This window comes from Tautonia rosea (genome assembly GCF_012958305.1).
Lineage (GTDB): Bacteria > Planctomycetota > Planctomycetia > Isosphaerales > Isosphaeraceae > Tautonia > Tautonia rosea.
This window is the reverse complement of the sequence record NZ_JABBYO010000006.1, coordinates 57,672-115,342: the sequence shown is the minus strand read 5'-3', so window position 1 is coordinate 115,342 and position 57,671 is coordinate 57,672. Positions and strand designations below refer to the sequence as shown.

Here is a 57,671-nt window from a genome sequence, read left to right as displayed (position 1 = left end):
ATCCGCCGTCCTCTGTCCAAAGAGTCCTAAATGGTTGACCATCCGTTCCGGTCGATTTGATCACCGGTTGGGGGAAGTTGTCCATCTTCGCTGATTCGGGGCGGGAGAGACAAGCGGAGGATGCGACTGAGGTGGGATTGTTCGAGGAATGAACAGGAGGGAGGGACTCGCGAGAAGGCACAGCGAACGAGGAGGAGCGGGGAGATCGCACCGGAGCGCAAGCCCGTTCGGGTATGATCACGAAGGGGCCGATGAGCGTGTCGGCCGGATCGAGCGAGGAATCTCGACGTGCGGAGCGTTTGCCGTGGCCGATCAGCCGAATGTGTTGCATGCCTTGTCTGACCTGGTGGCCGAGCGGAAGGCGAACCCGCCGGAGGAGCGGTCGTACATGGTCTCACTGCTCAAGGGTGGCGTGCCGAAGATCGCCGCGAAGATCACCGAGGAGGCGGCCGAGGTGGTCGAGGCGGCGGACGAACCGGGGGAGGAGGGGAAGGACCACCTTGTGAAGGAGGTGGCCGACCTCGTCTTTCATGCCGTCGTGATGCTCGGGCACCGCGACCTGCACTGGTCGGCAGTGGAACAGGAGCTGGGCCGACGGTTCGGGATCAGCGGGATCGTGGAGAAGGAGTCGAGGGGGAAGGGGTGAGGGGCAGAGAGGCATCGAGACCTCTCGAACGGTTCCCGAGTGCTCGACGCGGTTCGCTCTGGCCGAGCCCCCCTCACCCGGCCTGGCGGCCACCCTCTCCCCCGCTTGCGGGGGAGAGGGTCGGAAGGCAGTTTCTCTTGGTTCGCTGGTGGAGACGGATGTCGGGCTTCGCTCGGTGGAAAAGTTGTGGGCGAGGGTCCCGGGCTGGGTGGAGCGGGTGGATCGGTCCCGTTCATGAGGGGACAGGACGCAGGCGGGCGATCGAGGCATGCGAGAGGATGGAGGCATTCCATGTTCGGCTGGTTCCGAAGGCGTCGCGAGCGACATTCGGCACGCGAGGCGGTCGAGGTCGAACCGGGCACGATCCATCAGCACTCGGAGCGTTGCCCGCTCAATGTGCCCGGCCCGTTCTACACGACGGGGCAATGCCTGGCGTGCGAGGCCCCCGAGTTCGAGGCCCCCGACCTGCTTGCACCGTTGAATGATGAGAACATCATTACGCACTTCATCAAGCAGCCGGAAACGGCTGAGGAAATTGAGCGGGCGTGCCGAGCGATTGAGGTCTGCTGCGTGAATGATCTGCGGTACGGCGGCACGGATCGGGCGATCCTCGAACGGCTCGGGAACGATGAGGGGACCTGTGATGTCGTGTTTCGGAATGGACGGCTCGTTTGGAGCAAATCGGCAGGAAAGACGGAGTGAGAACCGACCCGCAACACTCACAGGACATGCGATCGAAGCGGTGAGCAAGGCCCCCAACGAAGCGAAAGGCCCCGGCTCCGATCGGTTTGGATCGAAAGGTGCCGGGGCCGGGGTTTCGTGACGAAATGAGCAGATGTGCGGGAATCACTCGGTCGTCGCGGCGGTCTTGGCGAGGTTGCTGTACTCGGCGAGGCCGCGGTCGAGGTAGGAGACGAACTCGGCAGGCTCGATGTAGCCGCCGCGGGGGGTGACGACGAGTTGCTCGTCGGGGGTGAGGATGACGTAGAGCGGGCTGACCTGCTGGTTGGTCAGCTCGACTTCGAGCATGAGGTTCTGCTCGGCGAGGTCGAATTTCTCGTCGGGAGTGAGGCCGTCGACCGGGACGCGGTCGGTGTAGAGCTGAACGGGAATGAATTGCTCCAGGCGCTGGACGACCTCGGGCCGGGGGATGACGGATTTCTCCATCAAGCGGCAGTTGGCGCAGTTGACGCCGGTGAAGTCGATGAGGACCGGCTTGCCGGTGGCCTTCGCCTGTTCGAGGGCGGCCTCGTAGCTCATGCCCCACCAGACGCCGTGGAAGTTGCGGGCGCGGCGGACGGGGTCGGTCTCGTTGGCGTCCACGATCATCCCGCCGGGGCTGGCACCGCCACCGCCGCCGGTCATGCCACGCTTTTGCATCTGCAAGAGGATGTCCATCTCATCGGCATCGGCCGGAAGCAGGCCGACGACGACTCGGTCGTAAATCTTGCTCTTGGGCGGGTAGCCGAAGAGGGCGGGGGAGAAGTAGAGGCCGAGGCCGAGGAACAGGGTGCCGAACAGAATCCGGCCGGCGCCGACTTGCACGTCGCCGTGGTCGTGGTTCGTCTTGAACATGCCGAGCAGGTAGAGCCCGCAAACGACGGCGATGATGACCCAGGTGGCCAGCAGGACCTGAGCGTCGAGCCAGGCGTCTTCGGGGTTGGCTCCCAGGCTGATCTCGGCGGTGTTGAGGAACTTGAAGGCCGCGCCGATCTCGATGAGCCCGCCGACGACCTTCACGGCGTTCATCCAGTCGCCGCTCTTAGGCATGCTTTGTAAAAGGCCCGGAGCCAAGGCAAGCAGGAAGAAGGGCAAGGCCAGGACCGTGGCGAAGGTCGCCAGACCGATCACCGGGTAGAGGTAGCTGCCGCCGGCCGCCAGCACGAGCAAGGCCCCGACGACCGGGAAAGTGCAGGTGAAGGAGGTGATCGTCAGGGTCAGGGCCATGAACATCACGCCAACCATGCCGCCTCGGGCCTCGCCCTGGGCCGAGGCGTTGAGCAGGAAGTTCGGCAACCGGATCTCGAAGACGCCGAGCAGGCTGAGGCCGAAGGCGATGAACAAACCGGCGACCAGCAGGTTCAGCCAGGCGGCGTTCGCCAGTTGCGAGAGCGACGCGGCGCCGAAGAAGGCCGAGAACAACACACCGACCAGCGTGAACACGCCGATGATCGCCAGGCAGTAGGTCACGGCCAGGCCGGTCGTGCTGCGGTCCTTACGCATCTGCCCCTGCTTGACGAAGAAATTGACGGTGATCGGCACCATCGGCCAGACGCAGGGCATGAGCAGGGCGACCAGACCGCCCAGGGCCGACCAGGCCATGAAGGAGAGCAACCCCTGATCGAGCTTCTCCGCCAGTTCCCCGGTGGCAACGCCGGGGCTGGGGGTGATTGGATCGGCGTCAGATTCGGCTGAGGCATCCGGAGCCACGGGCTCCGTCCTCGCGCTTGAGACTCCTGAAGTAGACGCAAGCGTCGGCGCCGGGGTCGAGCCGTCGCCTTCCAGGACGGTCAAGGTGACGGGAGACAGCGTCACTCGTGCCGGGGGCTTGCAGCTCTTGGGATCGCAGAGCTGAAACTGGATCTGCGTGCGGATCGCTCGCTCACCCGGCGCCGCGTCGGCCGGCACGCGGAGCGGCAGGGTCCAGACGACCTCGTCCTCGAAGTAGTCGTAGGCGAGCACGCCCGAGACTTCCTCGGGCTTGTGGGCCTCGCGGTCCGAGGTCCAGTCGCCCGCCGGTTCCAGACCGGAGAGGCCGAACAGGTCAAAGCGAGTGGGGACGGCAGCCACCCCCTCGGGAATCGTGTCCGAAATCGCGTAGATGTGCCACGTCGGCGCCAGCGAAACCTTGACCTGATAGTTCACCACCTCGCCAGGGCGAGCCTCGACGGGTTCCAGGGCGGTCGAGAAGGTCGCCTCCTTCGGTTGAAGAACCGGAGGAGAATCGCGACGTTCAGGTTGGGCGTCGTCCTGGACGGTCGGAGCCGCAGCAGCGGTTGGTTCAGTGGAAGGGGCGACGGATGCAGGCTCGGCGGGGGCGGGATCAGGAGCGGAGGCCGGGGTTGAGCCGTCGCCTTCAAGGACGGTCAAGCTCACAGGCGGCAGAGTAACGCGGGTCGGGGGCTTGCAGCTCTTGGGATCGCAGAGCTGAAACTGGATCTGCGTCTGGATCGTTCGCTCACCTGGCGATGCGTCGGCCGGCACGCGGAGCGGCAGGGTCCAGACGACCTCGTCCTCGAAGTAGTCGTAGGCGAGCACGCCCGAGACTTCCTCGGGCTTGTGGGCCTCGCGGTCCGAGGTCCAGTCGCCCGCCGGTTCCAGACCGGAGAGGCCGAACAGGTCAAAGCGAGTGGGGACGGCAGCCACCCCCTCGGGAATCGTGTCCGAAATCGCGTAGATGTGCCACGTCGGCGCCAGCGAAACCTTGACCTGATAGTTCACCACCTCGCCAGGGCGAGCCTCGACGGGTGCGATCGTTGTTTCGAACTGGGCTTCTTTTGGCTGGAGGACCGGGGGGGAGTCTCGGCGCTCGGGCTGGGGATCATCCTGGGGAGCGACGAGCAGCGGGGCGAACAGGCCGAGGAGCGACGAAGCGGGGCGATTGAGCCCAGCCTGGGCCTTGTCGGAGAGAATCGTCAGGGTCGCGGTCGGAACGGTGCGACGGGTCGGGGGCTTGCAGACCGAGTCATCGCAAAGCTGGAAGAAGACCTGAGTCTGAAGCTCGACCGCTCCGGCCTGGGCGTCATTGGGGACGCGGAGGGTGCGCGTCCAGGTGACGCTCCCCTCGTGATACGAGAAGCTGAGCACGCTGGAGTTCGGGTCACTCGCCTTCGGGGGCTGCGAGGGGGTCCATCCCTTCTTGCTCGGTTCGAGACCGCCGAGAGCGAACTGTTCGAAGCGGGTGGGGAGGACGGAAACGCCTTCGGGAATCTCCTCGGCGTGGGCGTAGAGATGCCAGGAATCTTTGATCTTCGCGGTAATGGCGTAGGTGACGGTCTCGCCGGGCCGGGCTTGGGGAGGCTCGACGGTCGCGGTGAAGGCGACTTCCCTGGGCTGGAGCGGCGCGGGGGAGTCGCTCCGGGTCGGCTTCGGATCGTCGGCCGAGGCTGAGGCGATGGCCGGGGCGGAAACAGAAACCATCAGCAGGGCGAGGATCAGGCCACCGACCGTCAGGGGCCGGAACCTTCGGGCGATTCGCATCGCGTCGTGCCTCCCGGGCGAGAGTCGAACGAATAAAGGGGCTCGGGGAGGATCGGTCGGTCCGATCTCCGGCCCATTCGAACCAATTCGTTGTATCCTAGCGGGCGTTCCGTCGCGGCCACAACCCGACCGAAGCCGGGGATCGTGGTCTGGCCTCCCTGTACGATCGCCGTTCGGAGTTTGTGCGATCGTTTGCGCCAGGCGTGGGAGAGGGAGGTGCCCCGACCATAGCAGTTGGGCGATCCGGGTTGACCGTTCGGAAGGATCGGCCTACGATCCGCGTCCCGCCGGGCGTGGAATCGGAGCGGAACGCCCCTGCGCCAACGCACCTCGAAGCCCCCCCTTTCGCGAGACGATCGTTCCCGGCGGCTTGTGGATGACTCATCGACGCTCGAAGGGCGAATCGGGGAGGCGATTTCCAATGCGCATTGCGATGGCCGCGGCACTGACGGCGGTCGTCGCCGGGGTGGCGACCTGGCTGACGATCGAGGTGCAGAACAACCGCCTGGTCTGGGATCACTTCGACGTGGTCACGCCCGGGGTGCTCTACCGGAGCGGCCAGCTCAACCCCGAGCAGTTGGCCGAGGCGATCGAGCTGTACTCGTTGCGGACGGTGGTCAGCTTCCATCTGCCGGGGCCGAATGTCGACGCCGAGCGTCGGCTGGTCGAGCGGCTCGGGGCCGAGTTCATCAACCTGCCGATGCCCGGCGACGGCTTCGGCCGCGAGGAGCAGTTTCGCCAGGTGATGGAGGCCATCGACGACCCGATGCGGCATCCGGTGCTCGTCCACTGCGCCCGAGGGACCTGCCGAACCGGAGCGATGGTCGCCCTGTACCGGATGGAACGGCAAGGCTGGACGCTTGATGATGTCGCGGCCGAGCTGGAGCGGCAAGGCTATCGCGAAGGTTGGCTCTGCGGCTACGTTTACGGCATGATCGATCACTGGCCGACAGACTCCTTCCCGGGCATTCCCGACCGGTCGGGCCAGACGCCTTCGGGCGATTCGAGTGCCGAGCCAACCGCACCGGGAGCGACCTTCGCCAAGGCGGATCACGGGCACGAGCACGGAGGAACGACCCGATGAGCCAGGCAGCAACTACCCGGACCCCCGAGATCATCGCCCCCCCGCGGCGCCACCGGGCCGATCAGCCGACCGAAAGCTCTCCGTTTCAGGGGGTCCGGCTGACCACGACCCTCGTCGTGGCGATCATTACGGTCTTCACCTTGCTCGGCGCCGGGAGGCTCGACCTGGGGCCGCTGGAAGCGCGACTCGGGATGGCCTCGGGAGAGCGGATCGGGCCGTTCGGCCTGGTGTACGGGGCCTGGGAGCCAGGATTACTGCCGGCTCGGCTCGTGCCAAGCCAGCTCTGGGCCTGGTTTTACGGCGGAGTGACCGCGACGGCCGCGTCTGTGCGGTGGCCGGAGGCGATTGCGGCGGCGTTGATCGCCCTGGTCGCATCGCGACGCGTGGGGGCGGTGTTGGGGAATCGGGCGGCCATCCTCGCGGCGCTCACGACCGCCGGGACCGTGGCAATGATCGACCGATCGGCGGCCGGGCTCGGCCTGCTCGACGGGGCAATCGCCTGGCTCGTGTACGGTGTGACGGGCAGTTACGCCTTGATGATCAAGCCAATCGTGCCCGACCTGAACCTGATTGCCGGCCTGGGAGCAGTGCTGGCGCTCGATCGGCTCCGATCACGAGGGCCGGATCTCGCGGTCGGTCTGCTGGCGGGGGTTGCCAGTCTGGCCGGTGGCTGGCCGATGCTGGCCGTCGTGGCGGTGCCGTCGTTCGTGCTCGGCTCGAAGGAAGGGGCGAAGCCGGGGCGGGCGGTTGTTGGAGCATTGGCGATCGGCCTTGCCTGGTCGGTCTGGGCCTGGTCGACCGCTCGGTTCGAAGCCTGGGCCGCGGCGGTCGCCTTGCCTCTGGTGAAGGGGCCGACCTGGACGCTGGCCCTCTGGGTGCTGGCGTATGCCTTGCCATGGTCGACCCTGGCAGTCTTGCCCGCGTTCCGATCGATCCGGGATGGATGGTCGGAGGAAGGGAAGACGTTTGTCCTCGACTGGCTGAAGATCGTCGGGGCACTGGCGCTGGCCGGGACCTTGATTCCGGGGCTTGGCAACGCGGCTCGGGTGCCAATTCTGTTGGGCCTGGCGATGGCGTCGGCCGCAGGCCTGGAGCGGGTGATCGGCGACTGGTCGAGCCTGTCGAAGGGGGCGAAGCGAACCTTCTGGACGGCAACCATCGCGGGGACGGTCGGCTGGGCCGCGCTGGCCTCGCCGATTTTCGGGTACGTGGCGGCGGCGATCGGGGCGTATCGGTCACTGGCGATCGTCCTGATCGGCGTGGCGCTGATCGCGCCGGCGGTGGCGCTGGCGGGCCAAACAAAAGCGAGGCCGATCCTCGGGGTGCTCGCGATGGTCCTGGTCTGCCTGGGGTTGAAGCTGGCGCACTGGGGGGTGATCGTCCCCGAGTGGAATTACCGGGCGAGCCAGGGGCCCTGGGGGCGCGCCATCGGTCAGTGGATGCCGAGGACCGCGACGCTCTACTTCATCAACGCGACGACGTTCAACCCGGGTATCCCCGATCGGGACCGATGGCCGGCGGACCTGGCCTTCCACACCGGGCGAAAGGTGCGCCAGATTCCGGCCCCCGAGGCGTTGGACGTCGAACCGCGCGGGCGGTCGCCGCATTTCGTCTTGCTGCACCCCTCGGAATTCGAGCGATGGCCCAAGACGGCCCCGCCCATCCAACTCGTCCGGACCTTGCAGGACCGGACGGGTGAGCCTCGGGTGCTGGCCAGAACCGAGGGGCCGATGTATCCCGATCGGCGGAAAGAGCTGGGCGAGTAACTCGCCGAGCGAAGGTCAGACGACCATTGAAACGGGCCGAGCATGGCAAGTGCTCGGCCCGTGTTGCGTGATACGTTCCGCAAACCGTTACTCGGACCATCGGACCGAACGCTCGCCGGGCTCGACCTCGCCGATGACCCAGGCGGGGACGCCCGCCTCGGTGCGGAGGTAGCGGGCGATGGCCTCGGCGTAGTAGTCGGCCACGATCAGGACGAGGCCGATGCCCATGTTGAAGACGCGGAAGGCTTCATCGTCGGGCAGATGGCCGAGGGAGCGGAGCCAGCCGAAGACGGGGGGAATCTCCCACGATCCGCGCTGAAGCCGGATCGACAGGCCTTCGGGCAGGACCCGCGGAGGGTTGTCGATCAGGCCGCCGCCGGTGATGTGGGCGATCGCGTGGACGATCCGCTTGACCCGGTAGTGGCGGTAGACGGTCTTCATTGCCTTGACGTAGATGCGGGTCGGCTCCAGAAACTCGTCGGCCACGGTGCGGCCGAGTTTCGGGACGTACGAATCGGGTTTCAAACCGGCCACGTCGAAGGCGAGCTTGCGGGCCAGGCTGTAGCCGTTCGAATGCAGGCCCGAGCTGGCCAGGCCGACCACCTTGTCGCCGGCCCGGACTTCCGAGCCGTCGAGGATCTGCTTGCGATCGACCACGCCAAGGGAGAACCCGGCCAGGTCGTACTCTCCCGAGTGGTAGAAGTCGGGCAGGATGGCCGTCTCGCCACCGAGCAAGGCGCACTCGGCCTGCATGCAGCCGTCGGAGATGCCCTGGACGATCCGGCGGGTCAGATCGGGATCGTCTCGGCTCATGGCCACGTAGTCGAGGAAAAGGAGCGGCTCGGCCCCGGCGCAGAGACAGTCGTTGACGGACATCGCCACCAGATCGATGCCAACGGTTTCGTGCCGGTTGGTGGCAAAGGCCAGTTTGAGCTTCGTGCCGACGCCGTCGGTCGAGGCCACAAGCACAGGATCGTGATAGGTCCGGGTCAGGAGCCGGATCTTGTCGTCGAGCCGGAACAGACCGGCGAAGCCCCCCGGCCATTCGATCACCCGGGGGGTGTAGGTCCGGCGCAGCAAGGGGGGGATCTGACGCATGGTTTCTTCGTAGGCGTCGAGATCGACCCCGGCGGATTTGTAGTCGATCGGCTTCGGCTTCGGCTCGGGATCGGATTCAGGGTCGGGCATGGGCGGTCGGTCCGGGTCAGTCGTGCGTGCGGTGCCGTCCGGGTCGGGCTGCGCCGGTCCGGGCCAGGGCGGGGAAAACGGTCGAACGGGCCGGTTGGCAACGCGAAAAAACCAAGTGTACCAGACAGCCGACGACTCGGGGACGGGGCGGTCGGCGGGTTCGGGGCGCTTGCATCTGGTGGCCTGGGGGTTTATGGTGACTAGACTGCCAGAAGATCTGCTTCGAGGCGGCGGCCGAGGATTTTCGTGCGCGGTTGTCGTCTTTCTGCCGAACGAACGCAATCCTGCCTGTTGCACGAATGAACTCTCAGACCCCTGGAGACCTTGACCGATGAAGTTGCGCAAGTGGCTCGCGCTGGCCGCCAGCGTCTCGCTCGTTGCCGCCCTGTCGGCCGGCCTCTCGGCCGCGACCGTGCTGGAGGAGGAGGAGACGCTCCATGAGATGATGGAGAAAGTCAGCGCCGCCAACAACAAGATCAACCGCTACCTTCGCACCCCGGTTTCGTTCAAGAAGTCGCAGGAAGACGCCCTGACCGAAGCGAAGCTTTTGCTTGAACTGGGAAAGAAGTCTCGCGACAACGAAGAAGCGCTCGACAAGGCCAAGGATGTCGAAAATCCGAAAGAGGCCTGGGTCAAGCTGATGGACGAGATGAACACGCATCTCGAAACCTTGATCGAGAAGGTCGAGGCCGGCGACCAGACCGAGTCGAAGAACGCCCACACCGAGGTCAAGAAGTCGTGCGCCGAGTGCCACAAGGTCTTCCGCGTCGAAGACGACTTCTGAGCCAGGCATTCACGACTCTGGTCAGGCGATCTGCCTGATTGCGCCCCCATCCTCACGGCCTGCGGCCCGACCCCGAGTTTTCGGTCGGATCGCGGGCCGTGTGCGTTTGCCGGGCGAAGCGACCTGGGAAGGGAACGGTCCGATCGGCTTGACCCAGGCAGGATGACTCCGAAACAATGGGATGCATCGCCCGCCCGGTCGATTTCGCAGAATCTGGAAGGATGTGCTCGCGCATGGCCACGTCTACCGCCACCGACCCCCGGCAACTTCCCGACGCCCTCGGACGCTTCGGCCCCTTCGGCGGCCGCTTCGTGCCCGAGACGCTCATCGACGCCCTGAACCAACTGGCCGAGGCGTATGAGACGATCAAGACCGATCCGGGCTTCTGGCAGGAGATGAACGACCTGCTGACGAACTACGTCGGCCGCCCCTCGCCCCTCTACTTCGCCAAACGCCTGTCTGCGATGGTCGGCGGGGCCGACATCTATCTGAAGCGCGAGGACCTGAACCACACCGGCGCGCACAAGATCAACAACGGGATCGGCCAGGTCTTGCTCGCGCAGCGGATGGGCAAGAAACGGGTGATCGCCGAGACCGGGGCCGGTCAGCACGGCGTGGCCACGGCCACCGCCTGCGCGTTGACGGGCCTCGAATGCACCGTGTACATGGGTGAGGAGGACATCCGCCGCCAGAAGCTCAACGTCTTCAACATGCGGACGATGGGGGCGAAAGTCGTTCCCGTGACGACCGGCTCAAGGACCCTCCGAGACGCCACGAACGAGGCGATGCGCGACTGGATGGGATCGTCGGCCGAGACGCATTACACGATCGGATCGGTCGTCGGCCCGCACCCGTTCCCGATGATCGTCCGAGACTTCCAGTCGGTCATTGGCAAAGAGGCGAGGCAGCAGTGCCTCGACCGCATCGGTCGGTTGCCCGATGCCGTGGTGGCCTGTGTCGGCGGCGGTTCAAACGCCGCGGGGATGTTTTTCCCGTTCATTGGTGATGACGGGGTCGAGCTGATCGGCGCCGAGGCCGGCGGGCACAACTCGAACCTCGGCCAGCACGCCTCCAGCCTCACGCAAGGGCAGCCCGGTGTCCTGCACGGCAGCTTCAGCTACGTTTTGCAGGACGACGAGGGGCAGACGAGCGACGTGCACTCGATCTCGGCCGGGCTCGACTACCCGGGCGTCGGCCCCGAGCATAGCTACTGGAAGGACATCGGCCGCGTCCGATACGAGGCGATCACCGATGCCGAAGCCCTTGAGGCCTACACCACCCTGGCCCGCCGCGAAGGGATCCTGCCGGCATTGGAGTCGAGCCACGCGGTCTCGCAGGCGATGAAGGAAGCCGAACGGCTCGGACCGGGAAAGGTGGTGGTCATCTGCCTCTCGGGCCGAGGGGACAAGGACGCTTACGAAATCGCCCGCATTCGCGGCGAACCGATGGATTGACCCGCTCGTGATTCGCCGCGCTGCCCTCATCGTCCGTGGGTCGCTGCTGGGGATCGCTCTGGCGATCGTCGGTCTTTGGATCGCGTATGGTGCGGTTCAACGCGGGCAAGCGCGGCAGTTTGAGGCCCAGGTCGATCAGGCCGGGGCCGACCTGGAGGCCGGGCGGTTCGACCCGGCCCGAAACGCGCTTCGCCGCCTGGTCGACGAGCGGCCCGATCACCTTCGGGCCGCCTATTACCTGGGCCTCGCCGAGCGGGAACTCGGCGATCCCAGGGCCGCGATCATCGCCTGGGATGGACTCCTGGAGCGTGACGGGGAATTCGGCCCCCGGGCGGCGCTGGCCACAGCTCGACTCTTGATCGATGAGGGGCATCTTGCCTGGGCGGAATTGATCCTCCGTCGCGCGATCGACGACCCGGTCGAGGGATTCTTGCCTGAGACGCTCGCCATGCTCCGCGAGCAACTCGTGCGGCTCTTGCTCCTGACCGGACGGCGCGACGAGACAAGGCCCGTACTGGAGGCGGTCTGGACCGAGGCGATCAAACAGCCCCCCGGCCGGGAATGGGAGGGGGTGTCGTCGCCGCGCGACCTGCTTCGGCAATGGTGCACGGTGGACCTGGAACCGCCTCCGATTGAAGAACAGCGCGAACAGTTGGAGGCAGCCTTCGCACGGTTTCCGGAGGACGATCGGGTCTGGCTCGGGTTGCTCCACCTGGCGGTTGAGGAAGGCCGGCTTGACGTGGCCGATCGCTGGCTTGAGCAATGCCTTGAGCGTCGCGGCGATGACCCGGCCGTTCGGGTCGCCCAGCTTCGCCTGGCGAGGGCTCGGGGAGATGAGGAGGGGGCCAAGAACGCCCTGGAACATCTGCCCGAAGATCGGCTGTCTCCGGCCCGGTTGATGGCGATCGAAGCATGGTTCGCCGAACGCAGGGGCGATCTCGACGCGACGCGATCGGCCCTCGATCGCCTTTTGGAGCGTGATCCGGAGAACGCTGAGGCGCTGGAACGCCTGGCGGAATGCCTCGTTCGATTGGGTGAGGCGGAGAAGGCCGCCGCCGTTCGGGCTCGAAAAGCAACGCTTGATGACGTGCTCAATCGCTATCGAGATCGCCACTTCACGGCAGACCTGATCGAGGAAGGGCCGCAACTCGCCCAATGGGCCGAGACGCTGGGACGTCAGTTCGAAGCCGAGGCCTGGTGGACCCTGATCGCCCGAGCCCGAGGGCATGACGACGTTTCGCGAGCGGCGCTGGTTCGGCTTCGGGAAGTCAACGCCAACCGCGAAGTCGGAACCGACCCGACCCTGGCCGACCTGCGAGCGTTTGTCGCGGCCGGTTCGGGGTCGGAGGGCTCGAACGATCGGGATCTCGGCACGTCTCGTTCGGTTCGCTTCGTTGATACCGGACGAGAAGCCGGGCTCGACTTCGTCCACGACCCCGGCCAGACATCCGATCGGCAACTCCCCGAAACGATGAGCGGAGGCGTCGCCCTGCTTGACGCGGACGGCGATGGCTGGCTCGACATCTTCGCCGTGCAAGGGGGGCCGCTGAAAAACCGCGAAGGATTGCCTCCGGGATCGGGCGACCGGCTCTATCGGAATCAAGGGGACGGAACCTTCGAGGACATCACCCAATCAAGCGGACTGGGAGGAGCAGCCGGCTACGGGATCGGTGCGGCGGTCGGTGATCTGGACAACGACGGCCATCCCGACCTGCTCGTGACCCGGCTCGGGAGCGGATCGCTGTACCGGAATCAAGGGGACGGAACCTTCGAGGACATCACCCAATCAAGCGGACTGGACACGCTCGACGGTTGGCCGACCTCGGCGGCGTTCGCGGACATTGACACCGATGGTGATCTTGATCTCTATATTACACGATACGTTATCTGGGACGTGGAGAACCCGATCCGCTGTCAGCGGGAAGACGGATCGTTCTCCTATTGTCATCCGCTTGCCTTGACGGCGCAGCAGGATCGGCTCTATCGAAATGACGACGGCCACTTCGTAGACATCTCAGACGAGGCGGGGATTCAAGTCGCCGAGCCGGGTCGGGGGCTGGGCGTGGTGGCGACCGACCTCGACGGGGACGGCCGGATCGATTTCGCCGTGGCCAACGATGCGACGGCAAATTTCTTCTTCCGCAATCGGGGCGACGGCACCTTCGAAGAAGTGGGCGAAGCGGCAGGCCTGGCCGCCAACGCCCAGGGGGGCTATCAGGCAGGGATGGGAATTGCCTGCGGCGACCTGAACGGCGACGGCCGGATTGATCTGCTCGTGACGAACTTCTTCGGCGAGGGAACGACGTATTACGAGAACCTCGGCGATGGCCAGTTCTTCGACCGATCGGCCTCCATCGGCCTCTTGACGGCATCGCGGTCGTTGCTGGGATTCGGCACGGCGTTGATGGATGTAAACAACGACGGTGATCTCGATCTGTTCACCGTGAATGGTCATGTCGATGACTTTCGCCCCCAGTACCCGTATGCGATGCCGACGCAATTGCTCCTGAACGACGGCCAGGGGAGGTTTGTTCCGCTCGCTGATCCGACCGCAGAGCCGTGGGGCATCCCACGGCTGGGTCGAGGATTAGCGATCGGGGATGTGGATCGCGACGGCCGCATCGATGCGGTCGCCCAGTTTCAGGGAGAACCCTTGGGGTTGTTTCTGAACCGAATCGACGAGGCGGGGCACGCGATTGCTCTGAAGCTTGAAGGAACGCGTTCCAATCGTGATGCGATCGGCGCGGTCTGTACGGTCTGGGCGGAAGGAAGGCGGTGGGTAGTGCCTCGAGTTGGTGGCGGCAGCTATCAGTCGGCATCGAGCCCCTGGCTGCACGTCGGGCTTGGTGAAGCCACTCGGGTCGATCGCCTGGAGATCGCCTGGCCTTCGGGCTTGAGGGAGACGATCGAGGGGTTGGAGGTCGATCAACGCTTCCTGGTGCGTGAAGGGGACGCGCGGGCTGATCGACACCCTTGAGTCTGATCCGGGTTCCGAGACGGTCGGTTAACGCCTGCCGGTCGCGTTGCGGGGCGAGGGCCAGTACAATCCTGACGGATGTTGGCCGGCGTTCGCGGTCTGGATGTCGCCCCAAACACTTCAACATTCAGGATTCATCAATGCGTGTTCTCAAGGGATTCCTGGCCTGTGCCCTGCTGGCGGCGGGCTGTTCGTCTCAATCGGCCGAGCGAGCGGCCATTGAAGCCGCCGGAGGGACCATCGAGCTGGCCGAGGATGGCTCGGTGTCTCTGATCAATTTTGACGGCAAGTCGATCGGCGACGCAGAGCTGGCGAACGTCGGCGCAGTCACGACAGTGAGTTCCGTCTTCCTTGGGGGAACCGAAGTCACAGACGACGGGCTGGCGAATCTGAAAACGCTGGAGAATCTGTCGTGGCTCGATCTGAGCAAAACGGCGATTACGGATGAAGGACTCGGCGCACTGAGCGGCCTGCAGCGATTGACCGTCTTGAATCTTTCGGGAACGGGCATTACCGACGCCGGTCTGGAGCAGCTCAACGGCCTGTCACAGCTTCGAGAGTTGAATCTCAGTGGCACGAGAGTCACGGATGAGGGGCTGAAGGCCCTGGCTCCGCTCACACAGCTGAGCACGCTCCGCCTGACCAACACCGGCGTTTCGGGTCCGGGACTGGCCGATCTGGCACCGATTGAAGGACTCACAACGCTCTACGTTGACGGGCTGCCAATCACCGACGAGGGGGTTGTCTACCTGAAGGAGATTCCGCAGGTCAGCAGCCTCTATCTGAGCGACACGACGATTACCGATGAGGCGGTTCCGGTGCTCTCCGAACTCAAGAACCTCAGTTATCTCTATCTGGATCGGACCTACATCACCGAAAACGGGGCCGATGAGCTGACCTCGGCGCTGCCGGACACAATTATCCCTCCGCGAGAGATCCGGGCCGACAGCGAAGACTACCAGGCACCGGACAGCGAGACGGGAGTGGAGTCTGCCGACCCTGACAACGACACCGAAAGTGGCGAACAGCCCTGAGTCCCTGACAAGAACTGGCAATGCAACGAGCCCGCCCAGGTCGAAGCTGACCCGGGCGGGCTCGTTGATGCATGGTCCGCCATCAGGCGGATCAAGCGACGCTCAGAACTGGTCGGCGCTGATGACCTCACCACCGTTGGTGGTGCTCAGGCTCCGCCAAACGAAGACGTTGATCGTGTCCTTGACGAACTTGACGCTGCCATCCGCCATGGCGGCGTTGACGCCACCGGGGTGATAGCTGCGGGCGGCGAAGGTCTTGTCCAGCTCAGAGGTGACCGGGGTGCACGGAGGGTTGGGCGGCTGGCGGTTGCACCAGAAGTCGTCGATGACGTCCGGGGACCGGCTGTTGGGGGTCAGGAAGCCGTTGAAGCCAACGGCATCGCCCCACTGGGTAAAGCCGCGGAGGTCTCGGCCGTTGGCGATGATTGCCTCGGAGACGAGCAGGGTGTTGCTCAGGCCGTCCTTGATCGACGAGAAGCCAACAACCTTGCGGGTGGTGCGGCCAGGGTAGTACTGCGGAGCGATGTCGATGTTGGGCGAACCCATGTCATAGAACGGAGCACCACCGAAGTTGATGCCGAAGGCAGGCATGTTCAACTGAGAGACGGTGGTGTTGCCCATGTTGATGACGTAGTTGCGGTACTTGCACTCGAAGCGCATCCCGTTGACGGTCGCCGTGATGGGGTTGGCCGGGTTCGACCCCGAGTCGCTCGGGCAGAGATAGGCCGAGATGTCGAGGTTCGCAACGGTGCGGTTCACCGCACCGAAGTAGCGGTGCGAGCCGTCGGGACCATTGACGTTGTTGCCGTCGAAGTTGAAGGCGTTGTAGGCGGAAATCTGCTCGATCTGAGGCAGAATGAACAGCTGCCACGTGCCCCAGCAGCATCCCTTGCGGCCGGGGGCCAGGGAGCCGAAGGTGTCGTGATAGTTGTGCATCGCCAGGGCGACTTGCTTGAGATTATTGGTGCACTGCGCACGACGAGCGGCCTCTCGGGCCGACTGCACCGCCGGCAGCAGCAAAGCGATCAAAACGCCGATGATCGCGATAACGACAAGAAGCTCGATGAGGGTAAATCCCTTACGGAAACGATTTCGCATAAGTAAAAATCTCCGAAGCCTGCATGAAATGAAACGAGAACACGTCTCACCGAACCGACAGGGTCCGGTGAGCCACCGAATCAATCCGAGGTCAACTCGAAATTGATGGGTTCGTTGGACCCTGACGCCACGGTTGCGGTCAGCGTGGTCTGCGAGTTGTACTTCCGGGGCACTTTTTCCTCGGGGGGAGGAAGATAGGTATCGCCCGGGGCCTGACCGGCCGGGGGCTCAACCATTTCACCACCCGAGGAGTTGATCACCACGCGATACTCGCCCGGGACCGGTCCGGTTTGTGAGCTAAAGGTGTACGTCCCGTTGACGATCTCGGTAGCCGTCGAGGTTTCCGCGGTGGCTGAAGCCGGATCAAAGGTGATCAGGCCTGTTTCCAGCGGTTGCCCGTCAAGGGTCACGGTGCCCGTCACCGCCTGGCGATCGAGCCCGTCACCCCCTCCACAGCCCGCGACGGAGATCGTCAGCGCCAGCAGGGCCATTGTCGCGACTTGATGTGATCGAATCATTCGGATTCCGCATTCGGTCATGAATCGCTGCCTTCAGAATGTCTCAACCGTTCGATGTCCGGAACTACCCGGAGATCGAAGCCAGCGAATTCAAGAGCCTATGAGTGCACAAACGGCCCTTAAATACGCTGGGGGGCAGTTCCATCAACACTTGTTTCGTGGATCGCGCCTGAAAAGTCAAGAAAAAAGGCTTAATCCTTTCAGGCAAAATATCCTGAGTTTTGTGTTGAGAGTTCACAGAGACCTTGCCATCCCTCGGTTAGTTCGGCATCGAGGCTTCAAAGCCGTACCGATTTCCTTGACGTTCGTGGAGGGAACATGCTCCTGGTCGAGAAACAGGCAGTATTCTCTTGATCGAACAAGACGCCCTGGCGGCTAAAATCGTTCAATCCAGGCGGGATCGGTATACTTGGTGGTCAGCAGATCGGCGAGCAAGGCGTCGGGAACGGGCGGGGGCTCGAGCGCGTCGCCAGGGCCGATCCAGGCCTCTCGAATCGCTTGAAGAATTGCCGATCGCGGCATCGGCAGATTGGTGACGAATGCGTCGTGAGGCCGACCCGCCCGATAGGCCGGTTGACGTTTTGGAGGGGCGCCGAGATATCGGGCGATCCGGTCGGCCGGGAGATCGTAGAGAATGGAGGCATGCACGAGAAACCGTCGTTTCACGCGACGCTGGGCGCTTCCCGAGCATTTACGACCTTCGATTGCCAGGTCACCGGAGCCGAGTACCTCGACCGGAGCCCCATACGCCCGCAAACGCTCAGCGATTCGACCAAGCACCCATCGCTGCACGTCGTCAACCGCCATTCGACCCGGGGCCGAGTCAATGGGAAGGATCACGGTGAAGTTCAAGGCTCCCGTCCCAATCAGGACGGTCCCTCCTCCGCTGCTCCGGCGAGCGATGGCAACCCCGTCGGCGCGGCAACGCTCCACCTGTACGGCCTCGGCAATCCGACACGAGGCCCCCATGACGACGGCCAGTTCGGGCAGCTCCCAGGTCCGCAGCAAGGGGGGGGCGTCGGTCTGATCGGCGTCGATCAGCAGGGCCTCATCCAGTGCGAGGTTGGCAAACACTCCGGAAAGCGTGCAATCGAGCATGCGAAACGAGGGGAGGTCATCATCCGTCATTGGGCAAGTCTCGCACCGTGATCGCACACCATTCCGCGTTTCGAGGACCGATTCCCGGGGGCCTCGGCCTAGCTTGCGAACCGAAGAAACGTTGCGATTACTTACGACGCTGACGATTGTCTCGCATCAATGGAGGAGGAATCAACGGGGGACGCGGATCGCCGGTGGACCCCTTTGAGGATCACCGCTCGCGTCCGCCGGGCAAGCGGAGACGGTCCTCGCCGCCATCGCAGGCAGAGCGGCCAGGCGATCACCAGGGCCATCGAGGCGATCGAGATGGCCTTACCCACGGCCAGTGTCTTCGGCTGGAAACGGAGGTGGACCATGTGCTGCCCTTCTTCAACGACGATACCCATGAAATCGCCGTAGGCCCGGATGATCTCGGCCGGTTGGCGATCCACGCGGGCCGTCCAGCCGTGATGGTTCCGCTCGGAGATCACGAGGAGGCGGCGTCCAGGCGAATCAACCACAACCCGAAGGTCTCCGGGCTGGTCCCGGACGATGATCGGAAGGCTCGACGACGGTTCGCCGGCGTCCAGCGCGACCGGGCGATCGACGAGCGCGACGAGAGCCGGGTCGATCGTGTCGAGATCGCGATTCGGATCGTCACTGACGCGCGCCTCGGCCACCAGTCGGGCGCGGGGGAGCGGATCGGGAAGCGGAGTGGCGGGGCGGCCGACGCTCCAGGCCGCCGAGGCCACCCGTCGGCTCGACGATTTCGCGTAGTCAAGCCGACGCACGGGGGTCAGCCCGGCATAGCCCTCGACGAGCCCTCGACCGCTGAACATCCACATGTTATCACACGTAAGAATTCCAGGTCCGAAAACGGCTCGCTCTCCCATCGACCGCGTGGCCACAGGATGAAAGGCGGCCAGCAGGTCGAGCTTCGCTCGCGATCCCGAGGCGAGGTAGGTCATGGCATAGCCACCAAGGTCCAGCGTGATCAAGACGGCGAGGGCCGTCGGAGCCCAGGATACTCGACGGGCCGAGGCGATCACGAGGATCGAGACGATCGAGACCAGTCCGACCGAGAGAAACACGGCACCGGCCCGAGCCTGATGATCGGCCAACCACGCTTCGGGCGAGCAGGAACGGGCGGCAGCGACGATCGCCACGGAGCCGATCGTCGGCAGGGCGAGGGGCCAGAGCCGTTTCCAGGGAAGACGATCGCCCCGAGATCGCAAGGCAGTCAGATCGGCAAACGCCACCGCGACCAGGACAGACGAGGCCAGATGGACCAGGAGCACGAACCGCGCCGGAGCGCGGAAGACGTTGAAGCCCGGCAGCCGATGTGACAGTTCGAAAACCGGGAAATACTTACCGAACGCCAGCATCAAGCCGAGGCTCGTTACCACCACCGCCCAGGAGGCGAGATGGCTGTGCGCCAGGTGTCTGCGACGCATGAGGACCCAGACCAGCAACACAGGCACGGCAACGCCATTGTAAAGGCCGTATTCCTTGACTCGGGCATCAGAGAGGGTGCTGGCGGGCTCAACGCTCCAGCCGGGGACAAGGTCCTCCGCCGGAGCATAGACGCGGCTCTCGAACAGGTAAGGGACGAGCCATTGCACCGTATTGGTCGGAGGCAGCGAGAGCATACCGAGGAATTCCGCGGTCGGGGCCGAGCGTTCCGACTCCGCCAGCGCCCCCCATGAGGGTAAGACCTGTACGGCCCCGAGTCCCAGGCCGAGCACCTTCGCAACGACCAGGGCTGTCAGCCATCGCGGCCGACCACGCACCTCGAACCAAACGGAAGCGGCATACAGCCCTTCGATCATCATCGAAAAGAAGACGACCTGAGGATAGCCAAGTAAGAGCTGCGAGCCGGTGATCGCCGCCAGCGCCGCTCCTGGCCAGGATCGGCTTCGGGCCGATTCGCTCCGCATGATCAAGTCGATCGCCAGCAAGGCGAACGGGATGTGGGCCAGCACGGCCACGACGTTCACATGCATGTAGTGAAAAACAATGAATCCGCCAAAGGCCGCCATGAACCCGCCGAGCATCGAGGCATCGATCGGGAGCCCGCGACGGCGCAAGAGCAGGATCATCCCGAGCATCGTGGCCGGATAACTGATCAGAAATTCGAGATTGAATGCGGTCTCGAACCGAAAGGCCCGGTAGAGCAGGCGATGCCAGGGGTGTGCCAGGCCGATCTGCCCCTCTCCGTGCAGGTCGAACCCGCAGAAGAGTTGAGGGCACCAGGACGGGTCGGCTCCGGTGGCCAGGCAGCGGGCAAAGAAGATGCGTAACGGAATGTGAAAGAATCCGAGATCTTCGGTGGTGTAGACCTCTCCCCAGAGGCTCGGCGCGGCCATGAGAGCGAGCATCGCGACGGTGGCCAGCAAGAGCAGTTCCACCCGAATGCGCCGACCGTGGCCCGGGTGATCCGCCGATCCTCGATCGTCCATGGATTGCCTCGAGATCACCGATCCCCCCGTCGTCCGGCACCGCGCACGATCCATCGTGCCGACTGGAACGGTCGGAGTCCGGGGCGGATTGTACCGTTGATTGCTCGTCCGTCAATCCGATCCGCTCGGGAAGCGCAAGGCCGACACGACCGCGTCGAGGTCAGTCGCTGGAAAGTTCAGCCAGTCGACGCCGACGATCGGCAAGGACCGTTTGATAGCGCTCGACGGAAGGATCGAGGGCCACGGCATGCTCATTGACCTCGATCGAGCGAGCGAGCCAGTGACGAACCCCGTCGAGGTTGTCTCGCTTCCAGCAATTCTTGGCCTTTTGCTGATACACCTCGGCAAGCAGGTAGACAAACGCCGGTTCGGTGGGGTAACGATTGTGAAGTTCCTGAGCGATGTCCTCGTACAGTTCGGCCGTGCGCTCGGCCTCGTCGATCCCCTTGACGGTTTGTGATATGATGCGGCCTCCCAGCCGTTGCCACTGGAAGAAGAATTTCGCACCGTCGGGATGGTCGGCATTCCTCTGGCTGATCCCAATATAAGACATCACGTTCATCACCGGCGTCAGCGCGGACTGGCGGTCGATCCCGAGCATGTCGAGATCCGCCTCGATGGCATCGACGAGCGACGACACCGATCCCTCCCAGTCATACGCATAGTCCGTATGTTCGAGGTAGCCGAGCGTCGCACCGATCCGGTGCAAGAACCAGTGCGTCCCGAGCCGTTCCAGATTTCCCGCGATATGCGGAGCCGCCGGCGCTCGGCGCATTGCCTCTTGAAACGCGTTTCTCGCTTCGATCAGGTGGGGCCGAATCTCCCTCAACGGTCGATTCTGGGTGAGCAGGATATCCGCAGTGAGTAAATCGACCAGGCCGAGCCCATACAGGTTTGCCGGATCGATCGTCCCGGACTCCCGGGCCCGCTCCAGGCGAGCCCGTACCGGCGTAATCTCGGCCAGAATAAACGAGGCATCAATCGCCCGATCCTTGAAGAGAAGCGAGTATGCATAACTTGAGTAATGCGTCAACACGTCGGTCGAGAGCGTCAGATTTTCTTCCAGGCGAACAAGTTCACGATCAAGGCGGGCTTCCTCGGCTCGGGAGACCCGCAATCGGGCCGATTGGACAAAGACAAGGCTCACCAGTGAGACCGCCAGCGCCAGGCTCAATCCGGAAACCAGCGGATTGCGACGGCACCAGCGTGCCCCTTTGACGATATTCGAAGTCGGTCGCTGGCGGATCGGGCGGCCGTTGAGGAAGCGTCGGAGATCATCGGCCAGTGCCTCAGCAGAGGCATAGCGCTGACCCGGCGATTTCCGAAGGCAAGCCAGGCAGATCGTTTCGAGCGACTCAGGAACACTCGGATTCAGTCGACGGACGGAAACCGGGTCACGATCACGGAGATGGAGATAGGTTTCCAGCTTCGTCGAGGCGAGGAACGGGGGACGGCCGGTGAGCATCCGGTAGAGGATGGCCCCCAGGGCATAGACATCGGCCGCCGGGCCGATCATGGCACGCTCGGGAACCAGTTGCTCGGGAGCCATGTAGGAGGGAGTCCCGCGAGGCCCGAGAGCCATCGTCCAGGTAGCCTCGGCGTCTCCCCAGGGCAAGGCCAGGCCGAAGTCGGCCACAAGGGGACGCACCCGGTCGAGCGATTCATCGCGATCGCCGGAGAGCAGGATATTCGAAGGTTTCAGATCAAGATGAAGCAGTCCTGACTGATGCACGGTTTCAATCGTTCGAGCGATTTCTTCAACCAGCCGAGCGGCCGTCTCGGCCGATGGGTCAGGATCGAGCCGCTGTTCCAGACTGCCTCCGTCAAGATACTCCATGACCAGGCAAACCCAGCCGCCAGCCTCGTGGGCGTCGAACAACCGAACAACGCCGGGCAATTCGAGCTGTCGGAGGGTCTCGGCCTCGCGACGCCAGCGGGCCAGATCAACCGGGCTGCCACCGAGGCACTTCAACGCGACCGGAGATCCGTCGAGGACCCGAGTCGCCAGGTAGACGACGCCGTGGGCCCCACGACCCAGCTCGCGCCGAACACGATAACCGGGGAACGAGGGAGGGATGCCCGGCGGATCAGGCTCCGGGCCAGGCGAGATCGAGGGGAGCAGTGACGCCTCGGCCAGGAGTTGCTCAAGTTGGGCTCGGCATCGGCCACACTGTTCGAGGTGTGCTTCGAGGACGGCAAAACGGCTGTCGTCAAGGAACTCGGAATCAAGCTGGCGTAGTTCGTCGAGACTTGGGCAGGCCGCCGTGGCCATTGCCGCCTCCAGGGAAATCAGGCATCCGTCGATTGAAACCGTTCCATCTCGGCGCGAAGCATCCGAGCCACCCGCTCTTGATTCCGGTAGGTTGCCGCGTAGGTTTTGCCGAACAGGTGGCGAACTTCGTCGACCGACATCCCCTCAACGCGGACCATCCAGAAGATTCTCCAGCTCTCGGGCTGCACGCGTCGCTGGACGGTCTGCAAGACCTCGGCGGGGACTGACCGCACGGGATCGGTCTTCGAGCATCTCGTGGAATCGAGCGGCGGCAGCGGTCGCTCATCGACCATCACGTCGGGGTCAATGTTCGGCAAGGCTCGTCGTCGGGCTCGCAGGAGGTCAATCGCCCGAGACGAGACGACGCACCGAAGCCAGGCCCGGAAGGTTCGTGTCGGCTCATCGCGGAAGCTCGTGATTTTCCGGCTCAGCCAGATCATCACGACCTGGCAGAGTTCCTCCAGGTCATCCCCTTCAAAGCCAAAGCGCCGACCCCAGGAGCGGACCATGGGCCGATACGTCGCATCGAACCGGCCCCAGGCCGAGGCATCGCGCCAGTCGGCGACCTTCCCGATCAAGCCGCGATCCGTCTTGCCGCAGTCTGCGATCGCCATCGACCCTCCCCCGCAGCCCGACTTCAAAGAACGATTGCTCCCCCTGCTTGCCACGATCGTGTTCATTCCGATCGTCATCCCTGGTGAGGGAGCCGTGTGGACGCGTGCCATCGCGATCACTCCCACGCAGCGATGAGCAACGCTAACACCCCTCCGCAAATGCTGTCAAGCAATGGGTCTCGTCAGTCCGCATGACGTTGTATTTTTCTCACAAATGCTCCCGAAACCACACCTTGACGACCCGATCACGCAAACAAACCCATCGACCAGGCCCGATCGCCGCACCGTTGGTCAGAAGGAGATTTCCCCGATGCACCGCTTGAATGACCCGATCGGTTTCCTCAACGGACTAGGCCTGATCGCCGTCCTGCTGCTCGGCAGTGAAGGGCGGTCCGAGTTCGTGGTGACCGAATACGCGAGACTTCCCCGGACTCCCACACAGCTCACGTTCGGGTCGGACGGCTCGCTTTATGCGGGCTCGTCCGCAACCGATGGCGCCGACATTGGGCCGTCGTGGGTCTATCGGATTGCCCCCGGAGGCACCTCGGTCACGCGCTTTGGCAACGAGCAAATCAATGACCCAGATGCCGTCCTTTTCGACGCCGAAGGGCGAATCTCGGGGGTCGCCGGATCGGTTCTCGTGGGAGGATTGGCCCCCTGGAATGGCGTTCAGAACCGGGGCCGACTCTCGGCGATCCGCCCGAACGGAACGATCAACTTTATCAACACGCTCCAGTTTACCAATCCGCATCAAATGGCGTTCGATTCAACCGGACGGATGCTCTTGACGGATATTGGCGAGTCTCGCAGCGTGTTTGCCCTGACACGCGAGCCGGGATCGAATCTTCAGATCACGCGCTTGATCGAATTTAACAGCTTTGGAACCTCACCAACAGGTTTGGCAATCGGTCCTGGCGATCAGATTTTCACCAGCCACCGCGACGGCGTGATTCGAGTGCACAATGCCGATGGCACGCTGGTCAACAATGCCTTCGCCACCCTGTTCGATCCGAGCAGCGTACCACCCCAGGGACAATTGAGGACCCTCGCGTTTGCCCCCGGCGGCATGTTTGGCACCGACCTGTATACCCAGGGCCTTGCCGGTGAAATCGTCCGGATCGATGCCAGCGGCCAGACCGAGATCATCCTCTCGGGCCTGGGACCGATCGGAGGAATGACCTTTGGGCCTGACGGGGCGCTGTATCTGGCCGATCCCCTGAACGACCGCATCCTGCGGGTGACGCCCACCGTCATCCCCGAACCCTCGTCGCTGCTCCTGGTCGGTCTGGGAGGTCTGGCGGTCGTCGGCGTCCAACTGCGACAGCGGTCCAGACGGCTCGGCGGATCGAGGCCGCGGTGACTCCCTGCAAGCCGTCACCTCTCGATCCAAAATCGACTCACGGCAAGGGTCGGCGACTGGCAAAGGCGATGAACAGGCCGTCAGGCGACCAGGTGGGGTCGCGGTCGCCGAGAGGGTCGGGAAGCAACGGACGAACGACCTCGCTGGCGAGATCGAGAATCAGGATCCGGCTATTCGGGCGGCCAGGCTGGTCGGTAAAGGCGATCCGAGAGGCGTCGGGGCTGAGGCTCGCATTCTCTTCCCGGCTCGGGTGGTTGGTCAATCGTCGAGGAACGGCGGAGCCGTCTGCTGGGGCACGATAAAGGTCCCAGCGGACGCCACGGTTGGACAGGAAAATGACCTCGCGTCCGTCGGGGGTCCAGATCGGCTCGGTATCCATCGCTGGATTGTCCGAGAGGCGAGCCAGGCTCATTCCGTCGGCCGATCGGACGAAAATATCCCAGCTCGCTTCCTGTCGGCTGGAAAAGGCCAGGCGATCGTCAGTTGGCGACCAGCGCGGCCAAAGCCCCGCGCCGACATCCTGCAGAACCTCGGGCCGATCGAGCGGGACAATCGCCACGCGCTCATCGTTCCGTCCCGGGCGGGTCCAGTCGGTTGCAATCGTGCGTTTTCCACTGATCATGAAGGCGAGTTTTGACCCATCGTGCGACCAGGAAGGGGCGACTCCCCCAACGATCGTTCGAGATGGGCCACCGTCTCGGGAGACAATCCTTATCTCGGGTCGTCTCCCTGTCGTATCGAAGGCCGTGAACGCGATGAACCGACCATCAGGTGACCAGCTCGGGTAAGCCGCCCGATGAAACCCCTCGGGCCCAACCCCTGACGCCGCGACCGTTCGCAAGCCGTTGCCATTCACCCCGACCACGAACACACTGGCCGCCCCCTGGCCCCAGGCCGCAACCGGAACCGCCAGCGTAATCAGCAGCATCACACCCGTCGTTCTGGCGAGCGATTGGCGGCGGCTGAGACGATTTCGGTTCGCCGGATCGATCACGGTCTTCCCCCTCTTCGTATTCCCGTTGAAGCCGCGATCATTGCGAGCCTCGCGAAGATGTTCGATGATGGGTCGGCCTCATTGAACAGAATCGCTGCGGATCGGGGGCCGTTTCCTTCGAAATCGCACATTGGCCCCGAGTCAGACGAGCGCCCGAAGCGATCGCAAACGAGTGATTGCGGCATCGAGCGTCTCATCCTGCTTGCAAAAGCAAAACCGCACGAGGTGGCGGCCCAAGTCCTTGTCTCGGAAAAAGCTGGAACCAGGAACGGTGGCCACGCCGATCTCACGGACGAGATGCCGGGCAAAGGCCTCGTCGTCGGGCCGGTCTCCCACAAAGTTCGAAAAATCGGCCATCACATAATAAGCCCCTTGCGGCGGCTCGAAGTCAAAGCCGATCTCTTGCAGCGGGGGGCAAAAGCGATCTCTGCGGGCCTGGTAGGCCGACGAGAGGTCGTCGAAATACGATCGGGGCAGGCGATAGGCAACGGCTCCGGCCTCCTGCAATGGGGCCGCAGCACCAATTGAGATAAAATCATGCATTTGCCGAAAAGCCCAGGTCATCTTCGGCGGGGCGATGATCGTTCCGACCCGCCAGCCGGTCACGCCGAAGGTCTTCGACATGCCCGAGACCGTCACCGAACGCTCTCGCATGCCATCGAGCGAGGCGATGCAGACGTGGCGGCGGCCATCGTAGAGAATGTGTTCATAAATTTCGTCGGTAATGGCGATCACGTCCCACTTGCGGCACAGCGCGGCGACGTGTTCCAGCTCGTCTCGGCTGAACACGGTGCCAGTCGGGTTGTTCGGGTTGCAGAGCACGATCGCCTTCGTTCGGTCGTTAAACGCGGCGGCCAGCTCGTCGAAGTCGAACGACCAGTGGGGCGGGCGAATCGGAACGAAGCGCGGTTCGGCCCCGGCAATGATGCAGTCCGGCCAGTAATTCTCATAGTAGGGCTGAGTGAGAATCACCTCGTCGCCGGGATTGATGAGCGACAGCAAGGCGACGATCATCGCCTCGGTGCTGCCGCAGGTGACGGTGATCTCCTGCTCCGGATCGACCTGCATCCCCAGGTGCCAGGCGGCGTGCTCGGCAATGGCCTCGCGAAGGTTCGTCGAGCCCCAGGTGATCGCATATTGATTGATATCGTCTCGGATGGCCCGACAGGCGGCTTCCTTGATGGCCTCGGGAGCGGGGAAGTCGGGCATCCCCTGGGCCAGATTCACGGCGCCATACTTGCGCGCCTCGATCGACATGCCTCGGATCACGCTTTCGGTGAATCGTTCGGCTTTTCGAGATAAGAGCGGATGTTGCATCGTCCGTCGCCTTCGACTTCCGGATCGCGCCGCACGGCCGACTCGGCGTGCCCCTGATCGAGCATTGTCACCGATTGTCAGTCGGTCCTGCAACGTCGACTGTCGGAAGCTCGGGCAGGTGACGCCAGAGTTCACCAAGTCTTCGGAGATGTCGGAGATGATCCTCTCCTTCAGTCCCCTCAAAACCGAGCACTCGGAACGCCCCGTCATCACATCGCCTTGACAGAATCCACCCGTCGCCGAGGTCTTCGTTGACCTGCTCGAAGGTCCCCCCGACGTGGCGCACAAGGTCGTCAGCCGACTCGGCGGTGCTGCCGTAGCCGTCGGGAATGAGTTCACAGTGAGTGACGAGCATGGCCTTTCGGCCCGCGGTGGCGTCGCTCGCGAAGTGTCGGAACCCGACCATTTTCTCGGGGTCGAGGCGACGATCGGCCGGGTTCCCTTCATATCCACAATAAAGCGAATCGGCGAGGACCAGTGCATCAATCTGATTCACCGCCTCGGGCTGTCCCAGCAGCTCGCGCACCCCGCCAAACCCGGCAGAAAAGGAACTGACGATCAGGCGACCGCGGTCGAGATCGTGCTCTGGCACCCGCGTCTTGATCACAGTCCTTGCCTCATCGAGCAGGGTCGGAAATCGCTCGGGGTCCGAGAAGGGACGGGCATAGGCCGACGACAGGCCCGGCTCGTTGACCACCACAGCCACGGCTCTCCAGCCCGACTCCTCCAATGCCCGATCAATCGCCCCGACCGCGCCGTGGAGGTGGAGAACCAGATCGATTGGGCCGGTTCCTGGCAGTTCGCTCGGGACAATGACCGTCGCTCCGCTCGGAATCTCCACGCGGTCTTGATCGGCCTCAACGTCCTGGAAACGTCCGAGCATCACCAACACGGTGCAGAAGACAATCATGGATCCCTCGTGGTTCTCGTGAGCATTGTGGTCGGCAATTTCGCAATTCTTGCCGACGGACCGATCGACGGGCAACGCCCTGGTCGCTTGTGGTTTCGGCTGATCGGTTTGCACACCAGATTCGCTCGCATTCGCTTCCCTTGGTTGACAACATCCCTCCCCGTCCGCGATTCTCGATGGTGCACAGAACACGACCACACGATCGACGGATCGGACCTACGACCATGCATCGAATGCTCATCGCTGGACTGGCAATCGTGAGCGGGATCGGAAGCGTTCCTGGTCCTGTCGAGGAACCCGTGCGTCTTGAGGCCCCTGGCATCGAGAACCTGTTCCGCCTTTCGCCAAGACTCCTCAGCGGAGGACAACCGAAGGGGGAGGAGGCCTTCCAGACGCTTGCCGAACTCGGCGTGAAAACGATTGTCAGTGTGGACGGTCAGGTGCCCGACCTCGATCGCGCGCGGCAATACGGATTACGATATATCCATTTGCCCGTGGGTTACGATGGCATCCCGTCCGATCGAGCCCTCGCCCTGGCGAAGGTGGCGAAGGAGGCCAAGGGACCCATTTATCTTCACTGCCATCACGGCAAGCATCGCGGCCCAGCCGCGGCGGCCATCTGCGGGATGGTCGCCGAAGGTTGGGACCACGAACGTGCCCGGAACTGGCTCGAACGCGCCGGAACGTCGGCCGATTACGCGGGTCTTTATACAAGCATCGAGACGTTCACTCCTCCTTCGGCAATCGCCATCGCCGCGCTAACCGAGACCGACCTGCCCGAGCAGGCCGAGGTTCCCGATCTGGTCGAAGGAATGGTTGGGATCGACCTGCGCTGGGAGCACGTGAAGACCATCGCCGACGCCGGATTCCGCGTGCCCGACGATCACCCCGACCTCGACCCGTCACATGAGGCCACCCTACTCGCCGAGCACTACCGCGAGCTTGCACGGCTTGACGAGTCGAAGGAGAGGGGGGATGCGTTCCTCGCCTTGCTGCGCCAATCCGAGCGAAACGCGCTCACCCTCCGAGACGCCCTGCGTCCTTCGGTGATTGATCGAGAGGCCGCAACGACCGCCTTTCAGGCAGCGGCGAACGACTGCAAGTCCTGCCACTCCCACTTCCGGGACCGCTTGCCGTGAGTGTCGAGGACCGCGTCCAACGATCGGCCGTGGTGAAACGTCTGTCCCGGGATCTCAGGTTCGACCTCGTCGGGATCGCCCCGGCTGTCTCGCCTCCGGGGTATGCGTCGTTCCTCGATTGGCTCGCCGAGGGACACGCGGCGGAGATGACCTATATGCACACCCATGCCGAGGCGCGGCGTCACCCCGACTCGGTCCTCGAAGGAGTGCGGTCGGTCGTGGTGGTGGCCGTGTCGTACAACCCCCGCGAGCCTGATCCACCCTCAACAGGCCGTACCGGCAAGATTGCCCGCTACGCCCGAGGAAGAGATTACCACAAGGTCCTCTGGAAACGATTGGGGCAACTGAAAGGGCAGCTCGACGCTGCCTTCCCTCGATCGCACTCTCGGGCCGTGGCCGATACCGCCCCGCTCCTGGAGCGGGATTTCGCCCGCCTGGCAGGCCTGGGCTGGATCGCCAAGAACACCATGCTGATCAATCGAAAGATTGGCAGCTATACGTTGCTTGGTGCCTTATTGACCGACCTCGATCTCGAACCTGACTCTCCCCACGAATCAACTCATTGCGGCACCTGCACCCGATGCCTCGACGCCTGCCCGACCGACGCCTTCGCGGCTCCCGGTCGACTCGATGCCCGCAAATGCATCAGTTACTGGACCATCGAGCACCGCGGTCCCTTGCCCGATGAGGGTGCCGCCCCCCTCCACGGCTGGCTCTTCGGGTGCGATCTCTGCCAGGAGGTCTGCCCCTGGAACCGGAAAGCTCCCCCAGGAACCGACCCAGAACTGGCGGCCGATCCGAGGCGGGTTGCCGTCGATCTGGTCGAGCTACTCCGGAGCGACGACGAGACAACCGCCACCTTGATCCAGGGCACCGCCATCACACGGACCAAGCGCTCTGGCCTCCTCCGCAACGCTGCGGTGTTACTCGGCTCGGCGGGGGAGGCCGACCCGGACGTGATCGCTGCCCTCTCCTCGCGGCTCGACGACCCGGACGAGGTCGTCCGTTCGGCCTGCCGCCGCGCCCTGGAAAGGCTCGGCAAGGGCGGGTCTTTGTCCTTGCCTGAATGACGCGTCTGCCCGGCATCCGATCGGCGGACCGGACGCGACCGGGCCCACCCCGCCATCCCACAGGGTTCAACGCGGATCGGGGACCGGGTCGCCCGGCGGGGGAAGGACGACGCCCGAGGTCTCGGCGCCGGGCTCGATGTCCGCGATGAGGGCATTCCGCCAGGGGTCGGCAGGGGCGTCCCAGTCCTCCGGGGGCATGTCGAGCGACCGGACGCGGACGACCTCGGGGTCGGCGTGGCCGTCGTGGCCGGCCTTCAGGCCGTAGCGGCCGGGGGGCAGGACCGGGAAGGCGAAGGAGCCGTCGGGCTCGACCCGCGTCTCGGCGACGATACCAAGGTCGTTGAAGGCGACCACCCAGAGATACTCGCAATCGGCCCCATCGACCATCCGGCCGGAGAGGGAGCCGCCTGCGACGGCTTCGACCTCGATTTCCCTGCGTTCCCCGAGCCCGAGGCGGATCGGGCCGACGATCGTCGGCGCGTGGCCGGGCTCGTCAATCATCACGTAGACATCCCTTCCGGTGTTCCGCCGCTCCAGCTCGAACGCCCCGTCCCGGATCGGGACGCTCCGGCCCGACGGCCAGAACCCGTCGGCGACGACCCGGCCGCGCTGGACGGACGAGTTGACAGCGTTCGATCGCGAGAGGATCCCGAGGCAGGCCCAGCCGTTCGCGATCGGCTCGCCGTTACGGGTGGCCCGGCCGATGATCCGGGCGTCCTCGATCACCGGCGTCGGCGGGGCGTCCTTCGAGGTCATCGAGACGACGATCCCCTCGATCGGCCGCAGCGACTCTACCTCCGGAGTGAACGCCTCGGCGTCGTGGTAGCCATCGGCCGAGACGGCGAGGTGGTACTCGCCGGGCGTGCCGTACGAGAGGACAAATCGGCCCGGCTCCGGCTGCTCGAACGACGCCGAGAAGCAACTGCGGAAGACGGGAGTCCCATCGGCCTCGCGGAAGACCTGGCAGAGGACGATGGTTTCGATCCGGACCGGTTCGCCCGTCTCGGCATCGACGACGCGGCCTTCGATCCACGAGGCCGGCTCCATCACGACCCTCAGGTCCGCCACCGGGCGGATTTCCACCGGCTCGCCGTCCGGCCCCTGTTCCTTCCAGGAGAGGCCGTCCTCGGTCCGCGTCACCGAGCGCGACATCCGCAGGTAGCCGCGCTTCGAGACCTGGAATGGGAAGCGGTCGTGGACCATGCCGGACAGGGTGAAGGCCCCAGCGTCGTCGGTCTCGACGGCGTCGTAGTTCCCGTAGGTACGGACGCTCGCGCCGGCGATGGGGCGGCCCTCGGGATCGACGACGACGCCTTTGATCGGCGCGTCGGGCTCCAGGCGGATCGGCTCCAGTTCTTCCTCGCCGGGCGAGGGTGCGAGCCGGGCAAACGTCCTGCCGAGCTTGAAGCCGGGGACGAGCACCTGGACCGAGAGCCTGCCGGTAGGCAGCGGCGGGGTCCGGAAATGCCCATCGGCGTCGGTCTCGGTCGCGGACCTGATGGCAGCGACCCCGCTGGTCGGCCCCCGGGACTCGAGCCAGACCAGAATCTCGACCGGGCCGCCAGCCACCGGGCATCCGTCGGCGTCGAGGACCCGGCCGTTGGCGACCCGGCCGCGGTCGATCCGGATCGTGCCGAGCTCATGCTCGACCCCGGCGAAGAGCGAGAAGCCCAGCGGCCGGGCGTACCCCTGGGCGAAGCCGTCGGCCTCGACGAAGACGGGCTCCTTCCACGGGCAGGCCGGGGCGAGCGGGCCGATCCAGAAGCGGCCGTCGGCGTCGGTGCGGGCTTCGACCTCATCGCGGGACCCGGGAACCCGCGTCCAGACCCGGGCGTCGGCCACCGGCTCGCCGTCCGGCCCGACGACCCGCCCGACGACCGCGGCGGGCCGCTCGGCGTCGTCGGATGCAGACGACACCGAAGGAATGACCACGCAGGCGGCCAGGGTCAGCAGCGCAATCGGGCAGCGACCGGAGGCACGCATTGGCACGCGATTTCGGATCATGGGTTGTTCCTCTACTGGCCGAGGCGGTCGCGACAGCAGCCGGATCTTCGGGCAATCATGCGAACTGCGTGCAAGTCTATGCGCCAGCAACCGAGACCGCAAACCAAATCGCGGTGATGCGGCCCGGGCCCGAGACCGGCCTTCACTCGCCATCTCGCGGGCGGCGAGGATTGTCCGGGGAGTTCGTCGAGCGATACAGCTCGATTAGGGCCGAACTCACCTCGTCGCAGGCCTTCGGCCCCGCGTCTCCCGCCTGGTTGGTGGCAGCGAGGACAGCGAAGCGACGGTTCGGCGCCATCCAGACCACTGCATAATTCATGGTGTTGCTTCCGGCATGGTTCAAGACCGTGCCGTCTCCCCAGCTTCGTTCATGGAAGCCCCAGCCAAAGGCATAATTTCCCTCGGCCGGCTTGGCATGCAGGGTGGCGAAGGTTTGCGGAGTGAGCAAAGCGGGGCCCTCTTCTCCCGCTCGCAAGTGGCAAGCAACGAAGCGAGCCCAGTCCCCCAGCGAGGCATGCACGGTGCCCGCCGGGCCGAGGAGCAAGGGGTTGTCCGCCCCAGGGCCGGGGGCAATCGGCACCGTCCGGCCATTCTGGACAACATGCGGCCAGGGCTGATCAACCTGTCCCGGCGACGCCATCGGACCAAACCCACTTGACGACATCCCAAGCGGCTCGAACAGCCGCCGACGCATCAAGACCTCCCAGGGTGCCCTTCCCAGACGTTCGGCAATCGCTCCGGCGACGATGTATCCTCGGTTGGAATACTCATACGTCGTTCCTGGCCGAGAGGAAGGGGCCTCCGCCAGAACCCGACGTAGGTAGTCGGTCCGCTGTCGGGTCAGGGAGGCGCGTGAGGCCCTCATGGCACCCAACGACAACCCCGGCGCGGCCGTCTCTCCAGAGAATCCTGCGCGGTGGGCCAACACCTGTTCGATCGTCGCCGATCGGTAGTCCGGGTGCATCACCCGGGCGAATTCGGGCAGCGCCTCGGCCAGGGTCGTCTGCCACGAGATGACCCCTTCCTCGACAAACGTGGCGAGCAAGGTCGCGGTCATCGCCTTCGTGCACGACCCGAGATGAAAGCGATCATTGATGGTCACCGGCGGCCCGTTTCCCGATCGGCGAAGGCCAACCGCTCCCACGGCGACCGGCCCTTCGGGCGTGACAATCGCCCCGGCAAGCGCGGGCAAGCCGTGTTGCTCGCGAATCGGTTCGAGCAGGGCGGCCAATGCCTCGGCCTTGGCCTCGATGCGATCAGGTTCCTCACGACCCTCAACAGAAAGCGGAAGTCTCAGGAAGAGGGTCAACACCAGGCCCGTAAGGAAAACAGAACGCATGGGAGGGGCTCCGGAGGCCATCAGCGGCCAGATCGAAGGGGCGACTCATCATTTCACGCACTGCAAGACGACTCGATGGTAGTCCGACCACACTTCGGGAGCGAGAACCGAACATCGCCCGACGCCGGTCCTCGCTCTGTCATGCGTAATTTTCCGACCCCAATCGGCCGACTCGTTATTCGCCGGGCTGAGCGCGGATCCAGTCGACGGCGGCGTCGAGTGCCGGATCGCCACCCGAGAGCAAGGCCTCGCGAGACGGCCAGACCTCCTGATCGGGGATCACCCCAGTTCCCTCAAGGGTCGCTCCGCTGGCCGACACATAGTTGGCAAAGGCGTACTGAAAGCCGTCGCCGTTGGGGAGCTTCACCACAACGGAGGGCAAGGCCGCCCCCGCTGTCCGAGAGCCGAAGACCCGGGCGCGGCCAAGGTCCTGAAGGCCGCCAGCGAAAATCTCGGAGGTCGAGGCCGAGCAGCCATCCACCAGCACCGCCACCGGCCCCGGGAAGGTCTCGGCTCTCGGGAAGACGACAAAGTTCAGGTTTGTATCGCGGGTCGTCATGGTGCCGAGCTTCGAGCCCGACTCATCAATCAACCAGCCACAAATGCCCATGGCCATCGCGCCGATTCCACCAGGATTGCCTCGCAGGTCGAGAATCAGGCCCGGCGCGTCGGGTTGCCCGGTCATCGCCTCACCGATTTTGGGAATGAGAGATGCCGGATCAAAGAACGCACTCCAGTGAACATACGGGATTGTTTCATCCACCTTGCGTGTTTCGAAGTAAACCGTCATCGGCGGCAGGTTGCCAAACCGCGCAACCGTCCCTCGGGGACGAGCCAGGGTGAGTGTTCGCTCCACCTGCTCACCCTCGCCATCGCGGAAGGTGATCACACGCTCCGAACCGGTCGGCCCGCCAAGTCGGCGCTCGACCACCCGAGAGGCGTAGAGATCGTGCTGGGTGGAGTCGTTGTACGCCTCGGCCACCTTCTCCAGCACGGGGGCAACCGGCTTTCCCTCGACCTGCTCCACCACCCATCCGGCCTTGATACCGGCCTCTTCGGCCGGAGAGCCAGGTTCGACCAGCACCACCAGGGCTTCGCCGTCCACCGCCCGGATGTGCAGGCCGCTCGCACCGTCACCAGTCGATTCGGCGTCGTCGCCGTCGATCGCGTCGTACACCGATCGGGAAATGATCCCGAAATGCGATTGATTCAGCCGCTTCACCATTTCTTGAAGCGTGTCCCTCGCCTCGTCCATGGTTTCGGCCTCAGCCATCTTCGGCCGGAGTTCTTCGCGAACGGCGGGCCAGTCGACACCATTGAGCTCGGGGTCGAAATGCTTGTCGCGGATCGTTTCCCAGACGATGTCGAACGATTCGAGATTCAGACGAGCCTCTTCCTCGGTCAGTCTGGACGGTTTGGGCTCGGCGGCAGCCTCGGCGGAACGGGCCTCGGCGACCGGCTCCTGTGCTCTGAGGGAGAGCGGAACGACCAGAGTTCCCAGGACACCCAGAACGGACAGCAAGCGGTTCGGTCGAAGCATGGAGGTTGAACCCTTGTCAAAATGAAGACAGACGAGCCGGGCGGATTGCTCGCGGAGATCGATCGATTGTACTTCGCCAACACGTCGATCGTCTTGAGTCATCCCGCTCAAATCGCCCTGTTAATCATTGGGGACGACCGCTGAAGGCCTCCCCCCGCCTTGCCACTTCCGTCATAATCAGGTCGTCGTTGCGCTTTACCCTTGCCCACGGAGCCGTTGAACATGTCGCGTCTGGTCGTGATTCTCCTCGCGCTCGCGATTTCTCCCGTCATGGCTCAGGAGGCCATCGGCCCTCATGCACCCATGACGGCCGAGGCGACCGCGGCCCTCGAAGCCTTCATCACCCGAGAGGTCGAGCAGAAGGAGATTCCCGCCCTGTCGATCGCCCTCGTCGACGGCGACCAGATCATCTGGGCACGCGGCTTCGGCCTGGCTGACCCGGAGCAAGGCACCCCCGCCACGGCCGAAACCATCTACCGCGTCGGCTCCGTCTCCAAGCTGTTCACCGACCTGGCGGCGATGCAACTCGTCGAGACCGGAGACCTTGACCTCAATGCTCCCCTCACCGACGCCTTGCCCGAGTTCGCCCCGGAGAACCCGTTCGACACTCCGATCACCCTTCGACAGCTAATGAGCCATCGCGCCGGCCTGGTGCGCGAGCCTCCCGTCGGCCATTATTTCGACCCCGACGAGCCAACCCTGGCCGAAACCGTTGCCAGCTTGAATCAGACACGCTTGCCAATCGCTCCCGAATCAAAAACAAAGTACTCGAACGCCGGGCTCGGTGTCGTCGGCCTGGTGGTCGAACGGGTTGCAGGGAAGCCCTTTGCAGAGGTCATCCGATCCAGACTCTTGCAACCAATGGGCATGTCGTCCAGCGACTTCGAGCGCACACCGGAGATCGAATCCAGGCTTGCGCGAGCGATCATGTGGGGTTACGACGGCCGACGATTCTCCGCCCCTGACTTTGCGCTCGGCTACGCTCCGGCAGGCAGTCTGTACGCCTCAATGCCCGACCTGGGCCGGTTCCTCATCACCCTCTTTCGGGACGGCCAAACCGAGACCAGCTCGATCCTCAAGGGCGAGACGCTGACCCAGATGTTCGAACCTCAGTTTGACCCGAAGGGACGCTTTGGCCTCGGTTTCGCGGTCAGCGAGTGGAACGGGCATCGACGGATCGGCCACGGTGGCGCCGTCTACGGCTTCGCTACCGAGCTGGCCGCCTTGCCCGAGAAAAAACTTGGCGTTGCCGTGTCGGCATCACTCGATGTTGCAGACGTGGGCACGATTGCCGACCTCGCCTTGAAAACCCTGCTCGCCCTGAAGGACGGGGAACCGCTCCCTGAGCTTCCCCGCTCCGATCCCCTTCCCGAAGGACTCGCCCAGAAGCTTCGAGGCCGGTATCAGGACGAGGATCATCCCGACCGCGTCATCGAACTGCTCGATCGTGGCAATCGCCTGCTTCTGATGCCCGCCCGGAGTGGTTTCCTGCTTGAGCTGCGATCGGTGGCCGAAACTGAAGGAAACACGCTCATCCTTGACGGTCCCATTCTCGCCCACGGCGAAACCATCACCCGGGACGGTGACACCCTGACACTCAACGGGACCACCTACCGCAAATTGCCCGACGACGAGCCCCTTCCGCCCGCTCCTGAGGACTGGATGGGACTGATCGGCGAATACGGATGGGATCATAACATCCTTTACATCCTCGAACGCGAAGGAATGCTTTACGCCCTGATCGAGTGGTTCTTTCTTTACCCGCTCGAACCAATCGAGGCAGACACCTATGCGTTCCCTCTGACGGGATTGTACCATGACGAGACACTCCGCTTTGAGCGAGACGACGCAGGCAAGGCCCATCGTGCCATCCTGGGAGAAAGCGTCGTCTTCGAGCGTCGGCCGATTGACGGCGAGGATGGTTCAACCTTTCGAGTCGACCCGATTCGACCGGTCGCCTCGCTGTTGCCCGAAGCGCTCAACGCATCCCCCCCCCTGGAACAAGGCCCCTTCCATGATTCCGATCTTGTTGATTTGACAACACTCGATCCGACCATCCAGCTCGACATTCGCTACGCGACCGATAACAATTTTCTCGGCACCCCGTTTTACTCGTCGCCTCGTGCCTTCATGCAGCGGCCGGCGGCCGAGGCCCTGGTGCGGGTCCACCAGGCGCTCGAACCGCTCGGCTACGGGCTCTTGATTCACGACGCCTACCGCCCCTGGTACGTCACGAAGATGTTTTACGACGCAACCCCCGAAGAATCGCGCGGGTTCGTCGCCAATCCCGCCAGCGGGTCGAAACACAACCGGGGCTGCGCCGTCGACCTCACACTCTATGATCGATCCACGGGCAAACCCGTTTCGATGGTTGGCGGCTACGACGAGTTCTCCGATCGAGGTGGGGCGCATTACTTCGGCGGCACGTCTCGTCAGCGATGGCATCGGCGCTTGCTGCGTCGGGCGATGGAAGCGCAGGGGTTCACCGTCATCAACAACGAATGGTGGCATTTTGACTTCAAGGATTGGGCCTCCTATCCGATCGGAAACCAGACGTTCGAGGAGATCGAGGCTGGAGCGTCCTGACCACTCATGCATACCCACGATTTCGACTTTCACCTGCCCAATGACCTGATCGCCCAGCACCCGGCCGACCGTCGCGACCAGTCACGCTTGATGGTCGTCCATCGAGACTCAGGGACGATCGAGCACCGGGTTTTCGCCGACGTTCCTGACCTGCTCCGCACGGGCGACATTCTCGTGCGGAATGATTCGAAGGTCGTGCCCGCACGGTTGCTCGGCCGCCGCGAAGCCACCGGCGGGCGATGGGAAGGGCTCTACCTCCGCGAGCACGATCGCAACGTCTGGGAACTGATGACCCAGACCCGCGGCCGTCCTCAACCGGGGGAGCACATTCTGATCGATGGCGGCTTGCGCCTGCAACTGCTCGAACGACTCGACGACGGCCACTGGCTCGCCAGAGCTCTCGACCTCCGACCAACGTTCGACCTGCTCGACTCCTACGGCCACATTCCGCTGCCACCTTACATCCACCGCGAAGCCGACACCCCCGAAGACCGCGAGCGTTACCAGACCGTTTATGCCTCGGCCCCCGGTTCGGTCGCCGCGCCGACGGCGGGGCTTCACTTCACGGGAGGCATCTTTGATCGAATTCGTTCGCTTGATGTCGAGGTGGCCGATCTGACCTTACACGTCGGACCTGGCACCTTCCGCCCGATCAAGGCCGACCGGATCGAGGATCACGAACTGCACGCCGAATGGGTCTCTCTCTCTCCCGCCGTGTCCAGGCGGCTCAACGCAAGACGGTCGGCCGGCGGTCGGATTGTCGCCGTCGGCACCACGGCCACGCGAGTGCTCGAAACCTGTGTGGACGAGAGCGGGACCTTTCGCCCCTACACCGGCCAGACAAACATCTATCTCCATCCCGGAGTTCCCATCCGGGGGGTCGATTCCCTCATCACCAATTTCCACCTCCCGAGAAGCAGCTTGCTCGTCCTCGTCTCTGCCCTTGCGGGGGTCGAGCTGATCCGGAACGCGTATGCCGAGGCCGTCCATCAACGCTATCGCTTTTATAGCTACGGCGATGCGATGCTGATTCTTTGAGGGCAATCGCCATGCTCAGTCACCGCGACGCTCCGATCTCGACCGATTACACCGCCGCTCGCGATCGGTTCCGCCGAGCCGCGATCCAGGCCGGAGCCGCGAGCGACTCCTGGACTCTCGGCCCGGTGGAAGACGATCTGACGATCGACACCGCACGCCTCGGTCCCGAGGACGCAGAGGGTCTGGTCTTCCTGTCGAGCGGCCTGCATGGCGTCGAGGGGCCGCTCGGCTCGGCCATCCAGTCGCGCTGGCTCGAAGGAAACGGCCCGCGTCAGCTTCCCTCCGGGGTGGCGATCCTGATGATCCACGCCCTCAATCCGTTCGGCTTCGCCACCGGCAGGCGGTTTGACGCCGAGAATATCGATCTGAACCGCAACTTTCTCCAACCGGGGGAACCCTACCAGGGCAGCCCTCCCCTCTACGGAACGCTCGATCCACTGCTTAACCCGGCAGCGCCTCCGGGCCCTTGGGATGCCCTGACGTTTCAGCCTCGGGCCTTGTGGACTCGCTCACGCTACGGCATGCCGGCGGTGAAACAGGCGATTGCCGGAGGCCAGTACGATTACCCTCGCGGCCTCTTCTTCGGCGGACACGGGGCATCGCTCACGTCCCGCATCCTGGAAAATCATCTCCCCGCGCTGATCGAACCCGCTCGGCGAGTCATTCACCTCGATGTTCATACCGGTCTTGGCCCCTGGAACACCGAGACCCTCCTGATCCACGCACCGCGATCGTCTCCCACCTGCCGTCGATTTGTCGAGACGTTCGGCACCGATCGCCTTTCGCCGATGGATGCCGACGGAGTCGCTTACCAGACACGCGGATCACTGGGCGATTGGTGTGCCCACCGCTTCGGCGTCGGTCGATGCACTTACGATTACGCCTGCGCCGAGTTTGGCACCTATCCGGCGATCACCGTGCTTTCCGCGCTTCGGGCCGAGAATCAGGCCTTCCACTTCGCCGATCACAACAGCCCCGCCAGACGGCAGGCCGTCGCTCGCCTCCGCGAGGCATTCATTCCCGCCGATCCCTCCTGGCAACGCCGAGCACTGGAGGCGGGGCGAGACTTGATGGAACGTGCGATCGTCCACGTCGATCCCCGAAGGTCTCCCTAGATTCTCCAGGGAACCTCCCCGCTCGTCCTGATCAACGTTGGACGTGTTCGAGCATTTCGACAACGGCATGCCTCCGACTCTGCCTCGAAGGCATGCCCTTCGCAGACGTCCGAACCGCTCAGAACTGGTCTGCGCTGATTACCTCGCCACCCTTGCGCGTGGTCAAGGCCTGGTAGACCGGAATCCGGGCCCCCGGAACAAACCGGTAATGACGGACCGAGCTATCCCAGGCCGTGCCGACCGGATCTCCCGTCGCGGGGTCAATCGTCCAGGAGTCGATCGTGTCCTTCAGGAACTTGACCGACCCGTCGGCAAAGGCAAACATCGCACCGCCGGGGTGAAAGCTCGATGCCTGACGAGGAAAGGCGCTGCTCAGCCCCGTAATCCCTCGACGATGCGGGTTGATCGGGTGGTACGACTCGAACATCGTGTCCTGGTGGAATCCCGAGTTCCAGAAGTGATATGAGTTGATGGACGCGGCATCAAGATACGCGTGCCCGTGCTCTCCCATCACGATGGTGTTGCTTGTACCGTCGCGAATATCAGCCATGGAAACGGTGGAATCGTGGAAAATCACGCCGTTCAGGCTGTTCTTCCTGCCGGCATACAGGGCACCGTCGGCGCTCGGGCTGAGGCGGAGGTACCACGTTCCCACACTCGCCGCATAGCTCGTGTACGCCTGAGGGACCACGGTTCCCGAAGGAACGCGGTAAATCCCGGTAATCCCCTGGGTATTCGACACCTCTCCATCGCTGGGGCACCACAGCACCGAGTTACCCGCACCGGCAACCGTCGTATTCTCGCCGTGGATCCAGCGCAGGTTGAAGTTCATCGAGTTGTACACATTCTGTTGCTCGATGTAAGGCGCCAGACGGACGAAAACGCTGGTGTTCTCTCGCGTGAGCGTGGCCGAAGGCCAGTCTCGGACATTCAGGGCACTGGCCGGGAACACCGAATTGACATCAACATAATTGTGCAAGGCCAGTGCAAGCTGCTTCAGGTTATTCGTGCACTGGGCACGCCGCGCGGCCTCACGCGCCGACTGAACAGCAGGCAAGAGCAACGCAATCAAGACGCCGATAATGGCAATGACGACCAGCAGTTCAATCAGGGTAAACGCTCGTCGCTCTCGCGAGCGATCGGCGTGCTTCAGCAAGATCCTCATGGTCAGGATATCCTCTCAAAATAGGCGATCAGGGTGGGAACGAATCGAACGAATGCAAGTCAGCGATGCCACGGTAGCCCAGAGCCTGAGGGGAGAGGAGGAGGAGAGGTAGGCCCAGCGCGGTTCCGAGAAAAGGATCAGCGATCGCTTGGTGGGAACGTACGGACCGCTGTTAGCGTTCACCGCCTTCAGAGGTTTCTCGCGTGCTCGGGTCAATCGGGGCAGGGGCCTCGGGTTCGGCCTCTTGACCTCGAGGATCGACCTTAACGGTGCCCGCCTCGAATTGAGGATTATCACAACCAATGCTGAGACCCAGGCTCGCGATTCCCAGGCTCATCAGCACCGCAGTTTGAAGCTTTCGACTCCAATCGTTTCGCATCAGGTCCTCTCAGGACATGGTGAAGGTTCACGCTTGCTCAAGATCATCGAGCGGGGGTCGACGCATCTCGCGACCGGCAAAGCCCGGCCGATCGCTCAACACGCGCGCCCGAGACATCACGAGGCGAACGGCTCGACCCTTCCAATCACGGTTGGAAACGTCGATCAATCGATTCGTTCGGAGCAAGCTGAGGTGAATGATTCGAAAGATCAAGGATCAGAATCATTCCTCGGGCTGCCATCCAACGCAGAGCAAAGGGCAGCGTAGTTTTTTACCGAATTACACGTTCAATAACAAGGGTGTCGAACCGTGCACTCCCGTCAGAGCGCACGGTTCGGCCACCCCGTGGAACCAGATCTCGGCTCGTTCGATTAGCGCTCCTCACCCGCGCCCGTGGCGGCAGGCTCGACGGGGTTGCCGTCGGGGTCAAGCTGCGTCAGGGAGGGAACGAAGGGAAGCTCCTCCAGCGAGGAGGCGATGGCATCAACGTCTCCAACGACCAGCAGGGTCATGCGGTCGGGGATCAGGTGTGTTTGGGCGGCCTGCTGGACCTGCTCAGGAGTGACGGCTTCGACCTTGTCCTGATAGGTGGTGAAGTAGTCGTCGGGCAGGTTGTAAAGCACCAGATCCACCACCTGAGAGGCCACGCCGCCGGTCGTCTCGAAGTCGCCGGGGAAGCCAAGGATCAGTCGGCCCTTCGCATCGGCCAGTTCCTTCTCGGTCACGGGGCGATCGCCTCGAATCTCGGTCAGCTCCTTGTACAGCTCAACCAGAGCCGGGGCCGTGACGGCCGTCTGAACCGAGGTGCTGGCCGAGAAGGGGCCGGGGCCTCGTCGGAACGAGAAGGAGGTCCGGGCGCCGTACGTGTAGCCCTTGTCCTCGCGCAAGTTCAGGTTGATCCGGCTGGAGAACTGGCCGCCGAGCACGGCGTTCATCAAGGTGACCGGGAAGTAGTCGGGCGTATCACGCGAGAGACCGATCTGGCCAACCGCCAGCACCGATTGCGCCGACTCGGGACGGTCGACCACGTAAAGCGTATCCTTCGGAGCCGGCTCCGGATTCGGAAGCGAAAGTGAAGGGGCGTCGCCCGCCTTCCAGTCGCCGATGGCTGCCTGGCCGAGCCGTTCGATGATCGCATCGGCCGTCGTGTCGCCGACGACGATCAACGCCGCATTGTTCGGCCGGAACAAACGGGAGTGGAACGCGACGATATCCTCTCTGGAAATCGCCGGCACCGTCTCCAGCGTTCCGGAGACCTGGCGGCCGTACGGGTGATCGTCTCCATAGAGCAGGCTCGGGAAGACGAGCGAGGCAATCCCCTCGGCACTATCCCGGCGACGGAGCAGACCGGAAAGGAGCAACGCCCGCTGCCGTTCCAGGTCGCTCTCGCGGAAGGCAGGATTCAGGACGACATCGGCAAACAGCGCCAAGGCCGCGTCGGTATGCTTCGTCAGGGTCGAGAGCGAGACGCCCATCTGCTCCATGCCCGCCGAGGCGCTGATCGACGCTCCGAGGCGAGACAGCTCACCGGCTAGTTCCTGGGCGTCTCGGGTCGCCGTCCCTTCGGTGAGCAGGTTTGCCGTCAGCTCGGCCACGCCGTCCTGACCTTCGGGAACGAGCGTGGCCCCTCCCTTGACTACCAGCTGAAGGGTCAGGATCGGCAGTTCGGGGCGGTTGACCACCAGCAATTCCAGGCCGTTGTCGAGCGTCCGACGCTCAACGGGAGGCGGCGAGAACTCAGGGGCGTCGCCCAGGGTCGGCATGATCGAGCGATCGAATTCCTCGACGATCGGCTCATCATCCGGCACGATTTCGACCGGAGCAGCGTTGACGAAGACCTCGGGGGCCCGCTCGGTCGGTGCGCCGGGGGTCACGTCCATCCGAACGCGGTTGGGGGTCAGATACTTCTGAGCCACGCGGCGGACATCGTCGGCACGCACGTCAAAGAGCTTCTGCAACTGTTCCCGATACGCGAGCGGATCGCCGAAGGCGACGTTGTTGGCATTGAAGAAGTCGGCCCGCGTACCAACAGCCTGAAGCCCGAAGATCAGGCTGCTCTCGGTCGTGTTCTGAGCCTTGATCACCTCGTCCTCGGTCGGGCCGTCTTGCTGGAGTCGCTCGATTTCGGCCTCAATCCGGGCGGCCAGGTCGTTCAGGTCACTGTCGGGTTTGCCCGTGGCGATCACGTTGAAGGTGCCCGAGACCGCCCCGGTGCTGTGGTACGCGAACACCTGACTGGCGACCGACTCATCATAGATCAAGGCCTTTTCCAGGCGGCTTTCCTTGTCAAGCTGACCGAGCACGGCGGAAAGCACGTTAAGCGCTTCCTCGTCCTCATGGCCTTCGGGAACGGTCGGCCAGGTCAGGTAGAGGCGGGGCAACGAGACGCGGTCGGTGATCGCCAGATTCACCGGGGCCTCCAGCTCGGGAACCTGTTGCGGGGTCCGCTCGACTTCCGGCCCTTTCGGAATCGCGCCGAAGTAGCGTTCGACGAGCTGCTTGGCCTCGGCCGGGTCAAAGTCGCCCGCAATGCACAGGCTGGCGTTATTTGGATTGTAATAGGTACGGAAGAAGTTTTTCACATCTTCGAGCGAAGCGGCCGACAGGTCCTCCATCGAGCCGATGACGCTATGGTGGTACGGGTGTCCCTCGGGGTAGAGGGCCGCGAGCATCCGTTCGGAGACCTGACCGTAGGGGACATTATCGACTCGCTGCCGGCGCTCGTTCTTGACCACGTCGCGCTGGTTGTCGAGCGACTCCTGGGTCAATGCGGGCAGCAGAAAGCCCATGCGGTCGGCTTCGAGCCAAAGCGCCAGTTCCAGCGCGTTGCTCGGGACCGTCTCAAAGTAGTTCGTCCGGTCCGTCGTCGTGCTGCCGTTGATCCGGGCGCCGAGCGGTTCGAGCGGGGCGAAGTACTCGTTGTTGTAATTCTCCGAGCCCTGGAACATCAGGTGCTCGAACAGGTGAGCGAAGCCGGTGCGTCCTTCGGCTTCGTTCTTCGAGCCGACCTTGTACCAGATGTTCACGGCGACCACTGGCGTCGTGTGGTCCTCGTGAAGGATGACCTCCAGGCCGTTGGGCAAGGTGTAGGTTTCGACCTTCAGGTCCGGAATCTGGGGGGTCCTCGGCTCGTTCTGAGCAAAGCTCAGGGTCGAAACCGACGCGACCAGGGCCAGGGTGGCCATCGCGAAAAGGGAGGCGTGTCTTGGGTGCATCTCGGTGGTGCTCTGGGGGTGCCGAACGCAGAGGCCGATGCTTCGGTGCCGAGCGGGTGCAGACGCGCATCGGTTGCCAGGTCTCGGTGATTCACGAGACGGAACGAAGACCCTATCTTGCCCCTTTACCCCTTCGATCGTCCAGAGCAGCCGACCGAGGATCGCCCCCGATGGTCTCTTTCCCTGTCACGGTGAGTCGAGGGGCTGGATGGGGGTCGCCTGATCGTGAATCAAGACCCACCGGCTGCCCTCTCGGGCAAAGGCGAAGGTGTGGAACGCGCGTTGCAGCCACCGATCGCGGTCGGGAGGCTCATCGCGGTACGTCACATGCACAATCGCCAGGCCCAGGGCGTCGCACTCGGTCAATTCTTCGAGCCGGGTCTCGATCGTCCAGGTCGAGGACGCGAACCAGTCACGGTACAGGGCGACATACTCGTCGACCGAGCGAAGGCACCGGCCATCGGGCCGAATCAGCGTCAGCTCCCCCTCAGGGAGCGTCATCATCAGAGAGGGCAGATCACGCGACTTGATCGCGCGGAGATGCTCCTCCAGCGATTCTCGAAAGGTCATTGCATACCACTCCTGCCTCGGACCGAAGACGGTCCCGGGCAGTCGGAACGTTTTTATTGAACTCGATAACCCAGGATGTCTGATCGACGAAACCGCAAATCCCGGGCCAGGCCTTGCTCCCCTTCGAACCAATCCTCCCGACACTCAGAAACCAGGGCGACCTCGGAACGAAAATCGGCCGAGGAGCTGTGAGCTCCCCGGCCGTTTCTGCAACATCCCAGGCTTGAGCGTGCTGGGGCCATTGGCCGTCGATCGCTCAGCGAGCGCCAGCGCGGTTCTTGATGGCCTCGGGAATGGCGAAGGTGCCTTCCGGGAAGTCCACGCCATGCTCGACGGTCTGGATCGTGGTCTTCACCTCCTGGCCAAGGAGCACCTCGGTGCTGACGAACGGAATCTTCAGGCCGTCGACCTCTCGGTAGTCGCTCACGATCGACTCGACCGGAATCTCACCCATCGGCGACTCGACGATCCGGCGAGACTTCACCAGCAGACCCGAATCGACGGCATAGAACCGCGTTTCGACCCGACCCTCCTTCGGGGTCATGGCCACCACGTAGCACTTGGTGCCGTCAACCTCCATGATCTCCTTGGTCTCGGCCGCTTCGTAGTAGTCCTGCCATTCGAGGTCAGAGTAAAAGGCTGCCTCACGCAGGAAGGCCGCCTTCTCAGCCCCTTCGAGGACCCGCTCACCGCTGACCGGGTTGATCTCATAGGCAATCGTTCCATCGGTGCCTTGCAAGAATGTGCCGACGTTCTCCAGTTCCAGAGACGTCTTCATGCTGTTCGGAGCTTGCTGCTCAAGGCTTAGCTTCCCCTTCAAACCGGCACCAACGAACTCAATCGTGCCGGTGACCTTGCGGGTGCTCAGCGCCTTGTAGGCCGCCTCGCCTCCTGTGGCCTCGATCGACTTCGCAAGCACCTCCTCCGCCTTGGGCAGCGCGTCCTGCCCGACGGCGGGAGACACCGTCGCAACCAGCAGCCCCAGAGACACCAGGCGGAGCAGGGGGGGACCGTAATTCAGAGTCATCGACGTGAAGACCTTTCTCGAGAGTCAAGAAACAGGGTAAGGGAGGATTGGTGAAACTGAGAACGGGGGGGAGGACCGACGTCCAACGGACGAGGGCCGGACCTCACTCCGAGCGGTCCGAGCGACAAGAAACGGAAACTCACCGTTCGCTCGCCTTGCGAAGCTCGGGTTGTGGCTGGTTCTTCGCTTCAGAGACGTCTTGCTTGAGTCGCTCGATCGCCTCGGCCAGCTGGCGATCGTCGCCTCGGGGCCATTCGCCGGGCTCGGGCCAGATGATCACATCGGGCACGGCGCCGTTGAGTTCCATGTCTTCACCGGTTCCGGCCACGTACCACCCTCGGAACGGGAGACGAAGGGTGCCGAGGTCCATGATCGAGGTCGCCCCCGTGCTGACCACCCCTCCGGCCGTCGGCACGCCGACCAGTTGCCCTCGGCCGAGGGTCTTGATCGCGTGGCTGAAGATCTCGGCATTGCTGAAGCTGTTCTGGTTGCAGAGCACGACAATCGGCCGAGACCAGGAGGCAAAGACCTTGCGATCCTGAGGATAGCCCGGGTTCCCCCCTCGGGGAACGGTGATCGCGTGAAATGGCTGCGTCAGGCTCGTGAGCAACAGGTCGGCCGTCGAGCCGCCGCCGTTCTCCCGAACGTCGATGATCAGCCCCTCCTTGCCCGCGGCGGCCGAATACAGCTCTTCCTGGAACTTCGAGAAGCTCGCCCCGTTCATCGCCCGGATGTGCAGATAACCGAGTTTCCCTTCGCTGGCCTCCTCCACCGCCTGACGGTTCCCCTTCACCCAGGCGTCGTAGAGCAACGCTCGGGCCGCGCCAAAGGAAATCGGCCGCACGGTCACCGAGCGTTCCTCCCCTTCGACGTTCTGGACCATCAGCGTGATGTCTCGGGCCAGGGGGCCGTTGAGCACCTGGGTCAGGTCCATGTCGGGATCAACCGTCTGGCCGTCGATGGCGACGATGAGTTCTCCCGGCTTGATCGCCGATCGGGTCTGATCAGCCGGACCGCCCGGCACCACATCGCGGACCTTCAAGCCCGGGCCCTTGTGCTCAGGATCGAACCGCACTCCGAGGTGGGCGGTCGAGATGCTCCAGTCCCCCCGGAGGGGCTCGATCGTGTCGTTGCCCCTCGGCGAGAAGCCCAGGTGCGAGCCTTTCAGCTCACCGAGCATCAGGCGAACGACCTCGGCGAACATCGACCGATCGACGCTCGACGCCGCCAGATCCAGGTACTTCCGCCGGATCGCGTCCCAGTTGCGGTTGTTGAGGTTCTCGTCGTACCACCGATCTCGCATCGTTCGCCAGGCCATGTCGAAGGCCGCGCCGTACTTGGCTGCCCGGTCGAGTTCCTGCTGGGCCGAGAAGGTGGACTTCGACACCGAGTTGCCCGACCCCGCGATGCTCGTCGGAACTCCTTCCAGATTACCGACAATCAGATCGCCTTGTTTCAACCATCGAGGATCGCCCAGCGTCTCGCTCGACAATCGCTTCGGAGCGAGTTCCCCCGTCGGCTCAATCGTGTACGTCCCCGACTGACCGTCGATGTTCGCCCGGAAGGCCAGCCGCTTCGAATCCGGAGACCAGAACAATCCCCCTTCCGACGAGTTCGGAATCGATACCCGGCGAATCCGCTCGTGGATGTCGTCGAAGTCGATCACGACCTTCGGAGTCTCCTCCTTCTCGTCCGATTCGTCCGACTCCTTCTCCTCGTCCTCCTCGTCGGAATCCTTCTCCTCGTCCGTCTCGTCGTCGGGCGTGCCGTTGGCCTTTGGCGTGTCGGCCTTGCCGTTGGGGCCGCCGTTCTGCTTCCGGGCCTTGCGGATCTTCTCGATCGCTTCCTCGATCGTCCGGTCGCGGCGGCCCAGTTCGTCATCCTCACGGCGGAGGAAGACGAAATGAATGTCCACCTCGCCATCGACCTCCCGATTTCCGCTGAAGGCCAGAATCTTCCCGTCCGGAGACCAGGCTGGGTTGCCGTCGTTGCTCGGGTGCTTCGAGACGTTGAACGGTTCCTGAGAACCGTCGATCGGCACAATCCAGACGTCGGCGTTGAACTCGTCGTCGTCTCGGGCGAAGGCGATCCACTGCGCATCGGGCGACCAGCAGAACTGAGGGGCATTCCAGCCTTCGAGCATCCGCTTCGGATTCGAGCCGTCGGCGTCCATGATCCACAGGTCGCCGTTGCCCTTCACAAAGGCGACCTTCGACCCCTCGGGGCTCCACTCCAGCCGAGACTCAACAGCGGCATCCTGCGTGACTCGTTCCAGGTCAAACGCCGAATTCTGCCACCAGAACAGCTCGTCGTCGGTGCGGGTCGCCCGCCAGAGGTCGGTTTGCCCTTCGGTGTCGCTCACGAACAGGATCGACTCGCCATCAGGCGCAAAGACCGGCGACCGCTCCTCCTCAGGAGTGCTCGTCACCCGGACCGGCTCCTTCAAGACCGTGTCCATGACCCACAGATCCCCCCCGGCGATGAAGGCGATCTCCAGGCCATCCTGAGAAAAGGCGACCTCCGAGGCGCGATCGAGGCTCACCCGGCTCAACTCAGGCACCAGGGCCGCGGCCTCGTGCTGGATCTCGATCTTCGCCGGCTTCGGCCGATCGGCGGTCGGATCGATCCGGTAGAGATCGAACAGGTGCCGAAACACCAGGGTCGAGCCATCGGCCGAGAGGGTCGGGAAGACGACCGAGTCGTCATCGAAGCTTGTCAAGGCCCGGTCCTCGCCTGATTCGAGCGCGTGCTCCCTCAGGTTCAAGGCCCCGTTGTGCTCGGCCACGTAGTAAAATCCCTCGCCGTCGGGCTTCCAGAGCGGCCAGCGGGCCCCCCCTTCGGGATCAAGCACCTTGGTGAACGCGCCCGACTCCCGATCATAGCTCCAGATCTGGGCGTCCTGCGATCCGCGATACCCCTTGCGCCACCAGGCCACCCCTTCCCGAACAAACAGCAAGGTCGATCCGTCGGGCGAGAGCGATCCCTCCGAGCCATAGGCGTCGAACAACGGATGCTCGGCCGATCGCTCCTCGGCGTTGATCAAAAAGAACCGCTCGGCGTGCCTCCAGAAGTGGTCCCGCGAGGCATTGACCAGCAATTGCCGGCCGTCGGGCGACCACCCTTCCAGGCGGTAGCCCTCGCTATGAGCCGTCAAGGGGACCGGAACACCCCCCGAGGCGGGCATCCGATAGACCTGCCGGCCGTCTTCGCGGTCCGAGACGAAGGCGATCGTCTCCCCGTCGGGGGAAAAGGCCGGTTCGGTGTCGAGGCCGGGATGGAAGGTCAGCCGACGCGCTGTTCCTCCTTCGGTCGAAACGGTCCAGAGATCGCCCGCCCAGGAAAACACCAGGGTCTTGCCGTCAGGAGATAGCGCAGGCGATTCCGCCAGTTGGATCGGCTTCGAACCATTCGCCCCCGCCGAAGCGGCCCCCCCAAGCAAGGCTCCCAGAAGGGCGAACCACCCTATCGCAATCGACCGGATGGATCGGGACGCAACAACAGACACCGGCATGGCCTCTTCCCTCAACGATGCTTCACGCAATGGTGCTTTGGCGGATCGCCCATCTTACCGAAAAGGACCGACGAGGATCAGCCCCCGTCCTGTTCCTTTGTCCGACCGTCCCTATCGATCCGGCACCGGGCTGACGACCCGGGAGGAAACCCGAATCACTTTGACAACCGCCGACACCGCGAATTAGGCTTGAAGTCGGCCGTCACCAACGGTGGGGCAGCGCCGTATCCCTGATCAATCGGAGGATGCGGGAGATCGGTCCCTCCCCCAATCCTGTCCCGACTCCGTTCAATCCTCGATCTCTGGCACCACGAGCCATCACATCCATGAGCATCAAGCCGTTCGACCGCGACGCCCTTCGCGATCGCGTCCGCAACGCGACCCCCTTCCCGAGCCTCTGCATCGATGGCTTTCTTGAGGAAGACTTCGCCAATCGGGTGCTCGCCGCCTTCCCGACCTACGAAGAGGCCTCGTCGATGGGCCGCGAGTTCGCCGCCCTGAACGAGCGCGGCAAGGTCCAGCTCACCGACTCGTCGAAGTTCCCCGAGCCGATCGCCGAGCTGAACCGCCTGCTCGCCTCTCCCGAGTTCCGCGACGATCTCTCCTACATCTTCGAGATCCCCGACCTGCTCGACGATCCGAAGCTCGTCGGCGGCGGAATGCACCAGACCGGCCCCCAGGGGCACCTCGACGTTCACGTCGACTTCAACTACATCCGCGACCGGAAGCTGCACCGCCGCCTGAACATCCTGGTCTACTTCAACAAGGACTGGAAGCCCGAGTGGGGCGGCAACGTCGAGCTCTGGGACAAGAAGGTCAAGGTCTGCCACCACTCCTTCTCGCCGATCTTCAACCGCTGCGTGATCTTCGCCACCAGCGAGATCAGCTACCACGGCGTCACCGCCGTCAAGTGCCCCCAGGGAAACACCCGCAAGTCGTTCGCCGGTTACTACTACACCGAGCAGGCCCCCGAGGGCTGGGACGGCACCATCCACACCACCATCTTCAAGGCCCGCCCCAACGAAGTCCTCAAAGGCAAGGTCCTCATGCCCGCCGAGAAAATGAGCCGATGGGTCCGCCGCACCCTCCACGACGCCAAGAAGCTCATCAAGAGCAAGTAAGCCCTCTCCCTCGCCGATCAAGGACGCGAGCGGCCTCCCGACGTTCCGCGTTTCTCTTGGCCGCCCGCTCCCAACCCTCGCCCCCCTCGCGGGGGAGAGGTGGCCGTAAGGCCGGGTGAGGGGGATCCCTGCGACGCTCAAGAGCCTGGCTCCGTCTACGCCGTCTTTATTCTCACTCGGCAAAGGTCGAACGAGGAAGCATCACCGCAACCCCCTCCCGACCCTTAACCCATCGAGGGCGGCGCCGCTGCCCCTCGGTGGCCGAGCAAAAAGACATTCCCGGCCCCGACGGTCGACTCCAGGGCGGCGATCAACGCATCATCATGCCGGACCCGCCACGACGCCCCGGCGCGGAAGATGGCCCGGTGGGCGTTGGGCAGGCCGAAGACCTCGAAGTAGACCTCCAGGTTCCCCTGGTACTGACCGAGCACCCGGCCGAGGCGGTCGAGTTCCTGATCGCCGTGCGCCCCCTTGTTCAGCCGAACGACCAGGCCCCGGCACAGCTCGGCCCCGGCCCGTTCGATGGGGATGATCCGGCTGACGATCAGCTCGGCCGGCTCGCGCTGGCGGCTAAGCTGGCCCCGGACGAAGCAGATCAGGTCGTCGCGCACCAGGTCCTGCTGCTTGGCGTACTCCTCGGGCCAGAGCATCGCCGGGGTCGAACCGGTCAGATCCTCGACCGAGAGCTTGGCCATCCGGGTCAGGCCCGATCGGCTCTTCTGCACGTTGCGCGGCTTCACCCCGGCCAAAATGCCGCCGAGCACCACCTCGACCTTGTCAGGCAACTCGGCGAGCTGGGCGACCGTGTGGGTGCGGAAGGCCTCGATCAGCGCCTCATGCCGCGCCAGGGGATGGCTCGACATATAAAAGCCCAGCACTTTCTTTTCCTCGGCCAGCCGCTCGGCGTCGGACATCTCGGGAACGTCGGGCAGGCTGGTGACGATCGTCTCCGGCTCGGCCACGGCGACGGCGGCATCGAAGGCGTCGAACAGGCTCTTTTGCCCTCGCTTGCGGTCTTCCTGCCGGGCCTGTCCCCCCTGGACCGCCCGAGGGAGCACGGCCAGAAGCTGGCTGCGACGGGCGCCCAGCGTGTCGAACGCACCGGCCTTGATAAGGATTTCCGTCACCCCCTGGCCGACGTCCTTCGACGGCACCCGCTCGCAGAAGTCATCCAGACTGGTGAACGGGCCTCCGGTCACTCGGGCCTCGACGATCGTCTCGACCGCCTTGAAGCCGACCCCCTTGATCGACCCGAGGCCGAAGTGAATCGTCTTCTCCTGATCGGCCGGGCGGAAGCCGACAACCCCTTCGTTGACGTTCGGCGGCAGAACCGCCAGACCCATGCGTCGGCAATCGTCGATATGCTCAACAAAGAACTTTTCCCGCTCCGAGCCGTCCATCTCGGACGTGAGTACGGCGGCCATGTACTCGGTCGGGTAGTGGGTCTTCAGGTAGGCGGTCTGGTAGGCGACGAGGGCATAGGCGGTCGAGTGGCTCTTGTTGAAGCCGTAACCGCCGAAGAACTCGATCAGATCAAAGATTTCTTTGGCTTTTGCCTTGTCGAGCCCCCGCTCGACCGCGCCGAGCATGAACGCCTCTCGACCAGCCGCGATCACGTCGGTCTTCTTTTTCGAGATCGCTTTAATAGTTGCGTACGCTTTGCTCAGCTCGATGCCGCCCAGCCGGTTCAAGATCCGCATGACCTGTTCCTGGTAGACCATGATCCCGTAGGTCTCTTCCAGGACGTCCTTCATGACCGGGTGCGGATAGTCGGCCGCCTCCCGGCCGTGCTTCCGGTTGACGTAGCTATCGACCATGCCGCCGTTGAGCGGGCCGGGACGATACAGGGCGTTCGTGGCGATGATGTCCGCGAAGCGGTCGGGCTTCATCTTGATCAAGAGGTCGCGAATGCCGGCCGATTCGAGCTGGAAGACCCCCTTCGTCTCACCTCGCTGCAACAGGGCGAACGTCTCGGGGTCGTCCAGCGGCAGGGCGTCGAGGTCAACCGGGTTGTCCGGGTGCCGCTCGTTGATCATCGTCACGGCGGCGGCCAGGCTCGTCAGGTTCCGCAGTCCGAGGAAGTCGACCTTCAACAGCCCCGCCTTCTCGACGTCCCCCATGTCCCACTGGGTCGAGACGACTTCCTTGCTCTTGTCCTTGTTCGGGATCTTCTGCAAGGGGCAGAGGTCGCGCAGGGGGCGGTCGGCGATCACCACGCCCGCCGCGTGCGTGCCGACGTTGCGCACCGTGCCTTCGAGCCGTCGGGAGAACTCGATCATCCGGCCGATGTCGGGGTCGCGATCCGCCTCGGCCCGCAGGGCAGGCTCCTTCTTCAAGGCCTCGTCGAGCGTGATGTTCAGGACGTTCGGCACCAGCTTCTTGACCGTCTCGACCTTCGCGAGGGGAATCCCAAGGGCCCGGCCCACGTCGGTCATCGCCGCCTTGGCCTTGAGCGTGCCGAAGGTGCCGATCTGCGCCACGTTGTCGCCGCCGTACTTCTTGCGGACGTACTCGATGACCTCGTAGCGCCGCTCCTGGCAGAGGTCGATGTCGATATCAGGCGCCTCCGATCGATTCGGGTCGAGAAATCGCTCGAAGAGCAGGTCATACGTCAAGGGATCGACATGACTCAGCCTCAGGGCATACGCCACCAACGCCCCGCAGGCCGAGCCTCGAGCGGTGGTGGGAATCCCCTGCTCGTGGGCGTAGCGGACGAAGTCCCAGACGATCAGGAAGTAGGCCGAGAAGCCCATCCGGGCGATGATCCCGAGCTCGTGGTCGAGCCGTTCCTGCGCCTCGGGCGGGATCGGGTCGCCGAAGCGCTCGCGAAGGCCCGCCTCGCAGACCTCGCGGAGGTACTGGTCAGGGGTCTTCCCCTGGGGAGGGTCGAAGGCGGGGAAGCAGCGCTTGCCGAGGCCGAAGCTCTCATAGTTCGGCTCGACCGACTCGGCGATCCGCTGTGTCAGGGTCAGCGCCTCGTCGAGCCCTGGCATCGCCGCGCTCATCTCCTCGGGGGAGCGGACGAAGTACTCCTGCGAGTCGAATTTCAGGCGGGTCGGGTCGTCGAAGGTCTTGCCCGAGCTGACGCAGAGCAAGACGTCGTGCGACTCGGCGTCCTCCCGGGTCAGGTAGTGAGCGTCGCTCGTGGCGACCAGCGGGAAGCCCCTGCGGCGGGCGAAATCGACCGAGCGCTCCAGGTGCTCGGCCTGGACGTGGTAGCCGTTGTTCTGGATCTCGACGAAGACGTGTTCAGGTCCGAAGATGCGTTGATACCAGGCAACGAGCTTCTCGGCCTCCTCGACCCGGTCGTTGAGGATCAGGTCGGAGTACTCGGAGGAGACGCAGCCGGTCAGGCAGGTGATTCCCTCGGCGTGGCGTTCGAGGATCTCGTGGTCGATCCGGGGTTTGTAGTAGTACCCTTCGAGGAAGGCCAGCGACGAGAGGCGGATCAGGTTGCGGAACCCCTCGCCGGTGCGGGCGAGCAGGGTCAGGTGGAAGTAGTGCTTTTTCTTCTGGACCCCGCCGGCACTGCGGTCAGTCCGGTGGCGGGGGGCGACATAGGCCTCCATGCCGACGATCGGCTTGATGCCGGCGGCCTTCGACTCGCGGAGGAACTCGACCGCCCCGTACAGGTTGCCGTGGTCGGTCAGGGCCAGCGACTCCATCCCCAGGGCCTTGGCCCGGCGGGTCAGCTCGGGCAGGCGAGAGCCGCCGTCGAGCAGACTGTAGTGGCTGTGGCAGTGCAGGTGGACGAAGGGCGGGGCGCTGGGCATCTCGCTCTCCTCGGGCGGATCGCGGTCTCGGACGTCGGGGGGGGGCCGGACGGGCGGTCGCTCGGCTCGGTCGGAAGGAGGGCAACGGACCGATCGGCGAATCATCGGCAGCAAGAAATACTGTACCGACGAACACACAAGAGTGTACCGAAAAATCCGGGTTCCGGCCAGGCGCACGGACGTGTCGCAAGGACGTCCGTCCAGTTCCATCGTACCCGGTATCGGCTTGGCGACGCGGTCAGCTTCGGAAAGCTCGCGGAGCGGAGGTCGGGTCGTCGCGGTGGGGCAGGATCGCAAGGGTTTGGCGAGGCAATCCGATGGCGCAGGGTGACGGGCCACCGAGCGAGCAAAGGGAGGAGGGAGGAGGGCCGAGCCCCGGGTCAGCACTTAGGAGGCGGATGCCACCTCGTGGAGGGCTCGGGGGGCGCGGCGGTCGGGCCGGGCGTGGCCGAAGCCACGCCGCGGGTCGACCGCAATCGCAGGCGACGACATTAGACGGAAACCAGTTCGGCTTCGGGCTCGACCACCGTCTCACCTTCGGGCGTCTCGTCGTCCGAGTCTCCCTTGCCGAGTCCTTGAACCAGGGCGCCCAGCTGAAGGGCGAGCAGGCGATCCGAAGGGGTCTGACAGCGGAGCAGTTCGAGGAACGCCTCGGCTCCGATGATGACCGCCTTGGGCTTGCTGTGGATCGTCAGGACATAGCGGTTGTCGTTGTCTTCGAGGGATTCGAGGACCTTCGGGAGGTCTCGGTGCAGCTCGCGGCTGCCGATGAAACGAACGCGGGACTGGGGCATGTCATCCTCGTTGCCGTGGTGTGGCCAGGAGAAGGCCAGGAGCGGAACGTCCGGGTAGAGCGGAAGGGGCGTTCCTTCAACCTCGCGATATGCGAGTTGAATCGTATCCAAGGACCCCCGACCCGTCAATCGAGTCTGAGGCGAAGTTTTCGAGACTTTCTCGGAATTGGATCATTCAAGGCCCGTCGGCACCGTCTCCGGGACGCTCGGTCGGGCCGCTGCGATCCGGGTCGCGGCCCTCCGGGGTGGGAGCGGGAACGTCGGACGAGACCGGCAAATCCGGGGCCTCCGAGGTGGGCTCGGGGCGAGATTCCGGATCGATCGGGGGCTCGGAAGGAGCCACGATGGGAACCTGCGCGTCGGCGGTCGGCTCCTCAAGGCGGTCGAGCACCGCCTGGGCGTTGGCGATGAGCTGGAGGAACTCGCGATCCCCCTGAGCCGGCGTCGCATACGATGTGATCAATTGATGAAGCTGTGCGAGCGCGGGTTCCGATAAACCGTTACGCTCGTTGATCAGAGCCTGCTGATACAAATTCAAGGCAATCTGTTTCTGTTCGCGCAGCGACTCCATCTGCTCTTGCCAGCGTTGCTGGCCGAGCAAGAGCCAACCCCGCTCCTCGGGATCGTTGCGGCGGGCGAGTTCCTGGGTAAACCGCTGCCACTGGGTGGCGATCAGGGCGTGCTGTTGCAGGCGTTCGAACGGAACGATGTCCGACAGGACCGTCTTGTACAGGGCCTCGACCGGGCGATTCTCTCGGGGTCGGCCCAGGGGGGTTGGGCTTGCCAGCTGGACGGCGCGGCCCTCGGCCTCGTCCAGTGCAATGCGGTCGCGCCATTCGGCGAACTGCTCGCCGTAGGGGTGGTCGGGGAAGCGCCGCTCGATCGGTTCGACCGCCTCGCTGAAGGCACGTTTCCAGTCGGGGCGGCTGTCGGACTGCATCAAGGTTTCGGCTCGGGCGTAGAGCGTCTCCATGCTCGGTGGCCACATCAGATAGGTGACCAGTCCGATCAGGGCGACGAGGGCGAGGGCGAGCCCTCCGGTTTCGAGCCGTCGCCGTCGTCGGAGGTCCGGATCCACGTCTTCGGCGGCGACCCTAGCCCGGGCCCTGGCTTTGGCCTTCGACGTTGACTTCGATTTCGACGAGGTGCGGGAGCGGGAGTCGCTTGCGGCGGGGGCCGAAGCGGACGAGTCGCCGTTGTGTGAGAGTAGGACGGTTCCTCCCGCGTTGGCGACCTTGGCCCGGGCGCGATCGAAGGCCATCTCAACCCGATCGCCGCGCCGATGCCGTTCCCGGAGTTCTTCGAGCTGATAGGCCACCTGCGCGGCGTCCCAGGCCCGATCGCTGGGGGTCTTCGCCATGAGGCGGACGACCAGGTCGTCGAGGGCTCGGGGAATGTCCGGGTTTTTCTCACTCGGCCGGGGGGGAGGCGTGTTGAGGTGGGCCTGCATCAGGACGACGGGGGAGTTGCCCACGAACGGGGTCTGGCCCGTCAGCATTTGGTATAGCAGGCAGCCGAGGGCGTAGAGGTCGGTGAAGTGGCTGATCGGGATCTTGCCGTGGATCTGCTCAGGGGCCATGTAGGCGACGGTGCCGAGGGTGCGGCCAGTCTTGGTCAGGTCGGTCGTCGCGTCGAGATCCTTGGCGATGCCAAAGTCGGTCAGCTTGAGCTGGCCGTCCTTCGTCAGCATCAGGTTCGAGGGCTTGAGGTCGCGGTGCACGACCTGATGCTCGTGGGCGAACTGGAGCGCCTGGCAGAGCTGAATGCCCAGCTCGACCACCTCCTCCCAGGGCAGAAAGCCGCGACGCTCGATGACCGAATCGAGCGGCTCTCCTTCGACGAACTCCATCGCGTAGTAATAGATGCCCTGGGCCTTGCCGTGGGCGTAGTAGCGGACGATGTTCGGGTGGCGCAACTGGGCCAGCAGCTCCGACTCGCGCTGAAACCGCTTCAGCGCATTGTCGCGCGCAAGATACTCGGCCGAGATGATCTTCACCGCTGCGGTGCGCGTGCGGCCATCCTTGAGGTGACGGGTGGCCTTGAAGACCTCCCCCATCGCCCCGGCACCAATCTTGCTTTCGAGCTGAAACGAGCCAAGCCGCTGGCCGATCATGGAATCGAGACCTGACGCGATCGAAGCGAGAATCGGACGGCGAAGACTTCCGGATCGCATCCCTGCACACACGATTCCCCGAACATCGCCGCCAACGAGTATAACGGCCGATCGGGTTAGGGAGCGACCCCCTTGCCCGGGAAATTCCTGGATGGGTGACGTCGCGAGGGAAGGCAAGCCCGCCTCGGTGTCCGTCCAGAGACGCTCGGAGGCCTCCTCGATCGTCCGGGCTCCCCTTCCTCGGGACTGCTGAGCCAACGAGGCGGTCTCTCGATGCGCCGGGTGCGCGGCTCGGTGCGCCTGTCGGTGCGCTGAGGGGTCATCGCGGAAATGGTTGATGAAAAGGGACTTACGCTCGATTCGATCGTTCGTTTCGGGAATCGGGACCCGCGAGCCGTGAGGGGGGGTCGACGGTTGGAG

38 protein-coding genes (1 of these 38 only partly in view) are annotated in these 57,671 nt (G+C 64.1%); 15 read left to right on the top strand and 23 right to left on the bottom strand.

Annotated features, from left to right (window positions below; all coding sequences use genetic code 11):
- On the bottom strand, window positions 1-2 hold a 2-nt sliver of the coding sequence (locus HG800_RS12245) for a DUF7133 domain-containing protein (RefSeq protein ID WP_169976921.1). The gene continues 1,417 nt to the left of window position 1, outside the view; only 2 of the gene's 1,419 nt are visible here; its start codon straddles the left edge of the window (only 2 of its three bases are visible, at window positions 1-2); the stop codon falls past the left edge of the window.
- 302 nt (window positions 3-304) lie between these two features.
- On the opposite strand from HG800_RS12245, the gene HG800_RS27360 reads away from it, so the two are divergent.
- Entirely contained in the window at window positions 305-646 is a 342-nt protein-coding gene (locus tag HG800_RS27360; RefSeq protein WP_315852024.1) for a phosphoribosyl-ATP diphosphatase, read from the top strand.
- 291 nt (window positions 647-937) lie between these two features.
- Window positions 938-1,348, top strand: a complete 411-nt coding sequence (locus HG800_RS12235; protein ID WP_169976919.1) for a hypothetical protein — start codon at window positions 938-940, stop codon at window positions 1,346-1,348.
- Window positions 1,349-1,492: 144 nt separating this feature from the next.
- Here the strand turns inward: HG800_RS12235 and HG800_RS12230 are convergent, their stop codons facing one another.
- A complete protein-coding gene (locus HG800_RS12230; protein WP_169976918.1) occupies window positions 1,493-4,846 on the bottom strand; it encodes a protein-disulfide reductase DsbD family protein in 3,354 nt (1,117 codons plus the stop codon).
- Window positions 4,847-5,267: 421 nt separating this feature from the next.
- Here HG800_RS12230 and HG800_RS12225 point away from each other — a divergent pair, with 421 nt between their 5' ends.
- Both HG800_RS12225 and HG800_RS12220 read left to right on the top strand, forming a co-directional pair.
- Window positions 5,268-5,930, top strand: coding sequence for a fused DSP-PTPase phosphatase/NAD kinase-like protein (locus HG800_RS12225; RefSeq protein ID WP_169976917.1), 663 nt, complete (start codon window positions 5,268-5,270; stop codon window positions 5,928-5,930).
- The gene (locus HG800_RS12220) at window positions 5,927-7,696 is read left to right on the top strand and encodes a hypothetical protein (RefSeq protein WP_169976916.1); all 1,770 of its coding nucleotides are present in this window, start codon (window positions 5,927-5,929) and stop codon (window positions 7,694-7,696) included. Before HG800_RS12225 ends, HG800_RS12220 begins: the two co-directional genes overlap by 4 nt.
- A gap of 87 nt (window positions 7,697-7,783) precedes the next feature.
- Here HG800_RS12220 and purM read toward each other — a convergent pair whose 3' ends face one another.
- Window positions 7,784-8,884: a phosphoribosylformylglycinamidine cyclo-ligase gene (gene purM, locus HG800_RS12215; RefSeq protein ID WP_169976915.1), complete on the bottom strand. Its 1,101-nt coding sequence runs from the start codon at window positions 8,882-8,884 to the stop codon at window positions 7,784-7,786.
- Between the two features lie 331 nt (window positions 8,885-9,215).
- Between purM and HG800_RS12210 the strand changes: the two genes are divergently transcribed.
- The 4 genes from HG800_RS12210 (at window position 9,216) to HG800_RS12195 (ending at window position 15,133) form a co-directional block, all read left to right on the top strand.
- A complete protein-coding gene (locus HG800_RS12210) occupies window positions 9,216-9,668 on the top strand; it encodes a cytochrome c (protein ID WP_169976914.1) in 453 nt (150 codons plus the stop codon).
- A 233-nt stretch (window positions 9,669-9,901) separates the two neighbouring features.
- Complete coding sequence (trpB, locus tag HG800_RS12205; RefSeq protein ID WP_169976913.1) at window positions 9,902-11,122, top strand: tryptophan synthase subunit beta; 1,221 nt, start codon at window positions 9,902-9,904, stop codon at window positions 11,120-11,122.
- Between the two features lie 7 nt (window positions 11,123-11,129).
- A complete protein-coding gene (locus tag HG800_RS12200) occupies window positions 11,130-14,099 on the top strand; it encodes an FG-GAP-like repeat-containing protein (protein WP_169976912.1) in 2,970 nt (989 codons plus the stop codon).
- A gap of 140 nt (window positions 14,100-14,239) precedes the next feature.
- On the top strand, window positions 14,240-15,133 hold the full coding sequence (locus HG800_RS12195) for a hypothetical protein (protein ID WP_169976911.1): 894 nt from the start codon (window positions 14,240-14,242) through the stop codon (window positions 15,131-15,133).
- Between the two features lie 102 nt (window positions 15,134-15,235).
- Here the strand turns inward: HG800_RS12195 and HG800_RS12190 are convergent, their stop codons facing one another.
- The 6 genes from HG800_RS12190 to HG800_RS12165 all read right to left on the bottom strand — a co-directional run bounded on the left by HG800_RS12190 (window position 15,236) and on the right by HG800_RS12165 (window position 23,171).
- Complete coding sequence (locus HG800_RS12190) at window positions 15,236-16,231, bottom strand: DUF1559 domain-containing protein (protein ID WP_169976910.1); 996 nt, start codon at window positions 16,229-16,231, stop codon at window positions 15,236-15,238.
- Between the two features lie 80 nt (window positions 16,232-16,311).
- Entirely contained in the window at window positions 16,312-16,749 is a 438-nt protein-coding gene (locus tag HG800_RS12185) for a hypothetical protein (RefSeq protein WP_169976909.1), read from the bottom strand.
- 375 nt (window positions 16,750-17,124) lie between these two features.
- Entirely contained in the window at window positions 17,125-17,877 is a 753-nt protein-coding gene (locus HG800_RS12180; RefSeq protein ID WP_169976908.1) for a lipoate--protein ligase family protein, read from the bottom strand.
- A 101-nt stretch (window positions 17,878-17,978) separates the two neighbouring features.
- The gene (locus HG800_RS12175; protein ID WP_169976907.1) at window positions 17,979-20,285 is read right to left on the bottom strand and encodes a YfhO family protein; all 2,307 of its coding nucleotides are present in this window, start codon (window positions 20,283-20,285) and stop codon (window positions 17,979-17,981) included.
- A gap of 160 nt (window positions 20,286-20,445) precedes the next feature.
- Complete coding sequence (locus HG800_RS12170) at window positions 20,446-22,557, bottom strand: serine/threonine protein kinase (protein ID WP_169976906.1); 2,112 nt, start codon at window positions 22,555-22,557, stop codon at window positions 20,446-20,448.
- Window positions 22,558-22,574: 17 nt separating this feature from the next.
- Window positions 22,575-23,171 carry an RNA polymerase sigma factor gene (locus HG800_RS12165; protein ID WP_169976905.1) on the bottom strand — a complete coding sequence of 199 codons (597 nt, stop codon included), beginning with the start codon at window positions 23,169-23,171 and terminating at the stop codon, window positions 22,575-22,577.
- Window positions 23,172-23,481: 310 nt separating this feature from the next.
- Between HG800_RS12165 and HG800_RS12160 the strand changes: the two genes are divergently transcribed.
- Window positions 23,482-24,531: a PEP-CTERM sorting domain-containing protein gene (locus HG800_RS12160; RefSeq protein ID WP_169976904.1), complete on the top strand. Its 1,050-nt coding sequence runs from the start codon at window positions 23,482-23,484 to the stop codon at window positions 24,529-24,531.
- A gap of 37 nt (window positions 24,532-24,568) precedes the next feature.
- Here HG800_RS12160 and HG800_RS12155 read toward each other — a convergent pair whose 3' ends face one another.
- From HG800_RS12155 to HG800_RS12145, 3 genes are all read right to left on the bottom strand, one after another.
- Entirely contained in the window at window positions 24,569-25,459 is an 891-nt protein-coding gene (locus tag HG800_RS12155; RefSeq protein ID WP_169976903.1) for a PD40 domain-containing protein, read from the bottom strand.
- A 207-nt stretch (window positions 25,460-25,666) separates the two neighbouring features.
- Window positions 25,667-26,782, bottom strand: coding sequence for a pyridoxal phosphate-dependent aminotransferase (locus HG800_RS12150; protein WP_235963640.1), 1,116 nt, complete (start codon window positions 26,780-26,782; stop codon window positions 25,667-25,669).
- Window positions 26,783-26,909: 127 nt separating this feature from the next.
- The gene (locus tag HG800_RS12145) at window positions 26,910-27,752 is read right to left on the bottom strand and encodes a hypothetical protein (RefSeq protein WP_169976901.1); all 843 of its coding nucleotides are present in this window, start codon (window positions 27,750-27,752) and stop codon (window positions 26,910-26,912) included.
- Between the two features lie 224 nt (window positions 27,753-27,976).
- Here HG800_RS12145 and HG800_RS12140 point away from each other — a divergent pair, with 224 nt between their 5' ends.
- Complete coding sequence (locus tag HG800_RS12140) at window positions 27,977-28,891, top strand: hypothetical protein (RefSeq protein WP_169976900.1); 915 nt, start codon at window positions 27,977-27,979, stop codon at window positions 28,889-28,891.
- The gene (queG, locus tag HG800_RS12135; RefSeq protein ID WP_169976899.1) at window positions 28,888-29,961 is read left to right on the top strand and encodes a tRNA epoxyqueuosine(34) reductase QueG; all 1,074 of its coding nucleotides are present in this window, start codon (window positions 28,888-28,890) and stop codon (window positions 29,959-29,961) included. The genes HG800_RS12140 and queG overlap by 4 nt, the downstream gene beginning before the upstream one ends.
- A 66-nt stretch (window positions 29,962-30,027) precedes the next feature.
- On the opposite strand, the gene HG800_RS12130 is transcribed toward queG, so the two are convergent.
- The 3 genes from HG800_RS12130 to HG800_RS12120 all read right to left on the bottom strand — a co-directional run bounded on the left by HG800_RS12130 (window position 30,028) and on the right by HG800_RS12120 (window position 34,844).
- Entirely contained in the window at window positions 30,028-31,965 is a 1,938-nt protein-coding gene (locus HG800_RS12130) for a carboxypeptidase-like regulatory domain-containing protein (RefSeq protein WP_169976898.1), read from the bottom strand.
- 142 nt (window positions 31,966-32,107) lie between these two features.
- Window positions 32,108-33,304: a serine hydrolase domain-containing protein gene (locus tag HG800_RS12125; RefSeq protein ID WP_169976897.1), complete on the bottom strand. Its 1,197-nt coding sequence runs from the start codon at window positions 33,302-33,304 to the stop codon at window positions 32,108-32,110.
- A 175-nt stretch (window positions 33,305-33,479) separates the two neighbouring features.
- Entirely contained in the window at window positions 33,480-34,844 is a 1,365-nt protein-coding gene (locus HG800_RS12120; RefSeq protein ID WP_169976896.1) for a S41 family peptidase, read from the bottom strand.
- A 222-nt stretch (window positions 34,845-35,066) separates the two neighbouring features.
- On the opposite strand from HG800_RS12120, the gene HG800_RS12115 reads away from it, so the two are divergent.
- Genes HG800_RS12115 through HG800_RS12105 form a run of 3 tightly spaced genes read left to right on the top strand, consistent with a single transcriptional unit; the run spans window position 35,067 to window position 39,583 of the window.
- Window positions 35,067-37,430 (top strand): serine hydrolase, encoded by a 2,364-nt coding sequence (locus HG800_RS12115; protein ID WP_169976895.1) that lies wholly within the window; start codon window positions 35,067-35,069, stop codon window positions 37,428-37,430.
- A 6-nt stretch (window positions 37,431-37,436) separates the two neighbouring features.
- Entirely contained in the window at window positions 37,437-38,468 is a 1,032-nt protein-coding gene (queA, locus tag HG800_RS12110) for a tRNA preQ1(34) S-adenosylmethionine ribosyltransferase-isomerase QueA (RefSeq protein ID WP_169976894.1), read from the top strand.
- An 11-nt stretch (window positions 38,469-38,479) separates the two neighbouring features.
- Entirely contained in the window at window positions 38,480-39,583 is a 1,104-nt protein-coding gene (locus tag HG800_RS12105; protein WP_169976893.1) for a M14 family metallopeptidase, read from the top strand.
- A gap of 118 nt (window positions 39,584-39,701) precedes the next feature.
- On the opposite strand, the gene HG800_RS12100 is transcribed toward HG800_RS12105, so the two are convergent.
- From HG800_RS12100 to HG800_RS12080, 5 genes are all read right to left on the bottom strand, one after another.
- Window positions 39,702-40,748, bottom strand: a complete 1,047-nt coding sequence (locus HG800_RS12100; RefSeq protein WP_169976892.1) for a DUF1559 domain-containing protein — start codon at window positions 40,746-40,748, stop codon at window positions 39,702-39,704.
- A gap of 750 nt (window positions 40,749-41,498) precedes the next feature.
- Window positions 41,499-44,342, bottom strand: coding sequence for a M16 family metallopeptidase (locus HG800_RS12095; protein ID WP_235963639.1), 2,844 nt, complete (start codon window positions 44,340-44,342; stop codon window positions 41,499-41,501).
- Between the two features lie 186 nt (window positions 44,343-44,528).
- Complete coding sequence (locus HG800_RS12090) at window positions 44,529-44,912, bottom strand: nuclear transport factor 2 family protein (protein ID WP_169976891.1); 384 nt, start codon at window positions 44,910-44,912, stop codon at window positions 44,529-44,531.
- 256 nt (window positions 44,913-45,168) lie between these two features.
- Window positions 45,169-45,939: a hypothetical protein gene (locus HG800_RS12085; protein ID WP_169976890.1), complete on the bottom strand. Its 771-nt coding sequence runs from the start codon at window positions 45,937-45,939 to the stop codon at window positions 45,169-45,171.
- A 139-nt stretch (window positions 45,940-46,078) separates the two neighbouring features.
- Entirely contained in the window at window positions 46,079-49,450 is a 3,372-nt protein-coding gene (locus HG800_RS12080) for a S41 family peptidase (RefSeq protein WP_169976889.1), read from the bottom strand.
- Window positions 49,451-49,776: 326 nt separating this feature from the next.
- On the opposite strand from HG800_RS12080, the gene HG800_RS12075 reads away from it, so the two are divergent.
- A complete protein-coding gene (locus HG800_RS12075; RefSeq protein WP_169976888.1) occupies window positions 49,777-50,571 on the top strand; it encodes a 2OG-Fe(II) oxygenase in 795 nt (264 codons plus the stop codon).
- Window positions 50,572-50,795: 224 nt separating this feature from the next.
- On the opposite strand, the gene dnaE is transcribed toward HG800_RS12075, so the two are convergent.
- From dnaE to HG800_RS12060, 3 genes are all read right to left on the bottom strand, one after another.
- Window positions 50,796-54,344 (bottom strand): DNA polymerase III subunit alpha, encoded by a 3,549-nt coding sequence (dnaE, locus tag HG800_RS12070; RefSeq protein ID WP_169976887.1) that lies wholly within the window; start codon window positions 54,342-54,344, stop codon window positions 50,796-50,798.
- 491 nt (window positions 54,345-54,835) lie between these two features.
- A complete protein-coding gene (locus HG800_RS12065) occupies window positions 54,836-55,138 on the bottom strand; it encodes a type II toxin-antitoxin system prevent-host-death family antitoxin (RefSeq protein ID WP_235963638.1) in 303 nt (100 codons plus the stop codon).
- Between the two features lie 175 nt (window positions 55,139-55,313).
- Window positions 55,314-57,251 (bottom strand): serine/threonine-protein kinase, encoded by a 1,938-nt coding sequence (locus HG800_RS12060; protein WP_169976886.1) that lies wholly within the window; start codon window positions 57,249-57,251, stop codon window positions 55,314-55,316.
- Window positions 57,252-57,671: the final 420 nt, after the last annotated feature.

Excerpts from the sequence above, each read along its gene's own strand:
- HG800_RS12235 (WP_169976919.1), top strand. The coding sequence starts at position 938 with ATGTTCGGCTGGTTCCGAAGGCGTCGCGAGCGACATTCGGCACGCGAG.
- HG800_RS12230 (WP_169976918.1), bottom strand. The coding sequence starts at position 4,846 with ATGCGAATCGCCCGAAGGTTCCGGCCCCTGACGGTCGGTGGCCTGATC.
- HG800_RS12225 (WP_169976917.1), top strand. The coding sequence starts at position 5,268 with ATGCGCATTGCGATGGCCGCGGCACTGACGGCGGTCGTCGCCGGGGTG.
- HG800_RS12220 (WP_169976916.1), top strand. The coding sequence starts at position 5,927 with ATGAGCCAGGCAGCAACTACCCGGACCCCCGAGATCATCGCCCCCCCG.
- purM (WP_169976915.1), bottom strand. The coding sequence starts at position 8,884 with ATGCCCGACCCTGAATCCGATCCCGAGCCGAAGCCGAAGCCGATCGAC.
- HG800_RS12210 (WP_169976914.1), top strand. The coding sequence starts at position 9,216 with ATGAAGTTGCGCAAGTGGCTCGCGCTGGCCGCCAGCGTCTCGCTCGTT.
- trpB (WP_169976913.1), top strand. The coding sequence starts at position 9,902 with ATGGCCACGTCTACCGCCACCGACCCCCGGCAACTTCCCGACGCCCTC.
- HG800_RS12195 (WP_169976911.1), top strand. The coding sequence starts at position 14,240 with ATGCGTGTTCTCAAGGGATTCCTGGCCTGTGCCCTGCTGGCGGCGGGC.
- HG800_RS12190 (WP_169976910.1), bottom strand. The coding sequence starts at position 16,231 with ATGCGAAATCGTTTCCGTAAGGGATTTACCCTCATCGAGCTTCTTGTC.
- HG800_RS12185 (WP_169976909.1), bottom strand. The coding sequence starts at position 16,749 with ATGATTCGATCACATCAAGTCGCGACAATGGCCCTGCTGGCGCTGACG.
- HG800_RS12180 (WP_169976908.1), bottom strand. The coding sequence starts at position 17,877 with ATGACGGATGATGACCTCCCCTCGTTTCGCATGCTCGATTGCACGCTT.
- HG800_RS12175 (WP_169976907.1), bottom strand. The coding sequence starts at position 20,285 with ATGGACGATCGAGGATCGGCGGATCACCCGGGCCACGGTCGGCGCATT.
- HG800_RS12170 (WP_169976906.1), bottom strand. The coding sequence starts at position 22,557 with ATGGCCACGGCGGCCTGCCCAAGTCTCGACGAACTACGCCAGCTTGAT.
- HG800_RS12165 (WP_169976905.1), bottom strand. The coding sequence starts at position 23,171 with ATGGCGATCGCAGACTGCGGCAAGACGGATCGCGGCTTGATCGGGAAG.
- HG800_RS12160 (WP_169976904.1), top strand. The coding sequence starts at position 23,482 with ATGCACCGCTTGAATGACCCGATCGGTTTCCTCAACGGACTAGGCCTG.
- HG800_RS12155 (WP_169976903.1), bottom strand. The coding sequence starts at position 25,459 with ATGCTGCTGATTACGCTGGCGGTTCCGGTTGCGGCCTGGGGCCAGGGG.
- HG800_RS12150 (WP_235963640.1), bottom strand. The coding sequence starts at position 26,782 with ATGTCGATCGAGGCGCGCAAGTATGGCGCCGTGAATCTGGCCCAGGGG.
- HG800_RS12145 (WP_169976901.1), bottom strand. The coding sequence starts at position 27,752 with ATGATTGTCTTCTGCACCGTGTTGGTGATGCTCGGACGTTTCCAGGAC.
- HG800_RS12140 (WP_169976900.1), top strand. The coding sequence starts at position 27,977 with ATGCATCGAATGCTCATCGCTGGACTGGCAATCGTGAGCGGGATCGGA.
- HG800_RS12130 (WP_169976898.1), bottom strand. The coding sequence starts at position 31,965 with ATGATCCGAAATCGCGTGCCAATGCGTGCCTCCGGTCGCTGCCCGATT.
- HG800_RS12125 (WP_169976897.1), bottom strand. The coding sequence starts at position 33,304 with ATGCGTTCTGTTTTCCTTACGGGCCTGGTGTTGACCCTCTTCCTGAGA.
- HG800_RS12120 (WP_169976896.1), bottom strand. The coding sequence starts at position 34,844 with ATGCTTCGACCGAACCGCTTGCTGTCCGTTCTGGGTGTCCTGGGAACT.
- HG800_RS12115 (WP_169976895.1), top strand. The coding sequence starts at position 35,067 with ATGTCGCGTCTGGTCGTGATTCTCCTCGCGCTCGCGATTTCTCCCGTC.
- queA (WP_169976894.1), top strand. The coding sequence starts at position 37,437 with ATGCATACCCACGATTTCGACTTTCACCTGCCCAATGACCTGATCGCC.
- HG800_RS12105 (WP_169976893.1), top strand. The coding sequence starts at position 38,480 with ATGCTCAGTCACCGCGACGCTCCGATCTCGACCGATTACACCGCCGCT.
- HG800_RS12100 (WP_169976892.1), bottom strand. The coding sequence starts at position 40,748 with ATGAGGATCTTGCTGAAGCACGCCGATCGCTCGCGAGAGCGACGAGCG.
- HG800_RS12095 (WP_235963639.1), bottom strand. The coding sequence starts at position 44,342 with ATGCACCCAAGACACGCCTCCCTTTTCGCGATGGCCACCCTGGCCCTG.
- HG800_RS12090 (WP_169976891.1), bottom strand. The coding sequence starts at position 44,912 with ATGACCTTTCGAGAATCGCTGGAGGAGCATCTCCGCGCGATCAAGTCG.
- HG800_RS12085 (WP_169976890.1), bottom strand. The coding sequence starts at position 45,939 with ATGACTCTGAATTACGGTCCCCCCCTGCTCCGCCTGGTGTCTCTGGGG.
- HG800_RS12080 (WP_169976889.1), bottom strand. The coding sequence starts at position 49,450 with ATGCCGGTGTCTGTTGTTGCGTCCCGATCCATCCGGTCGATTGCGATA.
- HG800_RS12075 (WP_169976888.1), top strand. The coding sequence starts at position 49,777 with ATGAGCATCAAGCCGTTCGACCGCGACGCCCTTCGCGATCGCGTCCGC.
- dnaE (WP_169976887.1), bottom strand. The coding sequence starts at position 54,344 with ATGCCCAGCGCCCCGCCCTTCGTCCACCTGCACTGCCACAGCCACTAC.
- HG800_RS12065 (WP_235963638.1), bottom strand. The coding sequence starts at position 55,138 with ATGCCCCAGTCCCGCGTTCGTTTCATCGGCAGCCGCGAGCTGCACCGA.
- HG800_RS12060 (WP_169976886.1), bottom strand. The coding sequence starts at position 57,251 with ATGATCGGCCAGCGGCTTGGCTCGTTTCAGCTCGAAAGCAAGATTGGT.